This window comes from Aliagarivorans marinus DSM 23064 (genome assembly GCF_000429485.1).
GTDB classification, from domain to species: domain Bacteria; phylum Pseudomonadota; class Gammaproteobacteria; order Enterobacterales; family Celerinatantimonadaceae; genus Aliagarivorans; species Aliagarivorans marinus.
Genome location: NZ_AUBY01000008.1, coordinates 1 through 57,671 on the forward strand (window position 1 = coordinate 1; position 57,671 = coordinate 57,671).

Annotated in this window: 52 protein-coding genes and 1 other RNA gene (1 of these 53 running past the window's edge); 23 read left to right on the forward strand and 30 right to left on the reverse strand. The window is 54.1% G+C overall.

Features of this window, described 5'->3' with window-relative positions:
• The coding region (locus G461_RS22705; protein ID WP_035478718.1) for an IS5/IS1182 family transposase at positions 1 to 247 on the reverse strand (247 nt) is incomplete at its 3' end.
• Positions 248 to 347: 100 nt separating this feature from the next.
• Between G461_RS22705 and G461_RS25265 the strand changes: the two genes are divergently transcribed.
• The 3 genes from G461_RS25265 to G461_RS0100020 all read left to right on the forward strand — a co-directional run bounded on the left by G461_RS25265 (position 348) and on the right by G461_RS0100020 (position 3,321).
• A complete protein-coding gene (locus G461_RS25265) occupies positions 348 to 1,214 on the forward strand; it encodes a GGDEF domain-containing protein (protein WP_051333229.1) in 867 nt (288 codons plus the stop codon).
• Positions 1,215 to 1,352: 138 nt separating this feature from the next.
• Positions 1,353 to 2,246: a DUF6279 family lipoprotein gene (locus G461_RS0100015; RefSeq protein WP_026970262.1), complete on the forward strand. Its 894-nt coding sequence runs from the start codon at positions 1,353 to 1,355 to the stop codon at positions 2,244 to 2,246.
• 76 nt (positions 2,247 to 2,322) lie between these two features.
• Positions 2,323 to 3,321 carry an endonuclease/exonuclease/phosphatase family protein gene (locus tag G461_RS0100020; protein ID WP_035478720.1) on the forward strand — a complete coding sequence of 333 codons (999 nt, stop codon included), beginning with the start codon at positions 2,323 to 2,325 and terminating at the stop codon, positions 3,319 to 3,321.
• Positions 3,322 to 3,338: 17 nt separating this feature from the next.
• Here the strand turns inward: G461_RS0100020 and G461_RS0100025 are convergent, their stop codons facing one another.
• The gene (locus tag G461_RS0100025) at positions 3,339 to 5,006 is read right to left on the reverse strand and encodes an FAD-dependent oxidoreductase (protein ID WP_026970264.1); all 1,668 of its coding nucleotides are present in this window, start codon (positions 5,004 to 5,006) and stop codon (positions 3,339 to 3,341) included.
• Between the two features lie 175 nt (positions 5,007 to 5,181).
• Positions 5,182 to 5,550, reverse strand: coding sequence for a thioredoxin domain-containing protein (locus tag G461_RS26015; protein WP_157360184.1), 369 nt, complete (start codon positions 5,548 to 5,550; stop codon positions 5,182 to 5,184).
• Positions 5,551 to 5,978: 428 nt separating this feature from the next.
• Between G461_RS26015 and G461_RS0100035 the strand changes: the two genes are divergently transcribed.
• On the forward strand, positions 5,979 to 7,520 hold the full coding sequence (locus G461_RS0100035; RefSeq protein ID WP_026970266.1) for a hybrid sensor histidine kinase/response regulator: 1,542 nt from the start codon (positions 5,979 to 5,981) through the stop codon (positions 7,518 to 7,520).
• Positions 7,517 to 8,386, forward strand: a complete 870-nt coding sequence (locus G461_RS0100040) for an alpha/beta hydrolase (RefSeq protein WP_084428864.1) — start codon at positions 7,517 to 7,519, stop codon at positions 8,384 to 8,386. Before G461_RS0100035 ends, G461_RS0100040 begins: the two co-directional genes overlap by 4 nt.
• A 39-nt stretch (positions 8,387 to 8,425) precedes the next feature.
• Here G461_RS0100040 and G461_RS22715 read toward each other — a convergent pair whose 3' ends face one another.
• Positions 8,426 to 10,060 (reverse strand): methyl-accepting chemotaxis protein, encoded by a 1,635-nt coding sequence (locus tag G461_RS22715; protein ID WP_051333230.1) that lies wholly within the window; start codon positions 10,058 to 10,060, stop codon positions 8,426 to 8,428.
• 189 nt (positions 10,061 to 10,249) lie between these two features.
• On the reverse strand, positions 10,250 to 10,984 hold the full coding sequence (locus tag G461_RS0100050) for a glucosaminidase domain-containing protein (RefSeq protein WP_026970268.1): 735 nt from the start codon (positions 10,982 to 10,984) through the stop codon (positions 10,250 to 10,252).
• Positions 10,985 to 11,211: 227 nt separating this feature from the next.
• Between G461_RS0100050 and G461_RS0100055 the strand changes: the two genes are divergently transcribed.
• From G461_RS0100055 to G461_RS22720, 4 genes are all read left to right on the forward strand, one after another.
• Entirely contained in the window at positions 11,212 to 11,901 is a 690-nt protein-coding gene (locus tag G461_RS0100055) for a hypothetical protein (RefSeq protein ID WP_026970269.1), read from the forward strand.
• A 236-nt stretch (positions 11,902 to 12,137) separates the two neighbouring features.
• A complete protein-coding gene (locus G461_RS0100060; protein WP_026957199.1) occupies positions 12,138 to 12,770 on the forward strand; it encodes a MarC family protein in 633 nt (210 codons plus the stop codon).
• 104 nt (positions 12,771 to 12,874) lie between these two features.
• Complete coding sequence (locus G461_RS0100065; RefSeq protein ID WP_026970270.1) at positions 12,875 to 14,356, forward strand: FMN-binding glutamate synthase family protein; 1,482 nt, start codon at positions 12,875 to 12,877, stop codon at positions 14,354 to 14,356.
• Between the two features lie 87 nt (positions 14,357 to 14,443).
• The gene (locus G461_RS22720; RefSeq protein WP_084428866.1) at positions 14,444 to 15,130 is read left to right on the forward strand and encodes a YehS family protein; all 687 of its coding nucleotides are present in this window, start codon (positions 14,444 to 14,446) and stop codon (positions 15,128 to 15,130) included.
• A 79-nt stretch (positions 15,131 to 15,209) separates the two neighbouring features.
• Here G461_RS22720 and G461_RS25270 read toward each other — a convergent pair whose 3' ends face one another.
• Positions 15,210 to 15,935 carry a hypothetical protein gene (locus G461_RS25270; protein WP_051333231.1) on the reverse strand — a complete coding sequence of 242 codons (726 nt, stop codon included), beginning with the start codon at positions 15,933 to 15,935 and terminating at the stop codon, positions 15,210 to 15,212.
• A 70-nt stretch (positions 15,936 to 16,005) separates the two neighbouring features.
• Between G461_RS25270 and G461_RS0100080 the strand changes: the two genes are divergently transcribed.
• The gene (locus G461_RS0100080) at positions 16,006 to 17,175 is read left to right on the forward strand and encodes a methyltransferase domain-containing protein (protein WP_026970271.1); all 1,170 of its coding nucleotides are present in this window, start codon (positions 16,006 to 16,008) and stop codon (positions 17,173 to 17,175) included.
• Between the two features lie 129 nt (positions 17,176 to 17,304).
• Here the strand turns inward: G461_RS0100080 and G461_RS0100085 are convergent, their stop codons facing one another.
• Positions 17,305 to 17,544: an RNA recognition motif domain-containing protein gene (locus G461_RS0100085; RefSeq protein ID WP_026970272.1), complete on the reverse strand. Its 240-nt coding sequence runs from the start codon at positions 17,542 to 17,544 to the stop codon at positions 17,305 to 17,307.
• Positions 17,545 to 17,875: 331 nt separating this feature from the next.
• Between G461_RS0100085 and G461_RS0100090 the strand changes: the two genes are divergently transcribed.
• Positions 17,876 to 18,085: a cold-shock protein gene (locus G461_RS0100090; RefSeq protein ID WP_026957203.1), complete on the forward strand. Its 210-nt coding sequence runs from the start codon at positions 17,876 to 17,878 to the stop codon at positions 18,083 to 18,085.
• A 70-nt stretch (positions 18,086 to 18,155) separates the two neighbouring features.
• On the opposite strand, the gene G461_RS0100095 is transcribed toward G461_RS0100090, so the two are convergent.
• The gene (locus tag G461_RS0100095) at positions 18,156 to 18,896 is read right to left on the reverse strand and encodes a TetR family transcriptional regulator C-terminal domain-containing protein (RefSeq protein ID WP_084428868.1); all 741 of its coding nucleotides are present in this window, start codon (positions 18,894 to 18,896) and stop codon (positions 18,156 to 18,158) included.
• A gap of 590 nt (positions 18,897 to 19,486) precedes the next feature.
• On the opposite strand from G461_RS0100095, the gene xdhA reads away from it, so the two are divergent.
• The 7 genes from xdhA to G461_RS0100130 are packed head-to-tail and all read left to right on the forward strand — an operon-like array spanning position 19,487 to position 27,642.
• Entirely contained in the window at positions 19,487 to 20,914 is a 1,428-nt protein-coding gene (gene xdhA / locus G461_RS0100100; protein ID WP_026970274.1) for a xanthine dehydrogenase small subunit, read from the forward strand.
• Complete coding sequence (gene xdhB, locus G461_RS0100105) at positions 20,907 to 23,300, forward strand: xanthine dehydrogenase molybdopterin binding subunit (RefSeq protein ID WP_026970275.1); 2,394 nt, start codon at positions 20,907 to 20,909, stop codon at positions 23,298 to 23,300. The genes xdhA and xdhB overlap by 8 nt, the downstream gene beginning before the upstream one ends.
• An 11-nt stretch (positions 23,301 to 23,311) precedes the next feature.
• Positions 23,312 to 24,232 carry a xanthine dehydrogenase accessory protein XdhC gene (xdhC, locus tag G461_RS22730; protein ID WP_051333232.1) on the forward strand — a complete coding sequence of 307 codons (921 nt, stop codon included), beginning with the start codon at positions 23,312 to 23,314 and terminating at the stop codon, positions 24,230 to 24,232.
• Complete coding sequence (gene uraD, locus G461_RS0100115; protein WP_035478725.1) at positions 24,232 to 24,723, forward strand: 2-oxo-4-hydroxy-4-carboxy-5-ureidoimidazoline decarboxylase; 492 nt, start codon at positions 24,232 to 24,234, stop codon at positions 24,721 to 24,723. Before xdhC ends, uraD begins: the two co-directional genes overlap by 1 nt.
• A complete protein-coding gene (uraH, locus tag G461_RS0100120; protein ID WP_051333233.1) occupies positions 24,720 to 25,094 on the forward strand; it encodes a hydroxyisourate hydrolase in 375 nt (124 codons plus the stop codon). The genes uraD and uraH overlap by 4 nt, the downstream gene beginning before the upstream one ends.
• A 2-nt stretch (positions 25,095 to 25,096) precedes the next feature.
• Positions 25,097 to 26,479: a guanine deaminase gene (gene guaD / locus G461_RS0100125; protein WP_026970278.1), complete on the forward strand. Its 1,383-nt coding sequence runs from the start codon at positions 25,097 to 25,099 to the stop codon at positions 26,477 to 26,479.
• Complete coding sequence (locus tag G461_RS0100130) at positions 26,425 to 27,642, forward strand: urate hydroxylase PuuD (protein WP_026970279.1); 1,218 nt, start codon at positions 26,425 to 26,427, stop codon at positions 27,640 to 27,642. Before guaD ends, G461_RS0100130 begins: the two co-directional genes overlap by 55 nt.
• A gap of 19 nt (positions 27,643 to 27,661) precedes the next feature.
• On the opposite strand, the gene G461_RS0100135 is transcribed toward G461_RS0100130, so the two are convergent.
• Positions 27,662 to 28,750 (reverse strand): acyltransferase family protein, encoded by a 1,089-nt coding sequence (locus G461_RS0100135; RefSeq protein ID WP_026970280.1) that lies wholly within the window; start codon positions 28,748 to 28,750, stop codon positions 27,662 to 27,664.
• Between the two features lie 144 nt (positions 28,751 to 28,894).
• Positions 28,895 to 29,926, reverse strand: a complete 1,032-nt coding sequence (locus tag G461_RS22735; protein ID WP_051333234.1) for a polysaccharide deacetylase family protein — start codon at positions 29,924 to 29,926, stop codon at positions 28,895 to 28,897.
• Positions 29,927 to 30,344: 418 nt separating this feature from the next.
• Between G461_RS22735 and G461_RS0100145 the strand changes: the two genes are divergently transcribed.
• Positions 30,345 to 30,914, forward strand: coding sequence for an outer membrane beta-barrel protein (locus tag G461_RS0100145; protein ID WP_026970281.1), 570 nt, complete (start codon positions 30,345 to 30,347; stop codon positions 30,912 to 30,914).
• 53 nt (positions 30,915 to 30,967) lie between these two features.
• Here the strand turns inward: G461_RS0100145 and G461_RS0100150 are convergent, their stop codons facing one another.
• From G461_RS0100150 to ffs, 3 genes are all read right to left on the reverse strand, one after another.
• Positions 30,968 to 31,870, reverse strand: a complete 903-nt coding sequence (locus tag G461_RS0100150; protein WP_026970282.1) for a dienelactone hydrolase family protein — start codon at positions 31,868 to 31,870, stop codon at positions 30,968 to 30,970.
• 349 nt (positions 31,871 to 32,219) lie between these two features.
• A complete protein-coding gene (locus G461_RS0100155; RefSeq protein WP_051333235.1) occupies positions 32,220 to 33,089 on the reverse strand; it encodes a patatin-like phospholipase family protein in 870 nt (289 codons plus the stop codon).
• 286 nt (positions 33,090 to 33,375) lie between these two features.
• Positions 33,376 to 33,472: signal recognition particle sRNA small type (gene ffs / locus G461_RS25755), an RNA gene on the reverse strand.
• Between the two features lie 90 nt (positions 33,473 to 33,562).
• Between ffs and G461_RS0100160 the strand changes: the two genes are divergently transcribed.
• Positions 33,563 to 34,324, forward strand: a complete 762-nt coding sequence (locus G461_RS0100160) for a DUF547 domain-containing protein (RefSeq protein WP_026957216.1) — start codon at positions 33,563 to 33,565, stop codon at positions 34,322 to 34,324.
• 74 nt (positions 34,325 to 34,398) lie between these two features.
• On the opposite strand, the gene pfkA is transcribed toward G461_RS0100160, so the two are convergent.
• Positions 34,399 to 35,361 (reverse strand): 6-phosphofructokinase, encoded by a 963-nt coding sequence (gene pfkA, locus G461_RS0100165; RefSeq protein WP_026970284.1) that lies wholly within the window; start codon positions 35,359 to 35,361, stop codon positions 34,399 to 34,401.
• Between the two features lie 643 nt (positions 35,362 to 36,004).
• Positions 36,005 to 38,089 carry a hypothetical protein gene (locus tag G461_RS0100175; RefSeq protein WP_026970285.1) on the reverse strand — a complete coding sequence of 695 codons (2,085 nt, stop codon included), beginning with the start codon at positions 38,087 to 38,089 and terminating at the stop codon, positions 36,005 to 36,007.
• A 288-nt stretch (positions 38,090 to 38,377) separates the two neighbouring features.
• Between G461_RS0100175 and G461_RS22740 the strand changes: the two genes are divergently transcribed.
• Positions 38,378 to 38,947, forward strand: a complete 570-nt coding sequence (locus tag G461_RS22740) for a tetratricopeptide repeat protein (RefSeq protein WP_051333236.1) — start codon at positions 38,378 to 38,380, stop codon at positions 38,945 to 38,947.
• A gap of 106 nt (positions 38,948 to 39,053) precedes the next feature.
• Here G461_RS22740 and sucD read toward each other — a convergent pair whose 3' ends face one another.
• From sucD to sdhC, 8 genes are all read right to left on the reverse strand, one after another.
• On the reverse strand, positions 39,054 to 39,926 hold the full coding sequence (gene sucD / locus G461_RS0100185; protein ID WP_026957219.1) for a succinate--CoA ligase subunit alpha: 873 nt from the start codon (positions 39,924 to 39,926) through the stop codon (positions 39,054 to 39,056).
• A complete protein-coding gene (gene sucC / locus G461_RS0100190; protein ID WP_026970286.1) occupies positions 39,926 to 41,092 on the reverse strand; it encodes an ADP-forming succinate--CoA ligase subunit beta in 1,167 nt (388 codons plus the stop codon). The genes sucD and sucC overlap by 1 nt, the downstream gene beginning before the upstream one ends.
• Positions 41,093 to 41,172: 80 nt before the next feature.
• Entirely contained in the window at positions 41,173 to 42,393 is a 1,221-nt protein-coding gene (gene odhB / locus G461_RS0100195; protein ID WP_026970287.1) for a 2-oxoglutarate dehydrogenase complex dihydrolipoyllysine-residue succinyltransferase, read from the reverse strand.
• A 21-nt stretch (positions 42,394 to 42,414) separates the two neighbouring features.
• The gene (gene sucA / locus G461_RS0100200) at positions 42,415 to 45,216 is read right to left on the reverse strand and encodes a 2-oxoglutarate dehydrogenase E1 component (RefSeq protein WP_026970288.1); all 2,802 of its coding nucleotides are present in this window, start codon (positions 45,214 to 45,216) and stop codon (positions 42,415 to 42,417) included.
• A gap of 115 nt (positions 45,217 to 45,331) precedes the next feature.
• Positions 45,332 to 46,042 (reverse strand): succinate dehydrogenase iron-sulfur subunit, encoded by a 711-nt coding sequence (locus G461_RS0100205; RefSeq protein WP_026957223.1) that lies wholly within the window; start codon positions 46,040 to 46,042, stop codon positions 45,332 to 45,334.
• Positions 46,043 to 46,052: 10 nt separating this feature from the next.
• A complete protein-coding gene (sdhA, locus tag G461_RS0100210) occupies positions 46,053 to 47,822 on the reverse strand; it encodes a succinate dehydrogenase flavoprotein subunit (protein WP_026970289.1) in 1,770 nt (589 codons plus the stop codon).
• 6 nt (positions 47,823 to 47,828) lie between these two features.
• A complete protein-coding gene (gene sdhD, locus G461_RS0100215; protein ID WP_026957225.1) occupies positions 47,829 to 48,170 on the reverse strand; it encodes a succinate dehydrogenase, hydrophobic membrane anchor protein in 342 nt (113 codons plus the stop codon).
• Positions 48,164 to 48,541, reverse strand: a complete 378-nt coding sequence (gene sdhC, locus G461_RS0100220) for a succinate dehydrogenase cytochrome b556 subunit (protein ID WP_026970290.1) — start codon at positions 48,539 to 48,541, stop codon at positions 48,164 to 48,166. The genes sdhD and sdhC overlap by 7 nt, the downstream gene beginning before the upstream one ends.
• Positions 48,542 to 48,941: 400 nt before the next feature.
• Here sdhC and gltA point away from each other — a divergent pair, with 400 nt between their 5' ends.
• On the forward strand, positions 48,942 to 50,213 hold the full coding sequence (gene gltA, locus G461_RS0100225; protein WP_026970291.1) for a citrate synthase: 1,272 nt from the start codon (positions 48,942 to 48,944) through the stop codon (positions 50,211 to 50,213).
• A 90-nt stretch (positions 50,214 to 50,303) separates the two neighbouring features.
• On the opposite strand, the gene G461_RS0100230 is transcribed toward gltA, so the two are convergent.
• Genes G461_RS0100230 through G461_RS0100255 form a run of 6 tightly spaced genes read right to left on the reverse strand, consistent with a single transcriptional unit; the run spans position 50,304 to position 56,920 of the window.
• Positions 50,304 to 51,047: a phosphatase gene (locus G461_RS0100230; RefSeq protein ID WP_026970292.1), complete on the reverse strand. Its 744-nt coding sequence runs from the start codon at positions 51,045 to 51,047 to the stop codon at positions 50,304 to 50,306.
• 18 nt (positions 51,048 to 51,065) lie between these two features.
• Entirely contained in the window at positions 51,066 to 51,800 is a 735-nt protein-coding gene (gene kdsB, locus G461_RS0100235; RefSeq protein WP_026970293.1) for a 3-deoxy-manno-octulosonate cytidylyltransferase, read from the reverse strand.
• Positions 51,797 to 51,985 (reverse strand): Trm112 family protein, encoded by a 189-nt coding sequence (locus G461_RS0100240; protein ID WP_026957230.1) that lies wholly within the window; start codon positions 51,983 to 51,985, stop codon positions 51,797 to 51,799. The genes kdsB and G461_RS0100240 overlap by 4 nt, the downstream gene beginning before the upstream one ends.
• Positions 51,969 to 52,964, reverse strand: coding sequence for a tetraacyldisaccharide 4'-kinase (lpxK, locus tag G461_RS0100245; protein ID WP_035478731.1), 996 nt, complete (start codon positions 52,962 to 52,964; stop codon positions 51,969 to 51,971). Before lpxK ends, G461_RS0100240 begins: the two co-directional genes overlap by 17 nt.
• Positions 52,961 to 54,718, reverse strand: a complete 1,758-nt coding sequence (gene msbA, locus G461_RS0100250; protein WP_026970295.1) for a lipid A export permease/ATP-binding protein MsbA — start codon at positions 54,716 to 54,718, stop codon at positions 52,961 to 52,963. Before msbA ends, lpxK begins: the two co-directional genes overlap by 4 nt.
• A gap of 30 nt (positions 54,719 to 54,748) precedes the next feature.
• Positions 54,749 to 56,920: a DNA internalization-related competence protein ComEC/Rec2 gene (locus G461_RS0100255; RefSeq protein ID WP_169727207.1), complete on the reverse strand. Its 2,172-nt coding sequence runs from the start codon at positions 56,918 to 56,920 to the stop codon at positions 54,749 to 54,751.
• A 95-nt stretch (positions 56,921 to 57,015) separates the two neighbouring features.
• Here G461_RS0100255 and G461_RS0100260 point away from each other — a divergent pair, with 95 nt between their 5' ends.
• Positions 57,016 to 57,537 carry a DUF2062 domain-containing protein gene (locus G461_RS0100260; protein ID WP_026970297.1) on the forward strand — a complete coding sequence of 174 codons (522 nt, stop codon included), beginning with the start codon at positions 57,016 to 57,018 and terminating at the stop codon, positions 57,535 to 57,537.
• A gap of 6 nt (positions 57,538 to 57,543) precedes the next feature.
• Here the strand turns inward: G461_RS0100260 and lolE are convergent, their stop codons facing one another.
• Positions 57,544 to 57,671, reverse strand: partial view of a lipoprotein-releasing ABC transporter permease subunit LolE gene (gene lolE, locus G461_RS0100265; RefSeq protein WP_026970298.1) — the final stretch only. 1,114 nt of this gene lie beyond the right edge of the window; 128 of the gene's 1,242 nt are visible here — the last part of the coding sequence; the start codon falls outside the window, past its right edge; the stop codon is at positions 57,544 to 57,546.

Here is a 57,671-nt window from a genome sequence, read left to right on the forward strand (position 1 = left end):
GACGAAATATCGAGTTGATAAATCCTTCCAGCGCTCGCAGAGGTAGCTTAAACACGCCCTTAATCATGAGCGCGGTGCTGATGGCTGAGTCACTGTACGTATTGCTACGACCTCGGCGACCAGAAGGGTGTTGGTTGTACCAATGCTTGATAGCCGCATCGTCCATCCAAAAGGTTAACGAGCCTCTTTGAGTTAAGGTGTGATTGTACTGTTTCCAATTGGTGATTTTGCCCTTGGCGGTGCCCATAGTGCGACCTGATAGTAGGGTTTAACGATCAGATCGCAGATGAGCGAATAGGTTCAATTCTATTTAGGCAACAACGCCGCGTGATGCTCTACTTTCATCGATGACTGTATACCTCTCCATCGGCGGGCTCTATCACCTAACCCGAAGCATACGTGTTCAACACTTAAAACCGGCGATCACGTTTGTTGCTATCAACCTGAGTATTTTTCTATGCTCCCATATCATCAGGTTGATACAGGCCTACTTTCATCAAGTTCCCCAGAACTACATTGCACTAAGTACCATCCAGCAGTACCCACTGATCGTACATATCGCCAGCAATGTCGGCTTGGCAATCGGCTTTTTGTGGATTTGGCAATTGATGCTGGAACACAAACTTAAAGCGCGCGCAGCTCAACTGGAGATAGCCAACAGTTTGACCGAACAACTCAAGAATCAAGCAGAGCAAGCGTCGCTTCACGACGCGCTTACCGGCGCTGGGAATCGGCGAAAATTCGAGATTGTTGCCCAACAAGAGTATCAACGCAGTCAGCGTTACAGTTTACCGATTAGCGTGTTACTCATCGATGTCGACCACTTTAAATCGGTCAACGATAACTTCGGCCACAGCGCTGGAGATCACGTTCTAAAGAACCTGGTAAAACAGCTCAGCACCGTTTTGCGCGACGTAGACTCGGTATTTCGCTGGGGTGGCGAGGAGTTTCTGATCCTGCTACCAAACACCCATATAGACAAAGCGTTACTGGTTGCAGAGAGAATACGCGGTTACATAGAAGAACAGCTAAAATGGGAGCAACATGCAATTACAGCCAGCATCGGGGTAGCGGAACGACGCGCAGAAGAAAGCATCGATGGGGTTATTAGCGCCGCCGACAACCAACTTTATTGCGCTAAGCGGCGTGGCCGAAATCAAGTCGCCTGCCGACCGGAACCGGGGAACCTGCCTAAGTTAGGTACCCACTTTTAGCGCAGTTACTCCTGTAAGTCCGACGTTTTTCAACTTAAGTAACCGCATTATATCTACCCAAACAACACACCGACGATTAATTCAATCAAACTCCCGCTCATTCCCGTAGTCTAACCATGACCAGAAGGAGAATGAGCCATGCCGAGAGCCCTATTAATCGGTTTACTATGTATCGGTCTCAGTGGCTGCGGTGCCAAGTTTGTCTACAACCACCTCGATTGGTTCAGCCAGATGTATGTGGATGACTATGTTGAGCTGAGCCCCGAGCAACAGATTTACTACGACCAAGCCTTTGACGAGCTTTGGCAATGGCATCGCGAGCGAGAGCTGCCCCGTTATCTGTCCCACTTGCAGCAGCTACAATCACTGGATCTCACCCAGGTCACCCAAGACCAGGTTGCTCAGCACAGCCAAGCATTCCGGGCGCACTGGCAACGGCTGATCGAGGAGATGGAGCCACACCTTTTTGCCATAGGCGAACAACTCAGCCACCAGCAATTCAGAGCCATGTTAGCGGTTGCCGAAAAAGAGAACATCGAGCAGTTGGAAAGCTATCAAAAGCTCAGCCCGGAGCAGCGCCTAAGCAAACGGAAAAAGCGCATCGAGAAGTTCATCAAACGCTGGCTTGGGTCCGTCTCGCCTGCCCAGAAACAGGTCATCGGCGAGCTCACTCTTGCGCTGCATGATACGACGGAAGAGTGGATCGCCCACCGCCGTAAAGTCAGCCAGACCCTGAGTTATTTGTACTGGCGCAAAGACAATCCCGAGCAATTACGGGAAGGCTTCCACCGAGTGATCACCCAAGCTGAATACCTGTTTCCGCAAGACTATCAGGACAAGCTGGACGCAAACCGGCAACGCTGGCAGCTAGCGTTAGTGGCGATACTGCGCAGCGCTAGCCCTAAGCAGCAAGACTACTTTGCTGGCCGACTGCGCTATTGGCAGAAAACCCTCGAAGCGTTAACGCCGAAACGCCAGCAGACCGCTATGACAAAGACAGAGACAGAGACAGAGGAGAAGAGTGCACAGTAGAGAAGACTTAGCGCACGGCAGAACCCGCGAAAACTACATATAATGACAGCTAGTTGTCACTGCACTTGGAATTCACATGCCGACTCGCTTTCGTTTGGCCAGCTTTAATACCCTCAACTATCTGGCTCCGCCCGGCGCCTACTACCAAGCAGAAAACATCTACGACGGCAATCAGTGGCGTGATAAGCAGCGCTGGATGGATAACTATCTCAAAGAGCTCGACGCCGACATTATCGCCTTTCAAGAGATCTTCAGCCCCGACGCGCTAAAAGCGCAGATGCAACAGCTAGGCTATGGGCACTTTTGCTGTTTGGGCAAGGCCGATGTGGAAGAGGGATACATCCACTCCTCTCCCCCGGTTGCGCTGGCGTCGCGCTTTCCCATTGAAGAGGTGGTATTGCTCGAGCCAATCGCCAAGGTTAGCGAGCTGCTTGAAGATAGCGACTTTGCCTACAGTCGCGGACCGCTCAGGGTCAAGATCAGAGTGCCCGAGTTTGGCTTAATCCAGGTCTATGTGGTGCACTTTAAGTCCCAGCGCCCCAGCATTGAAGCCGATGCCGAGCAAAGCCTTATCGAACAGCTTTGCCTCTACCCCAAGCTGGGAGGATGGTTATCGGCGCAGCAGCGCTGCCGGGAAGGCACGCACCTACTGGGCGATTATCTAAGCCAGACAGCGCCGCCTCCCACCGCCATTATGGGCGATTTTAACGACGGGCCGGACTCGTTGGTCGCCCGCCTGTTTCAGGCTGAAAAACGCCTGCCAAGATTGCCTGAAGGCAGCGCGTTCAGCGAACAACAGGCGCAAAAGCTGGCCAATGAGCTGCGCTTCCAGCATGCCTATGATCTCGCCCTGCAAGAGAGTCCGCCAGTCCCCAGCCACTACTGGGGGCCACACGGCTCCCGTATCGATCATATCCTGCTCAACGGCGCCTTTGATGCCGGAGAAGATGGCAGCCATGGCCAGGTGGAGCACGTATGGGTGGCCGACAGGCACTTACTCAACCCCCACAGCGAGCTCGACCGCCAATGCTCCGACCATGCCGCTATCGTGGCTGAGGTAAGTGTTCGCGAATAACCCGCAGTCAGGCGTGCTTAGGCCGTAGCAAAGCGATAGGTGCGATAGCCCCCGAGTAAGTTACGCGCCTTGTAGCCACGATTGACCAACTGGCGGTAGGCCACATTGCCGCGCAGCCCCACCTGACAATAGATGATGATCTCCTTGTCCTTGGGCAGCTCGTCCATCCGCTCACGCAGTTGGTCCACTGGGATGTTAATGGCGCCATCGATAAAGCCTTGCGAATCCAACTCGCCGGGATTGCGCACATCCAGCAGCAGCTGGTCGTCGCTCAGCGAATCTATCTCATCTAAGTGAATGGCATGGCTGTCACCCACCATCAGGTTATGGGCGACAAAAGCAGCCTGATTGATCACATCCTTGGCAGAGCCGAACGGCGGTGCATAGGTAAGCTCAAGGTGCTGCAACTGCTCCACGGTCATCCCGGCGCGTTGGGCCACCGCAATAATGTCGATGCGCTTATCAACGCCATCTTTACCGGCCGCTTGAGCGCCCAAGATCTTGCCCGTTTCAGGCTCGAACAACAGCTTGAACGATACGGTTTCGGCGCCGGGATAATAGCTGGCATGACTAGCGGTATGTACATACACCTTTTGATAATGGGTGCCGGCTGCCCGCAGCTGCTTTTCGTTGCGCCCGGTAGAGGCAATAGCCAAATCAAAAATCTTGCAAATCGCGGTGCCTTGAGTGCCTTGGTAGTGCTGATTGCGCCCCAGCATGTTGTCGGCCGCCATACGTCCTTGGCGGTTTGCCGGACCTGCCAGCGGTACCAGACTTGGCGTATCGGTGACAAAGTCGCGCTCCTCAACCGCATCACCCACCGCATAGATGGCTGGGTCACTGGTTTGCATCTGCGAATTCACCCAAATGCCACCGGTCTCTCCCAGCTGCAGTCCCGCTTGCTCGGCCAACGCGGTCTCTGGACGTACGCCGATTGCCATGATCAGCAAGTCGGTTTGAAGCTGCTCGGCTTGTAGCTGCTGGTTGCTGCTCAGTGATAGCAGCAATTGCCCCTGCTCGGCCACATACTCGACACTGCTTAAAGCGGTGTTGAGGCGCAGATCAACGCCCTGTTCGCGGATTGTATGATGGGCAAAGCCCGCCATCTCCCGGTCCACCGGCGCCATCACCTGCTCACCTAACTCCAGCAAGGTGGTTTGAATGCCAAGCTGATGGAAGGCCTCCATCATCTCCAGCCCGATAAAGCCGCCGCCCACGACCGTGGCATGCTTAACCTGACGCGATTGCAGGCTTTGGATGATCCGATCCATATCAGGGATATTGCGCAGTGAATGAGTCAGCGGATTGTCCAGCCCCGGGATCGGAGGCGTTATCGGTGCGGCGCCTGGACTTAACAGCAGCACATCGTAGCTCTCTTGATACTGAGTACCATCGAGCTGGTTTCTCACCGTGACAGACTTGGCGGCGCGGTCAATCGCTACTACCTCACTCATCACCCGTACATCGACGTTAAAGCGTGCTAAGAAGCTTTGCGGGGTTTGCAGCAACAGTTTGCTGCGGTCTTGGATATCCCCTCCGATATGGTAGGGCAGTCCGCAGTTGGCAAAAGAGACGTGCTCGCCACGTTCAAACATAATGATCTGCGCATCTTCACTTAAACGCCGTGCACGGGCCGCGGCAGACGCGCCACCAGCCACACCACCCACAATCACAATCTTAGTCATGCTTCTCTCCAATAACTTGGTTTGCTCAGCTCTGAGCATTCGCTAAGGGGCACTATACCATTTACATTAGATTTGTCTAATATTAGCTTTTAGTGAAGAACCAATGCTTGGATGATTGCCGGGGTAAAGCGTATCGCTACGCGGATCACCAGACAGAATACGTCGTTACGGCTCGTCACGAGTTAAGTAGCTTTGCTATTTCGGCGAGTAACTGGTCTGCAGAGTTAATGGCGCGCAGGTTAATCTCGTGCGTCCCATTAACAATGATGGTAGGCGTTGCGGAGATCCGGTAGCCATCGCTAAGCGCAATGTACCGCTGGACCAACGGTTTTGTTTCCGCACTCCTGCTGTCCAAAGACGCACTATCGACCCCTACCTGCTCAAGAATACTCAAAACGGTTGTAGGGCCGTCATAGCGTCTTCTCAGCACTGCATTGCTCAATAGCTCGTTAAACTCTCGCTCGACCCCTTCTAGCTCTGCTATCGCGTAAGCGCGGTAGAGCAGTTCAACATCAGGGCCACCGAGCACAGGGATTAAGGTCAATCCCGCCAGCTCATTCTGTGCAGCTTCCTCTACCAACGGTGAGATACGCTTACAGGGGGGGCAAAAAGGCGAATGAAACAGCAGTATATCGTTGTCTCGTGCGGGTTGAGCATGCTGTTTGTGCTCGAGCGAAGCGAATGCGGGGTTCACGAGGGTTAATGCTACGATGCCTGTAAGCCATAGGGACCTCAAACGGTAAGATGACTTGAAGGCCTGAAGTAGTGTCATAATAAATCTCCGAAAATGAACCGTTTCTAACGGTATTTATTGCTACATTGAGACGCCAAATCAGAACATTAGTTCGCAGTCTAAACATATTTAGCGTGATATTTTGCCTGGCTCAATAATGTGAAGCTCTTCAAAACTGTCTATTTCGTCGCGCCTTAACTACATTCAAATCATCTAAATGTTTTGGAAATAAGTAGTTTATGGATCTAAGCGGTAAAACAGCCTTGGTGGTCGACGATATGCAGGCCATTCGCAAGATCACCTCCGAGCAGCTGCGCCGCTTTGGTTTTTCACAAGTATTGCAGGCCGAGAATGGTAGACAGGCGCTAAAAGCGCTTACCCACCAATCGGTGGACATCATCCTCGCAGACTGGAATATGCCGATAATGACCGGCATAGAGCTGTTAGAAGAGGTCAAGAAGCACGCCCAACTGAGCCACATACCGTTTATCCTGATTACTGCCGAATCTGAACGGCAACGGGTACAGCAGGCTATCCAAAGCGGTGTGAGCGATTTGATCATCAAACCCTTTAACAGCCAGATCCTGCAAAACCGGGTGCAAGCAGCAATCAGTGGGCAAGTGCGCAACCGCGCGATGGCGCAATCCCGCCCCGGTGCCGAAAATACCAACTCAGGTAACAGCAGTGCCGGCAAGCGCAACACGGTGTTAGTGGTGGACGACAGCCCCGACAACCTCGCCCTACTCAGTGAGCTGTTAAAACCAAGCTACCGCGTACAACTGGCGAAAGATGGCCCGCGGGCCTTGGGGTTGTGCCAATCCGATACCCCGCCCGATTTGATCTTGCTTGATGTAATGATGCCCGTTATGGATGGCTTTGAGGTACTCAAGCGGCTGCGCAGCGATCCGCGCTCGCAGATGATTCCGGTGATCTTTGTTAGCGCCTTATCAGAGGTTAAGTATCAAAGCCGCGGCCTCGACGGCGGCGCCATCGACTACATCACCAAGCCGATTAATGCGGAGCTGCTAAAGCTGCGAGTCAAGAACCAACTCGACTACGTGAATGTGCGGCTAAACCTGCAGGCGGACTACGACAATATGCTGGAAAACCAGCGCCTTAAAGAGCAAGTCGACCAACTGCTACGCCATGACCTAAAAGGCCCCTTAGCCGCGATTGCGGGCCTGGCTGAAGAGATCCGCTTACACAGTGGTGACCACCCGATTGTGGAAGAGCAGGCCAACCTTATCGAAGAGTTAAGCATGAGTAGCCTCGACCATATCAACCAATCGCAGGAGTTGGCCAAGATCGAGCGCGGCGATTTCGAACTCCAGCCAACGCCCTTCTCGCCGGCCGAAACGGTCTCTAAGATCTGCGACGCCTTGAGCAACACCTTTAGAGACAAACAACTGGAGCTGCAGGTGCTGGTCGAGGATCAGGCCATCACGGCGCTTGGCGACCCTTCGCTAAGCTATTCGATGCTATTCAATGCGATGAAGAATGCCTTCGAAGCGGCGCCCGAACAAACCACGCTGCAGGTCAAACAGATCGTGACCCCACAGCTGGTCAAGATAGAGATCATCAACTCAGGGGTGGTGCCACAGGCTATCCGTCACCGCTTCTGGGATAAGTACATCAGTCAGGACAAACAGGGCGGTACCGGCCTTGGCACCTACTCGATGAAGCAGCTGGCTGAAGCGCAAAACGGACAGGTGTTTATGCAAACCAGCGATGAACACCAACTTACCATGCTTAGTTTTGAACTCCCGAGGGCGATATCATGACTCAGTTTTTGCTCGCAACGGAAATGGAAACGGCTATTCAACACCAGCAGCTGCGCCACAGTGGTGGCCAGCTGGAGTACTACCTGGCAGAGCCTCAGCAAATCGTCAGGCCACCGGTTATTTTGCTACATGGCGTGCTTAGCGATGCGCGCCTGTTTACCTATCACCTGCTCCCAGCACTGGCCGAAGCCGGCTATCCGGCCATCGCGCTCAGCCTGCGCGGCCACGGGCGAAGCCGGGTCAGCGATGGCTTAAGCGGCCTCAAGGCCTACTTAAATGATGTAGAGCAGACGGTCGCTTGGGCCGAGCAGCGCTATCAGGTCAAACCGGTGGTGGTGGGTTTTTCCCTAGGCGGATTGATTGCCCAGCACTACGCCCATAACCATCCGGATAAACTCCAAGGCTTGGCCTTGATGGCCTCGGCCCCGCCGCAGGGCTTGGAGCGCTTGAGTATGGATTTAATGATTCGCGAGCCGATTTTGGCCACCGCCCTGTCACAACTCATGCTGTTCCCCGGCTTAGCCCTGTTTAACCCCTTCTACCTGCTGGCGGCTCAGCAAATGCTGTTTGCCGGACAACCCAGCCACAGCCAGCTCAATGAGCTGCGCCGCAGCGTGAAAGCCGAAGCGCTGAGCATCTTTACCGAGCAGACCGAGCTTAAAACGCCGCTGCCCGGGTCTCTGCCGATGTTGGTGATAGGTGCCAGTGAGGATCGCTTGGTGAGCCCTCAACAAGTGCGCCAAACCGCCGAGTTCCACCAGCGGGATTGCGCCTTTGTTGAGGGGGCCGGCCACGCCATTCCGATAGAGAACGAATGGCGTCAGGCGCTAACCCTGCTGTTGGAGTGGCTTAAGCCACTTAGCTGACCTTAAAGCGCGACAACACGCTGGAGTGGCTTAAGCCGCTTAGCTGACCTTAAAGCGCGACAACACGTTGGAGAGCTCTTGGGCGGTTTGCAGCGCCAAATTGGAGTGTGACTGGGTTTGCTCTGCCGTCTCCAGGTTGATGCGGGTTTTGTCCGAGAGTTCGGTCAGATTGCGGTTGATATCTTCAGTCACATGGCTTTGCTGCTCGGTGGAAGCCGCTGTGGCTACCGACACCTCGGAGACCTTGGAGGTGGAGTCCAGAATCAAGGCCAATGACTGCTGGGTTTGATCGGCTAATTGCACCGTTTCTGCCGCCATCCCGCTGCCTTGCTCGATGGCACTCACCGCCCGGGTCACCCCGTTTTGCAGGGTTTCAATCATCTTCTGAATGTCTTCGGTTGACTGCTGGGTCTTACTGGCTAAGGTGCGCACCTCATCGGCCACCACCGCAAAGCCTCTGCCCTGCTCACCAGCACGGGCCGCTTCAATAGCCGCATTCAGCGCCAGCAGGTTGGTTTGCTCAGCAATCCCACGGATCACATCCAGTACCGAGGCAATCTTCTCAGAGTCTTCCGAGAGGCGAGCGATCACATCCGATGCGTCCTGCACCGAGCCCGACAAGCGGTTGATTTGCGCGACCGACTCTTGGGTAATCATCTGCCCCTGCTCGGTTTGGGTGTTTACCACGTTGATCTCTTCGGCGGTATGGGTTGCGTTGTTGGCCACCTCGCGAATCGCGGCTGCCATCTGATTCACCGCGGTGGCAATCATCTCCACCGATTGGTTCTGCTCAGTGCCAATCTCGGTGGACTGGGCCGCCTTACCGGTTAAATCGACCACGACCGTATTAAGCTCATCAGCATACTCACGCACCGAGCGGATCAGCGACTCAAGCTGCTCAACAAACTGGTTGAAGTTAGTGCCTAGCTCGCCCAGCTCATCTTGCGATTTGACCTCTACACGTTGGGTAAGGTCACCATCACCTTGAGCAATGTCTTTGATGCGGTCACTCACCGCCGTAATCCCCTCAACCACCACCTTAGGCAGGAAGAAGGCAATCACCAGCGCAAACACAAAGCCGATGGCAGACACAATAATCAAGATGGTGTTTTGCTTGGCCAGTAGGCTGTCACTGTCTTCGTTGACCTGCGCGGCTATGGCCTCAGCCGACTCGGTGGCGACGTTATAGAGCTCACGCAGATCGCCAAAGGTATCGTGCACTTCATCGATACTCACGGTAATCGCTTCATACAGCTCACCTTGGTCCAATAAGTCGAAGACTTTCTGCGAGGAATCCTTCCAGATGTTAAAACGGCGGTCAAAATCTTCTAGGCCGCGGGTAGCGCTGGGAAAGTCCACCAAATCCTTCTTGAAGGCCTGCATGCGGTCGTAGGCTTGCTGGGTATTCTCCACAAAGACTGCGTGGTACTTGCGGTGATCCGAGCCGCTCTCCAGAGCCTCGATGGCTTCGAGCTCTGCGACTCGCGCCTGATAGAGATCTCGGTCGGCATTGAGCACATCGTTCATCGCCGGCAAAATATTGTAGTTAACCACATCAAGGCTTCGGGCGGTTTGCTTGCCCATAAAGTAGCCGGTTGCTGCGACTACTAATAACAAAATTGCGCTGATGATCAACACAACCGAGAACTTAATCCGCAAGCTCACATTGTTCATTACATTCCTCTCTATCTTACTTAAACCAAAGGAAAAGTTGCTTTCCTTAGGGCAGACCTATAGCAAGTATAGAGCGCATATTAATGTTAGAATTATTAATAGATTAGGCGTATTCGGTGAGAAAATGGCGGCGTTGGCAGGCTCAGAGCGTTGAGCCAGCCAGAAGGGATCCTAAAGAACAATATCTGCTTATAGGTAACGGCTGTTGTGGCGCATCATGGTCTGCAGCTCCAGCACGTACTCTTCGCCGCGCTCTGAGTAGCTGCGCAAACCCAGGCTCATCGCCTCGGCCGCTTCAATCCCCAGCAGGTCATCACCGGCATCTACCAACTGGTCGCGCTGCTCGCGTACCGCCCGATAGGCACGGTTGGTGTTGATGTTCATAAAGTAGGCATGAATCGAGTGCTGCACGCTATCGAACTTGGCCACTTCGTGGGTCATCCCCTCGACGCGTGACAGCGGCACCAAGCCACAGCCCTCGCGATAACACCATTGTCCGAACAGGTTGTTGCCCTCGGTGGCAAAGCGTGAGGTGCCCCATGCCGACTCGTTGGCCGCCTGCACCAGCACCAGTGCCGGAGGGATCACATTCACCCGGTTGAGCAGCTCATCGATAACAGCAATATTTACCTGCTCTTGGTCGATGCTTACCTTGTAGCGCTCGGCCAATTCTGCCAGCTTGTTTAGCTGTGGGTTGGATAGCGCGCCATCGGCAAGTTGTTGGCGCATCGCGCTTAGCTCAGTGCGCTCTTGTTCAATCCGTTGATTTTCCAGGTCGATGCCCACTCGCAGGTAGTCAAAGAACTGGGTCTTCTTTTCACCGACTTCTTCAATGGCGGCAAAATTAGGTAGCTCGCCCATCACCTGTGCATCGGCTTTATTTACCGACGGCTTGTGCGGCTCAGAGCACGAGAACAAAAACATAGGAATCAAACATATAGCAACGAAACGGGTACGCTTAAACAACAAAACTCAGCTTTCCACTTTTACAACAAAGCCGTGGATTTTGCACAAATTACATTCAGTTGCCAAGTGTTGTTTGCCTAGTGGCTTCCCCTGCCCAGATAGTTTTCATTAGTAAATTATGATAAAACTAGCGCCTTTCCTGCCCAATCCAACGACTTCGGTCGTAAGTAGTTCCGGATAACCTGATGATAATTTTTAACTGCAGTGATAACGCCACCGCATTCTTTAACCATGGCCGCAGCGCCGAACGCCTCGTTGTTAGCCAGGCCCCGTCGGCAAATCGCGAGGACGACAGCGCCCACTTAACCAATCTTGATGGTAGTGAGGTAGAGCTTTCTCAATGGTTAATCGACGTACAACAGGTTGAAGGCAAGTCGGTGATCTTCGCCATCGAAGAGTACAGCCTCTACAGCATGGTGTTCGCCGATATGCAGCCCGGTAACACCGAAGATTTCCTCAAATTGTTCTTCGAGCGCTGGCTAAACAACATGCAGGACTACGGTGAGAGCTTTGGGGTACTAACCCAAGAAGGCCAGCCAAAGATGCTCAAACAGCTATTTATGGTGCACGGCGAATACCGCTTTTATCAGCGCGGGATGGATAGTGCCGATGAGCACCTGCAAACCGTTAGCGACATCTTCACCAGCAAGGTTGAAGAGATTGGCTCACTGCCCGACAACGGAGAACAAGCCGCCGCCTTTGATGATTTGTGTAACCAGCTTCGCTGCATGCAAGACGGCGAACACTTCTACCCCTTTGAGCGCATGCTGGGTTACTGGCTGCCCACCTGCTGTGAGCAGCGTCCCTCTCAGGTGAAATACCTGTTGGCGCATATTGCCACCCTGCGCGATGAGCAAACGGCCAAGTTGCACTAATACCGCCAGTGAACACGCTATGAAAGCCAACTGCGTTCCTTTTAGGAGCGCCGTTTTTTGTTGTGCGAGTGCCGCTCATCCCAACTGCACATAATAACGGCGATTTTGGCGATTATTCCCAACTCCTCACAGATTTGCAGACGTAAATATCAAGCGAGCAGATTAACAGCCCGCTGAACTCGTCCTATGCTAAGTATCTGTTAAGATAGCGCTCTCTCTAGCGAATAAGGCAGCGAATGCTCGATCTGGTACTCACACAGTTTGTATTGCTTTGGGCGGTTATCGACCCCTTTGGTTCGATCCCGGTCTACTTGTCTCAAACCGTTGGCCTCAGTAAAAAACAACAGCATATGGTGGCCATCAAAGCGGTGTTTATCTCCACCATGACACTGCTGTTTTTCCTGGTATTCGGGCAGATCTTGCTCGAAGAGATGCAAGTCCCCCTCCCCGCCTTCCAAGCTGCCGGTGGCCTAGTGCTGCTATTGTTCGCGCTGACCATGATCTTCGGCGAGAGTAAGCCAGAGCAAGAAATGAAGCTGGGCGAAGTGGACTTGTGGAGCCAAGCGGTGTTTCCGCTGGCGATTCCCTCCATAGCCTCACCGGGTGCAATTCTGGCAATCGTAATGCTCACCGATAACTCACGCTATGCCATCAGCCAACAAGCGGTCACCGCTGGGATTATGCTGCTGGTACTGCTGTGTACGCTTGGGCTGTTATGGCTGGCCCGCCCGATTCAACGGGTCATCGGTAACGCTGGCGCGGCGCTGATTAGCCGCATAATGGGGCTAGTACTGGCGGCGGTTGCCATGAGCAGCCTGTTAGAAGGCATCTACCGCTTCTTTATCGAAATCCACCAAGCGGCGGGCTAAGGCCACATTTTTTGCTCCCCTCTCGCTTACGCTGAAAGATTCTGCGCGCAATCCGTTTCATATGGTTCACGCTAATTCCAAGCTAAGCGATACGGGGAACGGAGATGAACGAACTACTGATTTGGGGGCTGGATCTGCTCTCGGGGCTGTTTATTCTGGTGGTCGGCATTGTCACGCTGGCCATCGTCTACATGTACATCAGCGACAAAAGCCAACACCACCACGCCATTCGCCATAACTATCCAGTGATTGGCCGCTTCCGTTACTTCTTCGAAAAACAGGGCGAGTTCTTCCGCCAATACTTCTTCGCCATGGACCGCGAAGAGCTGCCATTTAACCGCGCTGAGCGCAGCTGGGTGTATCGCGCCGCCAAGAATGTTGACCGCACCATCGCCTTTGGCTCCACCCGCAACCTCGACCCTACCGGCACAATTATGTTTATGAACTGCGCCTTCCCCACGTTGGATGAAGATGCGGTACCGCCAGAGCCGGTCACCATCGGGCCAGATTGCGCCCAGCCTTACACCGCCAAAAGTATCTTTAACATCTCCGGGATGAGCTTTGGCGCCCTGTCGCGCCCCGCAGTTGAGGCCCTGGCGGGCGGCGCAGCCAAAGCAGGCTGCTGGATGAACACCGGCGAGGGCGGGCTAAGCCCCTATCATTTGGCCAGTGGCGCCGATATCGTGTTCCAGATCGGCACCGCCAAGTATGGCGTACGCGACGAGCAAGGCCGCTTAAGCGATGAAAAGCTGCAGCAAGTGGCCGCTCACCCGCAGGTCAAGATGTTCGAAATCAAGATTAGCCAGGGAGCCAAGCCCGGCAAAGGCGGGATCTTACCCGGTCGTAAGGTGACCGCCGAAATTGCGGAGATACGAGGCATCCCTGAGGGTGAAGATTCAATAAGCCCCAACGGCCACCCGGATATTCGCAGCGTCGAAGACTTGTTGGATATGATCGCACGGGTGCGCAAGGTCACCGGTAAACCGGTAGGCTTTAAAGCGGTGGTTGGCTCGCAAGATTGGCTGCAGGCGCTGTTCAAAGCCATCGCCCTGCGCGGGCCAGACAGCGCCCCCGACTTCATTACCGTGGACAGCGCCGATGGTGGCACAGGCGCAGCCCCACAGCCGCTGATGGATTACGTTGGCCTGCCGCTGAAAGAGAGCCTGCCACTGGTGGTAAAAATGTTAGAGCAACAGCAACTGCGCGAACGCGTGAAGGTGATCGCCTCTGGCAAGTTAATTACCCCCTCTAAGGTGGCGTGGGCCGTCGCCTTGGGCGCCGACTTTGTGGTGTCGGCGCGCGGTTATATGTTTGCGCTGGGTTGTATTCAGGCGCTGCAATGCAACAAAGATACCTGCCCCACCGGTATCACCACCCATAATCCACGCCTGCAAAAAGGCCTGAATGTTGCCAATAAAACCGAGCGAGTGGCCCATTACAACAAATACATCCACTACGGCATTGGGCTGCTGGCCCATAGCTGTGGGGTGCGGCACGTACGCGAACTTGCCCCAAAACACATTCGGGTGGTAGCCGATAATGGCCTGTCGGTGGCGCTGGAAGAGCTTTATAAACACCATCATTGACAGCTGGCGGCTTGTGGCCTGCAATTATCGCTGACATTTACCCGGGCGCCTGTTACCCTACGCGCCCGCAACCACACCGGAACCGCCATGATCCACAACGACATCCTGCGCCGCCTGCGCTACGCACTGAAGCTGAATGACCGCCAAATCCAACAGGTTTTTGCGCTGGTCGACTATGATATTGAGCTTCCCTACCTCGCCAGCATCATGAAAAAGGAAGACGAACCCGGCTTCCAGCGCTGCCGTGATAGCGTACTGTCGTTGTTCCTCGATGGCCTGATCATCAAAAACCGCGGCAAGCAACCAGGGAAGGAGCCGGTGAAACTTGGCCCCAAAGAGCGCTTGTCGAACAACGAAGTGCTGCGCAAGATCCGCATCGCCCTGACCCTGCGCGACGACGATATTATCGCCATCTGTGCCAAAGAAGATTTTCGCATCAGCAAGGGCGAGCTGTCGGCGCTGTTCCGCCGTCCGGATCACCGCAACTACCAAGAGTGTGGCGACCAACTGCTGCGTAACTTCTTGAACGGTTTGGCCAAGACCCGCCGCGGTGAGAAACCCGCGCAAACCGATGGGCAAGCGCAGAGTAACGCCCCCTCAAGCAAGGCAAAAGGTGACGGGAAGTTTAAGGGCCCGCGCAAGCCGGGTAGTGGGAAATCCGGCAACGCGTCACGCGGTGGCAAATTTAGCGGTCGCAAGCCCGATGGTGAAAAGCCAAAATCTAACAAGGCGAAAAAAGGTATCTTGGTGTGGAAGGCCTCGGACAAAGCCTAAGACCTGATTAACGCACAAGGACCTGATGGCTTCCCCTCAGGTCCTTGTGGCTTGTCAGAACAGGATAGATAAACAGGCCCTAGCAACCGGGTAATAAAAGGCTGGCGGTACTATCGGTACCAAAGTTGGCGCTTACCGGTGCGACGCCGGGCTGAGACAACCACACCTGCGCCCCTGCAATCTCAGAGCCGGTAATCATGGTCATTCGAGAGCGATGACTTTCAACTTGATCATCCACATCGATGCTGAACACTAAGCGTTGGTCTTGTGCGAGCTGATTGAGGTCTAACGCCAGTCGGGTCTGGCCATCGGCCACACGCTCGGCCTGATACAAACCGACATCACCACTGACCACCTCAAACGGTTGGTATACCTCAACCCCAGCCCCCGCCGCCGTGGTATCAAAGTAGAGCTGACCTGCGCTTTCATTCAGCTCGATGGTTAACTGGCTGCCGCCAAGCTCGCACTGGGTATTGTTTTGGATAACAAACAGGTCTTTGGGTGCCGACTCATTAAAGCTGATTAGCAGCGCCTTATCGGGGCGCTCTGCTGCGCTCAGAGCCAATGAAGTAAACATGGCCAAGCAGGCCAGCGGCAATCGAGCAGACGAAATGCTCGTCCGGTGAGTTTGAAGTGGGTCGGTAACAGCCATTGCGTCGTTCCTATCAATTGAGTCAGCCTCATGTAAACGAAGCAACTGGCCCTGCAGCTCAATCACCGAGCATATAAGCTTCCAAGCATCATCCCACAGCAAGCCATTCGCAGCTCTCGCCTGTTCGGTGTCGCCGTAATGACTTTTCAGCAAAATTATCCGTTGACCTGTCTACAGCTCTATAGTTTACAGTGTCTTCCATTCTCCCGAATGCAGGAGCCCTATGGCCTATCGCATATCCGAGCTGGCGGCTGCCGTGGGGCTGTCCCGCACCGCCTTGCTCTACTACGAAAAACAGCAGCTGATTCAAGGTAAGCGGCAAAGCAACGGCTACCGCGTATATAGCGAGCATGATCTGCAGCGGGTCCGCCTTCTCCAACAGTTGCAGGCGGGTGGGCTAACCCTCAAAGAATGCAAAGCCTGCCTGGAAGCCAAGGTTGACCGCAAGCTACTGCGCAATCGGCTACAGGCGCTGGACGGTGAGATTGCCCAAAAACAGCAATCCCGTCAGTTACTCGCGGCGCTGCTCGGCGAAGGCGATCTCAAGGCATGGCATCAGACCAGCAATGAACTGGCACCAGATGCCCATCTGGATTGGTTAATAAAACAGGGCTTTAGTGAAAAAGATGCCCTACGACTGAAATGGTTATCGAAAGATATGAACGAACACGATCAATATATGGCCGACTTTATGACGGTCTTTGAAACACTCGAACGTTGGGGCCCGGGCAGCGAAAACGACACCCTGCGCGCCTTTGAGCAAGTCCCCGGCGCGCCTGCCACTATCCTAGAGATAGGCTGCGGCAAAGGGCTCACAACTGCCCTATTGGCCCAGCACAGCAATGCCCAGATAACCGCCATAGACAACGAGCAGAGCGCTGTGGATGCCCTCAATCAACGAGCACGCAAGCAAGGCTTGAGTGAGCGCATATCCGCCGTTAATGCCAGTATGACGGAGCTGCCGTTTAAGCCCGCTAGCTTCGAGCTGATTTGGGCCGAAGGCTGTGCCTATATCATGGGCGTAGAGAACGCCTTGCAGCAGTGGCGGCCACTACTTAAGGACCAAGGCATATTAATGCTTAGTGATTTGGTCTGGCTAACCAATAGCCCAAGCGAGCAGGCAGTGGCATTCTGGAGCCAAGAGTACCCCGACATGCAAACAGTGGCGACGCGCGAGCAGCAAATTGAGGCGGCGGGCTACCAGCTACTCAGCAGCTTCACCTTGAGCCAACAGGCATGGCAAAACTACTACCAGCCGCTGGCGCAACGGGTCGAGCAGTTGCGACCAAGCATGGCGGATTCCAAAGCCCTTGAGGACATCGGGAGCGAGTTAACCATCTACCAGCAGTGCGCCAGTGAGTTTGGTTATCAAGTGTTTTTGATGAAGCGCTAAGCGTCTAGATTGAAGTGTGGCCAGCTTCCCGCAGCGAGTTTGCTGTTTGCGGGGAGCAACACTCGCCAAGGAAGCAATATCCTTGCAGGAGCTACACCAGAGTGAGGCGCTTAAGCGAGCTAAAGCCGCTTAGCCTTGAGCAATCTTAACGCGAATAGCTCGGCCACCCACGTCGCTCATATGCAGCGCCTTGATAGCCGCCTTCGCCTCTGCGTCTTCTGGCATTTCCACAAACCCGAAGCCCTTAGACTTACCGGTCTCTTGGTCAAAGACCAAGGTGCACTCGGCGACAGCGCCATGTTCAGAAAACAGGGTGCGAACGTCATTTTCAGTGGTTGAGCGAGGCAGGTTGCGAACGAGAAGTTTCATAGGAGTCCATAAGGTGGGAAGAATTTCGCGCGGATTGTCTCAGCTGGGCTCAGCTAAGCCAAGTAAAGATTCATCTTTTCGAGACATCAAGGGATGCTTGTCTCTACCCACTGCAATCTGAAAACGCTCGCAAACAGGCTGAGATTAATTTGAGAAAACGTTTGACAACGCTCTCGTTCGTCTATATTTTACCCGCAGCTTGAAAGTAAGCCCCTTTTAGTTCTCCATTTCGTTGTACCTAGTTGTTCCTCGTCCTGTAGTTTTAAATCTCGTTTGTTTTCCGCTGTTCACGCCTGCAAAAGGCTAATTTAATTTATACAGGATATACATCATGTCTAACACCGTAACCGGCACCGTAAAATGGTTTAACGAATCTAAAGGCTTCGGCTTTATCGCTCAAGAAAACGGCCCTGACGTATTCGCTCACTTCCGTTCTATCGTGGGCAACGGCTTCAAAACTCTGGCTGAAGGTCAGCAAGTGAAGTTCACCGTGTCTCAAGGCCAAAAAGGCCCTCAAGCAGACAACATCGAAGTAATCTAAGTCTGATTACTGAGCAAAAAGGCAAGCTATTTAGCTTGCCTTTTTTGTATCTAATAGATTGCTTTGACCGCTATATCAGCGCTAAGCCGCGCAGCACCGTTTCAACCACAAAGTCTTCCGCCTTACTAAACTCCTCGTCGCTCAATGCACGCCCTTTGATCATGGTGATTTCGCTGTCGAAGTCGGCGTAGAACTGGGTCGTTCCCCAGATCATAAACAGGAGATACAGCGGCTCAATGGCTCTCATCTTGCCTTGCGCTACCCACGCCTGAATCACCGAAGCCTTTTGCTTGGTCCAGCCGACCATTGGCAGGTCGATGGCATCACGGATAACCGGTGCGCCATGGATGATTTCGGTGGCGAAGATCTTCGACTCCTGCGGCCGGGTGCGGCTGTAGCGCATCTTAGCGAGGATGTACTCGCGGATCACATCAGCAGGTTCGCGCTCAATGGCCCGCTCATCAAAGCCTTGGTTCCACATCTCAAGGATGTCATTGAGCACTGCGGTATACAGGCCCGCTTTGGATTTGAAGTAGTAGAGGATATTAGCTTTGGGCAGCTCCACCTTATCGGCGATCGCCTGTACCGAGGTACCTTTATAACCGGCACTGGCAAACACTTCTGCCGCAGCCCGTAGGATGCGCTCTTCGTTGCGCTGGCGAATTGCCCCGCCCAGCTGTTTAGCTACGACTGGCTTTGCACCGCGGCGCTTACCTTTCGCTTTGCCCCCAGCGTTAGCAGTGTTTTGCTGCGCAGAAGCAGACTCGGTTGTCTCAGTTATCTGGTTTGGCGCGGCTGTAGTTTGCGTCATCCAATCTATTCCTCATTAAAACCCGGCTCTTTATTTCGTATTTATCCTATGGCTGTCAAGTTGCTTAGGCAATCACTATGCTGCGACTCAATTGCACCAAGATCAAACGTTACCGCCATGTTACGCACCAATAAAGAACAAGGTCAGTGCTTACTGGCCACGCGAGTGCAGCCTGTAACTTTTGATTAACACCACAAGAATCGCAAGATACATGACATTAACACGCAAAAACTATAATTTTAATAAAACACGACCAAGTGGTCAGGTTTTTGCTCCTGCTTTGGGTAACTCACTTTAGCTTTGGATACTCATGTGAGCTTTGGGTAACTCACTCAAGCAGACACAAGCTGGATTCGAGCACGGGGCTAACATGCGGTAACTAGACCCGAGCCAAATGATATGCGGAACGGTTCGCTGGACTTCAAGGACGAACAGTCTCAGGAGAGACTCAGCAGAACCTCGCGAACGTTCCCGTCGTCAGACTCGCCGATGCCGTAGCAGGCGAGTCTTTTTTTCGACATAGAGTTGACCATATGGACAGGTTTTAACTAAGCCACTGCAACAGGCTTAGCGATAACAACGAGGATGCGATGTTACAAATCATGATCAACCAGCAGCTGGAAACGGTGGCCGATGTGCGCGCCGACACCATGCTGCTGACTTACCTGCGCGAACAGATGGAATTGACCGGCAGTAAGGAAGGCTGTGCCAGCGGCGATTGTGGCGCCTGCACGGTTGTCGTGGTCGAACTCGACGACCAGCAGCAGCTACGCTATCGCCAGATCAACGCCTGCATCACCCCGCTGCATGCCCTACATGGCAAGCAGGTGATTACCGTTGAGCAACTAAAAGACCTGCAAGCTAATCAGCTACACCCGGTACAACAGGCGGTGGTGGACAAGCATGGCTCGCAGTGCGGTTTTTGTACTCCGGGCATCATTATGTCGCTGTACGCTTTGAGTAAACAGCGCCAAGCCCCAGCCCATCCAGCGGAATATCTGGCCGGCAACCTGTGCCGCTGCACCGGCTACGGCCCACTTATCGAAGCCGCTAACGATGTCGCCGAGCTGGCCGGCGTTGAATATTTCGACCCCGCACAGCCCGATGAAGCCGCAGTTAAAACCTGGCAGCAGCAGTGCGCCGCGCTGCAAAGCGGTGTTTACCACCGCCCACAAACCCGCAGTGAACTGGCCGAGCTACGCGCCAAGTACCCCGAAGCGCAATTGATTGCTGGCGGTACCGATCTGGCGCTGGAGATCACCCAGCAGCTAAAAGATATCGAGCAGCTTATCGATGTGTCGGCAGTGGACGATCTGCAAGGCATCAGCGAGAGCGAGCAAGGCTGGCGCATTGGCGCCGCCCTGCCGTTGGACATTTTCCACGATTTTATGCGCGAGCACTTCCCGTCTACCGATGAACTCATTGAACGCCTTGGCAGCCTGACTATTCGCCGCCGCGGCACCTTGGGTGGCAGCCTCGGTCATGCCTCGCCGATTGGCGATATCGCACCGCTACTGATTAGCCTTGGCGGCAACATTGAGGTTGATGACGGTAAAACCCGCCAGCTATTCGCCCCCGAAGACTACATCACCGGCTATCGGCAGACCCGCCTGCAAAACAAGCAGTGGATCAGCGCCGTCCACCTACCACGCCCACAACCGGGCACTCAACATGCCATCTATAAGGTCAGCAAGCGCTTTGAAGACGATATCGCCACCGTAGTGTTAGCAGTTCGCCTGCGCGTGGATGACGCGCAGCGGGTCAAGCACTGCATTATCTCGGCGGGCGGGATCGCGGCTAAATCCGTGCGCCTTAGCGAGCTGGAAGCGCTGCTGCTAGGTCAGCCTTTTAACCAAGCCAGTATCGACAAGCTGAAGGCAGCAGTACCGCTGCATATCTCCCCACTATCAGATGTGCGCGGCAGCGCCGGATACCGCGTGCAGCTGGTGCAAAACCTGTTGCAACGCTTTTATCTGGAAAGCCAACAAATTACTACGAGGTTGACCGACTATGCGTAAACTCACTCAAGTCAGCCATCGCAAGCAGAGCGAAACACCGGTCGATTACCAAGTCGTTGGCCGCTCCCACAAGCACGAAAGCGCCGCCAAGCAAGTGAGTGGCGAAGCCCAGTTTATCGATGACTACCCTACCCCGCGCGGCTGTCTGCATGCAGCGGTGGTAGTAAGCGATGTGGTCAAGGGCCAGCTTGAGCAAGTGGACTTGTCGGCGGTCGCCGCAGCCCCCGGCGTGGTGGGGGCGTACACCCATGAAGCGATCCCCGGTGAGAAGGATATCGGCCCAATCTTTAAAGGCGATCCACTGCTAGCCGAGGGCGAAATCAAATACCACGGCCAACCCGTGGCACTGGTACTGGCACGCAGCCACCGCCAAGCCTGGCAAGCAGCCGCACTGGCCAAGTTAACGATCAATCAACAGCACGCCCATGTCAGCTTTGAAGATGCTCAAACCATCGAGCCGGTGCTAGCGCCCAATCACATGGGCCAAGCGGTGAGCCAACAGCAGTTGGCCACATCTCCCTTGCAAGTCAGCGGCGAGCTGAGTGTTGGCGGACAAGAGCACTTCTATCTGGAAGGGCAAATCTCGTTGGCCGAACTCACTGAAGATGGCGGCATTTTCTTGCGCAGCTCCAGCCAGCACCCCACCGAGGTACAAACCCTGGTGGCAGAAGTGCTGCACGTACCGTTTAGTAAGGTCACCGTGGACATGCGCCGTATGGGCGGCGGCTTTGGTGGCAAAGAAACTCAGGCGGCTCAGTGGGCCTGTCTGGCTAGCCTGGGGGCGTGGCTCACCCGTAAGCCGGTTAAGCTGCGCCTGCCGCGCGCGGTGGATATGACCGCCACCGGTAAGCGTCACCCCTTTGTGAGCCGCTTCCAGCTGGCAGCAGATGAACGAGGCGTCATTGAGAGCGCCAAGATTGAGGTGAACGGCCTGTGTGGCCACTCTGCCGATCTCTCCGGTGCCATCGTCGACCGAGCGATGTTCCATAGCGATAACGCCTACTCACTGGGCGCCGCCGAGGTGGTCGGTAATCGCCTGCGCACCGATATGGTCTCGCACACCGCCTTCCGTGGCTTTGGCGGGCCGCAAGGGATGATGGCGATTGAGCGGGCAATGCAGGATTTGAGCATTGCCGCCGGTATCGACTCACTCGACCTGCGCCTGCGCAACCTTTACAGGGAAGGTCACAACACCACCCACTATGGGATGGAGGTGGAGCAAACCGATACCATTAAAACGGTCATCGACACCTTGGCTGAAAGCTGCAGTTACCGTGCTCGCCGCGAACAGGTTAAGGCCTTTAATGCCGCCAACCCGGTACTGAAAAAAGGACTGGCACTAACCCCGGTGAAGTTCGGCATCTCCTTTACCGCCACCCACCTTAACCAAGCGGGTGCGCTGGTGCATGTCTATACCGACGGTAGTGTTCAGGTGTCCCATGGCGGCACTGAGATGGGCCAGGGCCTACATACCAAGATCCAACAGATCGTGGCGCAGAGCCTGGGGCTAGATTTTGAATCGGTGCTGATAACCTCAACCCGCACTGATAAGGTGCCGAACACCTCACCGACTGCCGCCTCGTCTGGCGCAGACCTCAACGGGATGGCCGCCCACAATGCAGCGGTATCCATCAAGCAACGTCTATTGGACTTCGCCCGCGAGCACTACCAACTAAGCGGCGAGCTGGATATCGAAGATGGCCAGCTACTAAGTGGCGTTAGTGGCGAGCGCCAGATCCCTTGGGAAACCTTGGTGCAAGACGCCTATATGAACCGGGTATCGTTATCGGCCAGTGGCTTCTACAAGACCCCGAAGATTTGGTATGACCCAGCCAAGTCGGTAGGCCGCCCGTTCTTCTACTTCTCGATTGGCGCGGCCTGCTCAGAGGTCACCATTGATACCCTAACCGGCGAGATGGTGGTTGATCGCGTCGATATCCTGCACGATGTTGGCAACAGCTTGAACCCGGCCATCGACCTTGGTCAGATTGAAGGTGCCTTTATCCAGGGCATGGGCTGGCTCACCAACGAAGAGTTGGTGTGGAACGAGCAAGGCAAGCTGCTCAGCAATAGCCCGATGAACTACAAGATCCCCACCATCGGCGACTACCCCAAGGCGATGAACATCGCGCTGTTCGACAAGGCTAATCCCGAGCACAGCATCTACCGCTCTAAAGCAGTCGGCGAGCCGCCGTTTATGCATGCGATCAGCGTATGGTGCGCCATCTACGATGCGATTGCCTCACTGGCCGATCACCAACAGGCGGTGCCGCTCAACGCGCCGGCCACTGGCGAAGAGATCTTACGCGCCTGCAACGCAGTCACTCAGGCAAGGGCGACGTTCAACGATGCAACTGAGGTGGCCGAGGAGGTGGACAATGCCTAAGGAGTCATCCCATGTATAAGCCCAATGATAAGCAGGCCTCATCGTCTAAAGACTGGTTAGCCGCCTGCCAATGGCTGGAACAACAGGGCGAAGCCTACTGTATCGCCACCGTGGTCGCCGAGGCGGGTTCTTTGCCCCGCGCCAGTGGCGCCAAAATGGTAATCAGCCGCCACCACCAATTCGACACCTTAGGCGGTGGCAACCTGGAATATCAGGTTATCGAGAGCGCCCGCGCCGGTTTGGCCAGCGCTGATAAGCAGGTGGCGCTAGAGCGCTACTCATTGGCAGCCGATCTAGGTCAGTGCTGTGGCGGTGCCACTCAAGTGATGTTTGAGTACCTGAATCTGGATATGCCCAAGGTGGTGGTGTTTGGCGCCGGTCACGTGGCACGCGCGCTGTGCCCAATCCTACAGGGACTGAACTGCCACCTGCAGGTTATCGATAACCGCAGCGATTGGCTGGCGTCATTCAGTGAGCAAGGCATAAACACTCAACGTTTGAACTCGGCACAACCAAACAGTACCGAACAGGTTGTTGCAGCGCTCTCTGCAAATAGCCACCTGGTGATTATGACCCAAGACCACGGCTTGGATTTCGACATCGCTAAAGCCGCCTTGGCCCGCGACTGCTTCCCCTTTGTCGGTCTGATTGGCTCGCGCACCAAGCAGCAACGCTTCGACTATCGCCTGCGCGAGCAGTTAACAACGCCTGAGCTGGCAGCAAACTTGGTCTGCCCCATCGGTAAACCGGATATCCGCGGCAAGCTGCCTATGCAGGTCGCGGTATCGATTGCTGCCCAGCTGATGGAGCGCTTTGAGCAGCTAGCAGCGCCGTCCGTTGCGGAAAATACCGTTACGGCTAATGAAGAGCATGCCCGTCAGTGGAAACGCAGTACCGCGCTATTGAAGCAACTCTCTAAGGAGGCAAACTAGTGAGCCCCCAGACGCCTTTACATGAAATTGGCCGCCACCAGTTGGCTCAGATCTGCACCAGCAAGCAATGGCAAAACCTAGTACTCGCGGCCGGGCCATTTAAGGCCTTCGCTGAGTTTACCCGCGCCGCCGACCAAGCCTTCGACAGCCTAAGCGAGCAGGATTGGCTAGAGGCCTTCGCCGGCCACCCCATGATCGGCGATATCAGCAGCCTGCGTGCCAAGTATGCCCATGGCAAACACCTCAGCGAGGCCGAGCAGAGCCAAGTGAGTGAGGCCAGCGAGCAGACCTTGCAAGCACTGCTGGAGCAGAACCAATGCTACCGCGAGCGCTTCGGCTTTATCTTTATCGTATTTGCCACCGGCAAGTCAGCCAGCGAGATGCTGGCGCTGCTGGAGGCGCGCATCATCAACACCCGCCAACAGGAATTGGCCAACGCCGCTGCCGAGCAGCGCAAAATCAGTTTACTAAGAATGGAGGCTTACCGATGACCGTAAGCACAGCAACCGACACCAAAACAGTGGACAGCAAAAGGCTCAGCAGCAGCCTGAGCTGTCATGTACTGGATACTAGCCGCGGTCAACCCGCCGAAGGTATCGTATTGGAGGTACTTCACCTCGATGCGCAGCAGCCGTTAGCTGAAGGCCGCACCGACGCCGATGGCCGCTTTCGCTTTGACGGCCTGAGTCTGGATGCCGGTCACTACACCCTGCGCTTTCACACTGCCGACTACTGTGAGCAGCAATTTGGCGAGGCCTTTTTCCCGCGAGTCGACCTGCATTTCAGTGTCAATGAGCAGCGCCACTACCACCTGCCGTTGCTGCTCTCTCCTTACGCCTACTCCAGCTATCGAGGCAGCTAACCATGGCAGTATCTTCTCACGCGCGACGCGTGCACCGCGGCAGCATCTTGCACTTCCCACGCAGCACCAACGACCCGGCCAACAACCACCAATACTTCGCCGATGGCGTATTGGTGGTGGAAAACGGCAAGATTGCCTATTTCGGTGAGGCCGCTGATTTCTTCAGTCTGGCCGATAACCAACGCTTACTGAACTATGGCGGCGTAGAGCAGCACAAGGGCTTGATTCTGCCCGGGCTTATCGACAGCCATGTCCACTTCCCACAGATTGAGATGATTGCCAGCTATGGCAAGCAGCTACTGGACTGGCTGAATGAATACACCTTCCCCACCGAGACGCAGTTTGCCAATGCCGCCTATGCCCAACGCCAGGCTAAGTGGTTCCTCGGCCAGCTCATGGCCCACGGCACTACCACCGCCAGCGTGTTTGCCACGGTGCATCCCGAGTCAGTGGATGCCTTTTTTAGCGAGGCAAGCAAACTCAATGCGCGGATGATCTGCGGCAAGGTGTTGATGGACCGCTTCTGCCCAGACGATCTGCAAGACACTCCCGAGCTGGGCTATCGCCAATCTAAACAGCTAATTGAACGCTGGCACGGCAATGGCCGCTCGCTCTACGCAATCACTCCGCGCTTTGCCCCCACCAGCACCCCAGAGCAGCTGGCGAAAGCCGGTCAACTGGCCAATGAGCATCCGGATACCTTTATCCAGACCCACTTGAGTGAAAATATTGGTGAAGTAGCGTGGATTAAAGAGCTCTACCCGGAGCATCCCGATTATCTGGGGGTTTATCAGGCTAACGATCTGGTGCGAGAACGGGCACTGTTTGGCCATGCGGTTCACTTAAAGGACCGCGAGTATCAGGCGCTGGCAAGCTCTGGTGCCACCATCAGTTTCTGCCCCTCCTCCAACCTGTTTTTGGGTAGTGGCTTGTTTGACTATGGCCGCGCCAAAGATGCGGGCATCGCCCTGTCACTGGCCTCAGATGTGGGCGCGGGCACCAGCCTGAGCCTGTTCGCCAACCAAAGTGATGCCTACAAGATTTGCCAGCTACAGGGGCTTAGCCTCAACCCCTTTGAATCGCTCTACCTATGTACCCAAGGCGCTGCCGCAGCCATGGGTCTAGAGCAGCAGGTGGGTAATCTGAATGCTGGCAGCGAAGCCGACTTTATCGAGCTGGATTTTCGCGCCCACCCGGTTCTGCAACAGCGGCTATTGCGCTGCAAGAGCCTAGCAGAACAACTATTCGCTCTCTCCACCCTCGGTGACGACCGCCTTGTCGATAAAACCTATGTCGCCGGAAAACTCGTTTATCAAAAAGGAAGTAAAGTATGTGGCCTCAGCTCTACGAATGGATTGCCCTCTTTATCAAGTGGTTCCATATAACCTGTGGGATCGCCTGGATTGGCGCCAGTTTCTACTTCACCTGGCTGGATAACAGCCTAAAGACCCCGCCGGAGTGGAAGAAGAAAAAAGGCATCAAGGGCGATCTTTGGGCAGTACACGGTGGCGGCTTCTACGAAGTGGCCAAATACCAAGTCGGCCCCGAGCAAATGCCAGAAAAGCTGCACTGGTTTAAGTGGGAGGCCTACGCCACCTGGCTCACTGGCACCGCCCTGCTGATCTGGATGTACTACTTTAACGCCCAAGCCTACCTGATTGACCCTCGGGTAATGGCGCTGAGCACCCACCAAGCGGTACTGTTTGGCATGGCGGGGATCTTTTTGGGCGTGTGTTGTTACGAGGCGCTGGTGCGCAGCCCACTCTCTGCCAAGCCTTGGCTGTTCTTGCTAAGCCTGATCGTGATTGGCGGTGGCTTCTTCTATCTGTTCAGCTCCATCTACAGCGGCCGGGGCGCGTTTATCCATATGGGTGCCCTAATCGGCTCGATTATGGTGAACAACGTGTGGCATAAGATTATTCCCGGGCAACGCAAGATGGTGGCGCAGGTCGCGGCTGGCGAGGATGTTGACCCGGGACCGGGGCTAGAAGGTAAGCGACGCTCGATACACAACAACTACTTCACCCTACCCATCTTGTTTTTGATGATCTCCAACCACTATCCGATCATCTACCAGCACGCCCACAACTGGCTGGTTGGGATGATGGTGATGCTGATCAGCGCCTGGGTGCGGCACTTCTTCAACCTCAAGCATCAGGGGCAGTTCAAGCCAGAGGTATTGATTAGCGGCTGCGCAGCGATGTTGGTGATGGCCATCGCACTTAGCTGGCCGCAGACCCAGCTACAGCCTTTGGCCCATAGTCATGAGCATTCCCAGCCGGCGGCAGAGGTGCTCACACCACAGGCTCAACAAGCGCTGGATATCGTGCAAAAGCGCTGTAGTAGCTGCCACAGCCAACAGCCCACCGACGAGGTGTTTACCATCGCCCCGGGCGGTGCTGCATTTGATAACTGGCAGGATGTGCAGCGCTGGTCGCCGCGGATTATTGCCCGCGCAGTCGACTCGGCGGACATGCCATTTATGAATAAAACCGAGATGACCGAGCAAGAAAGGGAGACCCTGCGCCAGCTATTGGCCACACAATAGCTGGCAGGCGTTTGCCGAACTAGGCTGAACTCAGCGCGCATTCAGCACTTTGCTGAGTGCGCTGCTTGATGGCCCTCTTGGTGCTATCGATGGCCATTCGCAGCGCAATCGGTGCCACGCAACCCACCAGCATATACAACCAACAGACCTTCGGCGACACCCAATGGTGCAACGCCGAGATATAGCTCATCTGCAACAAGCCCATCGAGGCAAACAGGATGTCCAGCAGCACGAACATCAGCAGGTGCAGGGTCATAATGTCTTTGGAGTAGCGCCCTAACAGCTGCAGGCTTGTCTGCGGTTTGGCTTGGCTCAGCAGATAACAAAGGCTTAGCAAACCAACACTGCCTAGCACCGCGCTAAGGGTGTGCAGCACAAAACCATCGGGGTACTCACTCCAGGACATGCCGAGCGGCGTCACCCAACCGAGCGCCACAATGGTGGCAAGCACAATCCAGCAACTCGCCATCAGGTTAAAGCTGGCCAGCTTATCCAGCCAAGGCCGCAGCGCATAGCCAAAGGCCATGTACATCGAGCCCACAGCTAACTGCACCAGCACATTGCGATACCACAGGCGCTCAGCATGGAAGGCGGGCGCCAGGTATTCGGTCGCCAGATAGGCCAGCACAACTGTCGCTAACAACAAGTAGTAGCGGTTGATTCGCCCCCGGCTGCGACTAACCACGATACGAAACGCGCCCGAAACCAGCGCATAGCTCACCAAAAACCAGCCAATCATAAATAAGGAGTTAGCGTGGCTATTACCACGCAAAGGCATCGCGAATATATCCCAGCCTTGACCGAGATAGAGCACAATTCTAGTGTCAAACAGCGAGGTCAGCGCTAAGGTAATCAGGCCTATCACTGTGTACCAGACCACATAGTAGAGCGGATAACTACGTAGCCACTTACGCGCCCAACGCCGCTCGTCCGCATAGGGCCGCAGCACTAAGCCGCCGAGAATAAAAAACAGCGGCATATGAAACAGATACGGGGTGTACACCGCATCGGCCTGCCAGTTGTAATGGCCGATTACAACCAGCAGTATCCCCAAGCCTTTTGCATAATCAATAAATAACGATTGCTGCTTGCTTAGTGCATTGTCCATCACGTTACCTCAGCAAGAATAAACTGTGCTTAGACTACGCAATGAGACAAGCGCCCACCTTAGTCACCTTACCAATATGAGACATTGGTTAACCTTTGGTGGGCAACCTCGACGTTATATGAGAAGCCGCTCAATAAACGCGCTTTACTGTTCGTCGACCACCAGCCACTGCTGCGATAACCAGTAATAAGGCGAGCCGTTGCGGTGGGGTGCGGTACAGTTCACCCGGTGGCGACCATTACCAAGCGCCTCTGGCGGCGTCACGTCAAAATGTAGCGGCGAGTGCCAGTTAAGCTCCAGCGCCTGACCGTTCAGATAACACTGTAGATGGGGGTAATGGGCCTCGCTGGAGGGCTGCAGTTCAACGCTTAGCAGCGGTTGACGCTGCTGCGTAAGCGGATCAGGTAGGGCCGAGTAATCGAGTGCTAGCGGCCTTGCGGTAAACTTAAGGCGCAATGAGCTTACGCTGGCGTAATTGCCCGCCGCATTAAAGCGTGGCAGCGCCTGCCAATCACTCGTTTCACCAATCGAGCCAGACTGTTGACCAAAGGCGATATAACCCTGCTCGGCGATCCACGCTTTCAGTTGGTCGTTGTACTCGCCATAGGGATAGGCAAACAGCATCGGCGCACTGCCCAGTTGCTGTTTAATCCGCTGTTGCGCGCCTTCAACGTTCGCTTTGGCTTGCTCAAACCACGCCTCGTTGGTGAAGGCATCGCGCACCATATAGTCATGATCCATGGTGTGGTTGGCGATGACCACGCCATCATCGGCCAGCTCGCGTAGTTGCTCCCAACTGCAGTAGTTCTGGTAGCCCTTATCGATGGGATCGGTGGCAACAAATACGGTAAAAGGCATGCCGCGGCGCTTAAGCTCTGGGTAAGCGCGTTCACACACCGAGACAAAGGCATCATCAAAGGTCAGCGCCACGCTTTTCTCAGGTAAGGCCTGACCCGCTTGCAGCTGCTTAATGGCATCCGCTAAGTCGAGCACTTGATAGCCCTGCTCTTCAAAATGGTCGAGTTGGGCAATGAAATCATCCCAGCGGGTCGAGGTGGAGTGTGGTGTGTGATCATCCACATGATGATAGAGCATCACGTTCAACGAACTCGCCATTGCCAGTGGGGCGAAAGAGGTGCCTAGCAATGCCAAAGCAAGCGTCTTAGTCAGTTTCACTATTTATCTTCCGTTTTTACTTATCTGCAGAATTTTACACCAACGATTAAGGCATAGACAGTCTTAGCGACTAGAGCGGCGCGCTGGTAAATGGTATAACTGCGCCGCCTTTAGCAATATACCCGAACAACCTCAAGATGCTGGATTCAGAGGCGGTCAATGTCCATAGGGCGAGGCGAAAACACGAAGGAATGGTGACCCATTTCGAGTGTTTTCAACGAAGAGCTATGGACATTGAGCGCCTCCCATAGGGCGAGTTTTCCCGTCCCTCATACTGCGTTACTGCTCCTTGATTTAGACCACTAGATCGGCGGAGCAATGCCTTGCCTGAGGGACGGGAAACTCTCGCTGAACAAGCATCTTGAGGTCGTTCGGGTATATAGGCCCAAATGACTAACTGAAAGCGACGATAAATAAAATGAAAAACCTAATTTGGCTGCTTTTGCTGCCCTTAAGCGTGGCTGCAAATGCCCTTCCTTCATCCAACTCCCCCGCCAGCAAGCCCTTTTACTTGGGAGCGAACTTTGCGTTTGTAGACAGCGATGGCTCGATCTTCGACGATTCTTACTCGCTATTCGCCGGTTATGACTACCGGATTGACTCAGAATTTGGCTTGTTCATCGAAGCTGAGTACCGCGACTTTGGCAGCGAAACCTTTCATTGGTTGGGAGCCAGTGGCCGCAGCGAGGCATACTCCTACGGGCTAAACATCAAACCGGTATATCACTTCGAAATCCAACAGCGCCCGCTCCATTTCGGCCCGGTGTTTGGTGTTCATCACTACCATGAGAAACGTCGAAGCACCTTTGAAGGCGACAGCCAATACCATAACAACAGCAGTTGGGGCTTATTGTGGGGCCTGGAGTTCGGGATTACCCTCGCCGAGCGCCTGCAGTTTAACTATGGCTTTAAAAAATCCAAGCCCAAACTTGGCGACGAGCGCCGCCGCTACGACCAGTATTACTTTGGCTTTAACTTCCTGTTCTGAGGCTCGCGCTAAAAAGGCGGCCTAGGCCGCCTTCATCGTTGATGAACCAGGCCTCAGTCGAGCTTTTCCTGAAAAAACGCAATAGTGCGCTGCCAGGCAAGCTCCGCCTCTGCCTCGGCGTAGCGACCGGTTGAATCGTTATGAAAGCCGTGATTCACCCCTTCATAGATATGCGCCTGGAAGTCTGCAGCGTTGGCCTTGAGCTGCGCCTCATAGTCTGGCCAGGTGGCATTAACACGTTTATCCAGGCTGGCGAAGTGCAACTGTAGCGGGCCTTTAACGTTCGCTCGTAACTGCTCAGCGGCCGGGGTTCCGTAAAAAGGCACGCCGGCATCGAGTTGTTCTGGCATCTTGGCCGCCAGCATATTCACCACATAGCCGCCGAAACAGAATCCGACCGCACCCAGCTTGCCATTGCTCTGCTCGTGGCTTTTTAAGAAGCTGGCAGCAGCGATAAAGTCTGCCTCAATCTTGGCTCGGTCGAGGGATTTTTGCATCGCCCGGCCTTGGTCATCGTTTCCGGGATAGCCGCCGAGGGGATAGAGCGCGTCAGGGGCAAAGGCGATAAAGCCGGCCTTGGCAACCCGCCGTGCCACATCCTTGATATAGGGATTCAGTCCGCGATTCTCGTGGACCACCAGCACCACCGGAGCACTGCCTTGCAGCTTAGCTGGCTGCACCAGATAGCCGCGCCCCTCTCCATGACCATCGGGCGAGGGGAAGGTTTGGTAGGTGGCCAAGATATCAGGGTCGTTAAACGATACCTGCTCGGCTTGTGCATAGTTTGGCGAAAGGGCCGCAGTGATAAGTGGCACACTCAGCTTTAGCACCGCCAAGCCAGCCAGACGATTGAGAAACTCCCGTCGGTCAATCAGGCCGTGGGCATACTCGTCGTACCAATCGAAGGCCTCTTGGGGGATGACCCCTGTACTGTCTACTGATTCGCGTTGTTGCATAGCTCTCTTCCTTGTGATGATTGCATCGTTATACCCGAACAACCTCAAGGCGCAGGATTCAGAGGAACTCAATGTCCATAGGACGAGGCAAAAGTACGAAGGAATGGTGACCCATTTCAAGTGCTTTCAACGAAGAACTATGGACATTGAGCTCCTCCCGAAGGACGAGTTTTACAGGCCCTCATGCTGCGTTACTGCTCCTTGATTTAGACCACTAGACCGGCGCAGCAGTGCCTTACCTGAGGGCCTTTAAAATCTCGCTGAACAAGCATCTTGAGGCTGCTCGGGTATATGTACGCTCCATTTAAACGTTTTGCCCAACCGCAGCAGCGTATCCGAGAATCGTTACTTAGTGAGATAAGTGCTCTGCCCCTTTGTTGAGCCCCATCACGTATCCGTCCAGCAGCGCACTTTTCGACATGGTAAAGCGCTCAACCTCGTAGGGCTGTTGCGGAGCGATCACCTCAATCTCAAGGCCCTCAGGCGGATTGCGGATAAAATCGAGAGAGGCGTTGTAACCCTCTGCACGTTTCAAGTAGGCGTCTTTCACTTGCGGCTGATCGCGCAACAAGCCTTTCGCCAACCACGGAAAGCGGCTGGGTTTCATGCTGTAGCCATCGGGGTGTGAGAGGATTACGGTGATTTTGCTCGCCCCGAGTTTGTAGGCCTTCTTAACCGGCAGCGAGTCAGTCACGCCGCCATCGGTAAAACAGCCCTCAGAAAAACATGGCGTGTGTTTGTAGACCACCGGCAAAGCGGCTGTCGCTTCCATTAACGCATCGAGGTTATCGGGCGACACCCGGTAGTACTTGGCCTTACCGCTGTCGATATCGGTGAGCGCCGCGTAAAACGGGATATTATTGAACAGCACCTGCTGGTCGACCGGCATCTGCCGCTGGGACTCGCGCCATAGCCAGCCGACATCGACCAAGTGGCCGCCGCGAATAAAGCGAGTGGGGTTGTAAAAACGACGTGAGGTGGCCAATTGGGTGATCACCTGCATACTGCGCTGCGGCGCTTTGGCCAGATAGCCCAACACATTGGCTGCCCCCGAAGAGACACCAAAGGCCGCATCAAAGGGCTGGTAGTTGTGGCTTAAAAAGGCATCGAGCACGCCACTGGCGAAGATCCCACGCATTGCGCCACCTTCCACGACAAGCGCATGATTAATGTTTGATGGTGCGTTTTCCACACATCCCCCGATAGAGCTGACTAACATTGGACTAGCTTAGTTGAGCTAATTGAAAGTTTTAAATTGTTAATAATGATTATTTTGATAGCTTTAAGCAATCCAAAACATATCGACGGCGTCGCTGGAATTTATTTTTCCGTTACCCGGTCGAATGCTCCATATGCGCAAGCGTAGCGTAATGGGGTATAAAGGTTTGCGTGAAATGTAAAAGGGACTAACGCAGATTTACAGCGCAGAAATGATATCGGGAATCGTTGTAGTGTTAGTTAGTCGAGGCTGACTAATAAGGGGGAGTGCTACAATTGGGTGGCGACCTCACCAGCCGCATCCCGGCACTTGAGTCGCTCGCTGCGGCTGCTTCCTTCCGGACCTGACCGGGTTCACGAGGTATCAATGCGAGAGGACCAATGAGGCCACCATAGATGGCTTCTTGCGAAGCGGGGCTATTCTCCCTTAAGCGCTCTGCCAATGCAATGGATACAGGAGAAAAAGGAGAGAAGATGAAGTCGTTTGCTCAGGTTTTGTGCTTTAGCGGTGGATTATTGGCTAGCGGCAGCGCAATTGCCCAGTTCGACCACCAATTGTTTGACCAGATCCTCAAACAAAGCGTGGTGTGGCTAGAGCCCAATAGCACCAGTTGTGTTAACTATGGGCAGATCGACGATGGCGCCTTAGACCGCTACAACCAAAGCCTCTCGGCCATTTCACAAGCCGAGTTTGATGCGTGGCCGAAGCCGGAGCAACTGGCCTTTCTGATTAACGCCTACAATGCCTTCACCCTTGAGCTTATCCTAACCCGTTACCCCGACCTGGACTCCATCAAAGAGCTGGGCACGCTGTTTCAATCACCTTGGAAAAAGAAACGTTTCGCGCTGTTTGGGGAGCCGGTGCATCTCGACCATATCGAACACGAGCTAATAAGACCGATGTATCAAAACCCGCATATTCATGCCGCGGTGGTGTGCGCTGCCAAAGGCTGCCCTCCCCTGCAGGATTTTGCCTATCAAGGCGATCAGCTGGAGGCGCAGCTACAGACCGTATTCGAGAACTTCTTGGCCAGCGATAAGAATCTGTATGTGGATTATGCCAAGCGTATGGAGCTGTCGGCGATCTTCCGCTGGTACCGCCAAGACTTTGGTGCCAGCCTGAATCAATACCTTAGCGACTACTCGGCATCTTTCGATGCCACCCCAGAGCAAATCAGCGAAGCCAACATCCGCTACTTGGACTACGACTGGGCTTTGAACCGCTGCCCCGGCTAGTGGTGAAGAGCGGCGCGATCAAAAAAGCCGGCTGACGCCGGCTTTTTACTTAGCAAGAAGTCCTAAAGCAATGCTTAGAACAACTTCTGGCTTAGTGCGTACATTTCGTCGTTGAATGGACGACGCATGTTCTCAATACAATCGATGATGTCGTGGTGCACCATCTTGTTGTTCTGAATACCTACACAACGACCGCCTTCGCCCTGCATCAGCAACTCAACAGCGTAGGCACCCATGCGGCTAGCCATTACACGGTCACGGCCAGTTGGTGAACCACCACGCTGGATGTGGCCAAGAATGGTAGCACGGGTTTCCATGCCAGTGGCCATCTCGATGCCTGCAGCCAGCTCGTTCACGTTAGTAATGTGCTCGGTGATAGCAACGATGGCATGCTTCTTACCGCGTTTCTGGCCTTCTTTCAGGCTCTCCAGTAGCGCATTCTTATCGAAGCCCTTCTCTGGCAGGATAACGTACTCAGCGCCACCGGCAATGCTTGCTTGCATGGCTAGATCGCCACAGTAGCGACCCATGATTTCGATTACCGAAATACGGTTGTGTGAAGACGAAGTATCGCGGATACGGTCGATAGCATCGATAACAACGTTCAGTGCAGTGTCGAAGCCGATGGTGTAGTCGGTACCAGCGATATCGTTGTCGATGGTGCCTGGCAGACCGATACATGGGAAGCCCATTTCGGTCAGTTTCTTGGCGCCCATGTAAGAGCCGTCACCGCCGATAACAACCAAGGCTTCGATGCCGTGCTTCTTCATGTTCTCAACGGCTTCTTCACGTACTGAGAGCTCTTTAAACTCAGGGAAACGTGCTGAGCCCAAGAAAGTACCGCCACGGTTAATCACATCAGATACGCTCTTGCGCGACATCAGCTCGATGCGATCCTGATGCAAGCCCAGGTATCCATCGTAGACACCACATACTTCGATGTCGTTTTTAAGCGCGGTGCGTACAACTGCACGAACTGCGGCGTTCATCCCTGGCGCGTCACCGCCACTGGTCAATACACCAATTTTCTTAACCATGTTTTCCTCTCAGTTTTCGAGAATTTGTAATGATATTTAAAGCAAAGCGCGGAAGTCGGTTATTTACCAACGTCCTGAAATCCTGTTGCGGTATCCTGCTATACCGCCGTGGCCCTGACCCTGTCAACGCTGAGGTCCTGATCCAAAATTAGGGCTAATTCTGCCATACGCATACAGCATTTTTTCATGATGCGAATCAGTAAACCGCGACATTCTGAAACAATTACGCAGCTAAGTCCAAGAAAATACACCACGAAAGTGACGGTAAGCAACGCCTCGATAAGTGAATATACGATATGCCTATTACCAGTACAATTGCCTGCGCATTGTAATCAACGCTTCACACGCGAGTAACATTCATGTAACATGCGTTATTGATAATTTCACCGCCGGTAAAAAATGGCTTAAATGAGGAATACGATGAATCAAGAACTGGCTAGAGCAATTGCACGCAATCGTAACACTAACCGTCAGGCTATCGGTAACTACCTGAAAGACAAAAAAGAATCTAAGAAGCCTGAAGCCCAGTATCGCTAAGATTTATTGCAAGAATTTTAAATGCCGCTCAATTGAGCGGCATTTTTCGTTATGTCTTCGGCAAATAAAACGTGGGCTGACCGCTAAGCAACCAGCCCATCGGATTTTAAGAAGACTCTTCTTCGAGGTTATGTAACTCAGGGGAGAGGTGCAGTACGCCCGAGGCCCCCTCTTTGTCCAGTGACAGGATATTGGTCTTGCTGATACGGTGGCGATAGATCTCACGCAGGTACTTGATGGCCTTTTGCACGTTGCCCAGCTCCAGACGGATATCGTTGATCGAGACAAACTTGCCGCTTTCATTGATCAGCTCGCGATACTTCTTCTCGTACATTGGCTTAATCGCATACCAGTTGGTATCGAGGATCTTGGCGGGATTCTCAAAATCGTGCAGGTAGGTCGCCAACTCTTCTTCGTCGAACTTGTCTTCAGTGATAAAGCGCAAGATGGCCTGATCAATCTCATCGTTGTAGCGGTACTCATCGCGCGCGAAACAGCGCTTGATGTAGGCCACCACCAAGGTGAGGAAATCGTCGCTCAAACATGGGCTCTTGGCCACCAAGGTGGTCAGCGACAGGTTAGCCGACGCACCAATCACCAGTGCGTAACGCTTCAAGGTGGTATTCGGGAACAGCTTGTTGATATGGACCTTGAGCTTGTTCAGGTCCATAAACGACAGCTTGTAGTCCTTCGGCAGCGAGATGATCGACACCACCGACGAACAGTTTTTGAAGAAGTGCATCTGGTTGAGCTGCTCAGGGCCGTAGTTGCTGTCTTTGTACTTATCAAGCGCGCGCTTATAGCGTTGCGACTCTATCGGCAGGATACTGATCCCCTCAATCGCTTGGGTGTCTTTATTGAAGTGCGGCAGATCGATAGAGCGGTAGAACAGGTCGTCGATATCCACACCTTCAATGGCGCTGTTGGCCACAACGCTTTCCGCGTAGGCAACCGCCACCGGCCCCGCCATACTCATAAACAAGTCGTTGGCATCCAAGCGGATGGTGTCTGAGATGTCGATACCAGCGCGGCGGAAGTAGTTCTCGTCGTAGTCGGTGGTCACCGCTTGAGCGGTCAGAATGTTGAAGATCTGCTGGGAGATATACTGGTTGGCATACTTCTCCATGGTGTTCACGTCGATGTCTTTGACCTCATCGCCGCCGCTGTGCTCCACATAGCGCATGATGTCGTTAGAAATCAGCATCATCGAGTTCCATGGACGGATCCGGCGCATCACTTCATCTGAGGTATCTGATTGCTCGCGCTCTTCGTTGTAGGAGAAGTTCCACTCTTCGCTGAGGTACTTACATAGCAGTCGGCCGGCGTTAATATGCAGCGCTTCCGATACCTCAATGCTGCTGCCGGAGATATTCGGCAAAATACAGATCCCGGAGGTGAAGATCGGCTCAAACACAAACGAGTCACGCTTATCTGGCTGCACCGACTGGGCGACCTGATAATCAAAGGTCTTGCTCATATAGGAGAACTGCTGCGCCAGACCAAACTCCGACGCCATACCCGAGCCAGTACCACCGCCCGCCGAGAAGATATAGAAGTACAGGCGGCTCTGGTTGGCCTTGATGCCGCACGAGTCCACCAGATAGGAGTGGACATGTCGCCAGTTCTCATCGCGGAAGCTGCTGGTGTCTTTGTTAAGGATAATCTTCGCCAGATACTGACCGAGGATTGGGGCGTTACCGGCACCGCCGGCATGCACCTCAGAGAGGTCCATAATCTGTAGCTTTTTGTATTGCTCGAGAAACTCTTGGCGGCCATGCTCTGAGGAATACTTAATGCGCCCGGCGATGTCTTTGTCTAAGTCACCCACCAGTACCACAGGCTCGATAAGGAATACCGGATTGTTTCCATTGCCTTTATCCATAGACAGGTGATTGCGGATCCAGCGCAGCGGCTTGATCTCACTCTCTTCGGCCAGCTTCTCTTGGTACTCAATCTCGTTGAGGTAGTGAACCCGCGAGTTGTACACCAAGGTAGCCACTTCCAAGGCAATATTGGACCCACAGCGTCCCAGGCCAATCAAGCAAACCGATGGGAAGCTCTGATCAACCAGTTTCTGCTCTTCGGTTAAATCGGGGAAAATGTTGTGCCTGACCTGATCGAGATTCGACAGAATCTTGTCCAGATTGGCTTCCGTAAAGTAGAGGTGCTCTACGGGCAGTGAGTCCTTCATAGGTATTCCTTAGCAAGCTAGTCATTATTGTTGCGAGTCGCCGTCCCATCGTTCATCAATTACCTAAAAAAATCAAGATTTTGCCTGCTGTGCTGAGGGATTGCGCAAATACCACCAGAGAAGCTGCTGCCCTGTTCACGTTTGACTGGGACAAGATTGAGCTTGTTAAAGAAAACCCGCTTCCTTAATGAGCTTTTTCAAATTTGTCACATCAGTGCAAACTTCAGCAGGTACTGTTGGCGCGAAATATGCGTGTTAGATCACACTTTTATCGCATCAGGAGCGAGTATGAATAAGCTGAAATCACTGTACCGTCTATTGGCTATCGCGTTACTGTTCGGCCCTGCACTTAGCCCGCAGCTACAAGCCGCGGTAAGCCATGCTGACTGCTCTTTGTCTAACACCTCCCCTGCTTGTATCCAGCAACATCGGGTGCTCGCTGAACAAGGCTCAGCGGAGTCTGCCTACTGGCTGGGGAAAATGACTGCACTATCAATTGATACCCCGGATGCGCTCAATGAGAGTGCAAACTGGTATCGCCAAGCTCACCAACTTGGTTCAGCCAAGGCGACCAATGCACTGGGCTTGCTCTACTACCATGGTGCGGGTGTGCCTCAGGATTACGCCAAAGCCAAGGAGTTGTTTCAAACCGCAGCCAATCGCGGAGACGCGCGCGGGTTGTGGAATCTAGGCCGGATGTATCACTATGGCCGCGGCGTTGAGCAAAACTACCAACAAGCCGAAAGCCTGTTTGAGATGGCGGCCATCATGGGCGTGTATATCGCCGAGGAGACACTGGCCTACTACCGCTCTCAACAGCTGCCCAGCTCGCCCGCCATGCTAACCGCAGCCAACTGAGCAATAAGCAACTAAGACATGAACTGCTGAGAAATGTTCAACGTTCAGATACAACAAAGGGGCTGTAAAGCCCCTTTTGATTGCGCACAAATTAGCTGCTAGTTGCTTACCAGCCGGTAATCTCACGTAGCGCCTGACCGATATCCGCCAGACTGCGTACGGTTTTCACACCAGCGTCTTCCAGTGCGGCAAACTTATCCGCAGCGGTGCCTTTACCACCAGCGATAATCGCACCGGCATGGCCCATGCGCTTGCCCGGAGGTGCAGTCACACCAGCGATGTAGCTCACCACAGGCTTGGTTACGTTAGCCTTGATATAGGCCGCGGCTTCTTCCTCTGCGCTACCACCGATTTCACCGATCATCACAATCGCTTCAGTCTGCGGGTCATTCTGGAACATCTCCAGTACGTCGATAAAGTTAGAGCCGGGAATCGGGTCGCCGCCGATTCCCACACAGGTGGACTGGCCGAAGCCTTCATCGGTGGTTTGCTTAACCGCTTCGTAGGTAAGGGTACCCGAGCGAGATACGATGCCCACTTTACCGGGCTTGTGAATGTGTCCGGGCATAATGCCGATCTTACATTCTCCCGGAGTAATCACACCCGGGCAGTTCGGACCAATCATACGCACGCCAGCTTCATCAAGACGTACTTTTACATCCAGCATATCCAAGGTAGGAATACCTTCAGTGATGGTGACAATCAACTTGATGCCGGCGGCCACGGCCTCCAAGATGGCATCTTTACAGAACGGAGCAGGCACATAGATAACCGACGCAGTCGCACCGGTCTGCTCTACCGCTTCACGCACGGTATTGAACACCGGCAGGCCAAGGTGGGTTTGACCACCTTTACCCGGTGATACACCGCCCACCATCTGGGTGCCGTAGGCAATCGCTTGTTCGGAGTGGAAGGTGCCCTGTCCGCCAGTAAAGCCCTGACAAATTACCTTGGTGTTTTTATCGATTAGGACACTCATTATTTACCCTCCGCAGCTTTTACTACTTGCACAGCTGCATCCGTCAGGCTGGTCGCTGCAATAATATTCAACCCTGAGTCGGCCAAAACCTTGGCACCGATGTCGGCGTTATTGCCTTCCAAGCGCACCACGACCGGTACGGTAACGCCCACCTCTTCTACAGCGCCGATAATACCTTCTGCAATCAGGTCACAGCGTACGATACCGCCGAAGATGTTTACCAGCACGGCTTGTACCGCATCGTCTGAGAGGATGATCTTGAAGGCTTCGGTGACGCGCTCTTTGGTGGCGCCGCCGCCTACATCCAGGAAGTTGGCCGGTGCGCCGCCGTGCAGTTGCACGATGTCCATGGTGCCCATGGCCAGACCGGCACCGTTCACCATACAGCCGATATTGCCATCTAGCGCCACATAGTTAAGTTCCCATTGAGCAGCGTGGGCCTCACGCTCGTCTTCTTGGGTGGGATCGTGCATCTCGCGCAGTTTTGGTTGGCGATACAGCGCGTTGGAGTCGATATTGATCTTGCCATCGAGACACAATAAGTCGCCTGAGCCAGTGATAACCAGCGGGTTAATCTCTAGTAGAGCCAAGTCGTACTGGCTGAACATATTGGCCAAACCCGAGAAGACTCTAACGAACTGTTTGATTTGGTTGCCTTCAAGGCCCAACTTGAACGCCAGCTCGCGCCCTTGGTATGGCTGTGGGCCAACCAGTGGGTCGATCGCCATGGTGTGAATAAGCTCCGGCGTCTCTTCGGCAACCTTTTCGATTTCCATACCGCCTTCGGTTGAGGCCATAAACACGATTCGACGGGTCGCACGGTCTACAACCGCACCGAGATACAGTTCGTTGGCGATATCAGAGGCTTCTTCAACCAGGATCTTCGATACTGGCTGACCGTTCGCGTCTGTTTGGTAGGTAACGAGGTTTTTCCCCAGCCACTGCTGGGCAAACTCTTTGATCTCTTCCTTATCGGCGGTGACTTTTACGCCTCCTGCTTTGCCACGGCCGCCAGCGTGAACTTGGCATTTTACAACCCAACGATCGCCATCAATCTTTCCAGCTGCTTCCGCAGCCTCCTGTGGCGTGTCGCAGGCATAGCCTTCGGGCACGGGCAAACCGTATTCGGCGAACAGTTGCTTAGCCTGATATTCATGCAAATTCATGTTGTTCTATCCATAGTTTTGAGGGATACATGAGTGTTCTACACTCGTTATTATGGGCCCTTCGTGGGCCCAATTTTGTCTTATACGTCAAGTAGTAAGCGCGTAGGATCTTCCAGCAGCTCCTTAATGGTGACCAAGAAGCTTACTGATTCCTTGCCGTCAATCAAGCGGTGATCGTAGGACAGCGCCAAATACATCATTGGTAGGATCTCTACCTTGCCATCCACTGCCATGGGGCGGTCTTGGATCTTGTGCATGCCCAAGATTGCGCTTTGCGGTGGGTTGATAATTGGCGTCGACATCAAGGAGCCAAACACCCCACCGTTAGTGATGGTGAAGTTACCGCCGGTCAGCTCATCCACGGTCAACTTGCCGTCGCGGCCTTTAATCGCCAGATCTTTAATCGCGCCTTCGATTTCTGCCATGCCCAAGGTGTCGCAATCGCGCAGCACTGGGGTCACCAAGCCGCGCGGGGTAGAGACCGCGATGCTCACATCGAAGAAGTTGTGATAAACAATGTCATCACCATCAATCGATGCATTCACCTCAGGGAAGCGTTTGAGCGCCTCAACCACGGCTTTCACGTAGAACGACATAAAGCCCAAGCGGATACCGTGGCGCTTCTCGAAGGTTTCCTGATACTGCTTACGCAGGTCCATAATCGGCTTCATGTTGACTTCGTTAAAAGTAGTCAACATGGCGGTAGTATTCTTGGCTTCGAGCAGACGCTCGGCAATACGCTTACGCAGTCGGGTCATGGCAACCCGTTTCTCGCTGCGCGCACCAATCGGCGGTGCCGCAACAGGGGCAGCAGCAGGTTGGCTAGTCGCTTGCGCGGTGGCAGGCTTACCACCGCCGGCCAGGTAGGCTTCAACGTCTTCTTTAACGATGCGTCCACCCGGGCCAGTGCCTTTGAGCTGGCTAACGTCCACGCCCTTCTCTTGCACCAAGCGGCGTACTGACGGAGAAAGGGCTTCGAGGTCGGCAGTGTCGTTGCTCGCATCAGCGGCTGGCTCGGCATCGCCGCTATCGGGCTTGGCGGTGGTCTCCTCGCCGGCCACAGCACCTGGCTTCATAACACCAATCACTTGCTGCGCCAACACCGTGTCACCCTCGCCGTGGTGAATCACTTCCAATACCCCGTCTTCCTGAGCAGGGACTTCCAAGACCACTTTATCGGTCTCGATTTCAACAATCACTTCGTCGCGCGCAATCGCATCGCCGGGCTGCTTGTGCCAGGTAGCGATACTGGCATCTGCGACGGATTCGGGTAAATCAGGCACTTTAATTTCAATGCTCATTATTGGTTTCCTTACGTCCTTTTATTCTACGTTGAGTGCGTCATTCACCAACGCGCGTTGTTGTTTCAAGTGCAACGAGATATAGCCGACAGCCGGTGAGGCTGAGGCAGGGCGACCGGCATAGCGCAGACTGGCACCCTCGGGGATCGCGTTACGGAAGTGGTGCTGGCTACAATACCAAGCCCCTTGGTTTTGCGGCTCCTCCTGACACCAGACAAAGCGCTCGACGTGCTGATACTCACTCAGCACCTGCTGCATGTCGGCCTCAGGGAAGGGGTAGAGCTGCTCGATGCGGATGATTGCCACATCGCTTTGTTCATTCTTACGTCGCTGCTCGAGCAAGTCGTAGTAGACCTTACCGGAGCACATCACCACCTGGCGAACCTGCTTGGGATCGAGCTCATCAAGCTCGCTGATGACATTCTCAAAGCGGCCATTGGCCAACTCATCCAGCGACGAGGTCGCCAGTGGGTGACGTAGCAAGGATTTGGGCGACATTACCACCAGTGGACGACGCATCGGCCGGATCTGTTGGCGGCGTAACATATGGTAAACCTGCGCCGGGGTACTTGGCACACAGACCTGCATATTGTGCTCGGCACATAGCTGTAGGTAGCGCTCCAAACGGGCTGAGGAGTGCTCAGGGCCTTGGCCCTCATAGCCGTGAGGCAGCAGCAACACCAGGCCACACATCCGCCCCCACTTCTGCTCGCCTGATGACAAGAACTGATCGAAAACGACTTGGGCACCGTTTGCGAAGTCACCAAACTGCGCCTCCCAAATCACCAAGGACGCAGGCTGTGCGGTGGAATAGCCGTACTCGAAGGCCACTACCGCTTCTTCAGAGAGTACTGAATCGAACAGTGCAAGGTGGCCCTGCCCTTCGCTCAGGTTCTTCAGCGGCACGTAGGTCGAGGCGTCTACTTGACTGTGTAATACAGCATGGCGGTGGAAGAAGGTGCCACGGCCGGAGTCTTGTCCGGTCAGGCGCACATTGATGCCCTCATCCAGCAAGCTGGCGTAGGCCATGTTCTCGGCAAAGCCCCAGTCCATCGGTTTGTCGCCGCGCGCCATCAGCACCCGGTCGTCATAGATTTTCTTCACCCGCGGATGCAGCTTGTGCTCGCTGGGGTAACGGGTGACCCGCTCACCTAAATCAAGCACCTTATCCATCTCAAGCTTGGTGTCGTAGGCAATATCCCAATCGTGGCCAATAAACGGTCGCCAATCGACGCTATGCTCTTCCATTGGTCGCCACTCTTCGACCACGCAATCGCCGGCATCCAGCGCATCGCGGTACTCATTGACGATCTCGGTGGCGCGGCTGTCTTCTAACAGGCCTTTGCCCACCAGCGCGTCAGCGTAGGCTTTACGCGGAGTTGGATGTTTTTTGATGGTCTGGTACATCAACGGCTGAGTCGCATTCGGCTCATCCGCCTCGTTGTGGCCGTGACGGCGATAGCACACTAAGTCGATCACCACATCACGCTTGAAGGTGTTGCGGAACTCTAACGCCAACAAGCTAACAAAGGCTACCGCTTCTGGGTCATCGCCGTTCACATGGAAGATCGGCGCCTGCACCATCTTCGCGATATCGGTACAGTACTGAGTAGAGCGGGTGTCACGCGGATTAGAGGTGGTAAAGCCCACTTGATTATTAATCACGATACGGATGGTACCGCCGACCTTGTAGCCACGCGCCTGCGACATATTAAAGGTTTCTTGCACCACACCTTGGCCAGCAATCGCCGAATCACCGTGGATGGTAATCGGCATACAGTCTTCGACCTGGCGGCGGTCTTGGCGAGCGCGCACCGAGCCCATCACCACTGGGTTAACAATCTCAAGGTGAGAGGGGTTAAAGGCCAGCGACAAGTGAACATTGCCACCGGGAGTTGCAAAGTCAGAGCTGAAGCCTTGGTGGTATTTCACATCACCGGTGCCCCAAGTGTCATCGTGCTTGCCAGCAAACTCGTCGAACAAGTCCGAGGGGGTCTTACCCAGCACGTTGACCAGTACATTCAAGCGGCCACGGTGGGCCATACCCACCACCACTTCTTTCATGCCTGCGACGCCGGCGCCGCGGATCAGCTCTTTGAGCATCACAATCAGGCTATCGCCACCTTCCAGCGAGAAGCGCTTGGCACCGGGGAACTTGGCCCCCAAGTATTTTTCCAAACCTTCGGCGGCGGTCAGGCTTTTGAGAAAACGCAGTCGGTCTTGCTCGTCGTAGTTGCCCTGCCCTTCGACTGATTCCAAGCGGCTTTGGATCCAACGTTTTTCGTCGGTATCAGTGATGTGCATGTACTCGGCACCGATGGAGCCGCAGTAGGTTTTCTGCAAGCTATCGTAGAGCTCGCTGAGCACCATGGTGTCTTTACCGATGGCGTAGGAGCCGACGTTGAAGGTTTCAGAGAAATCGTCTTGGTCGAGGGCGTGGAACTCAGGGCTGAGATCGGCCACTCGCTCCTGCACCCATAGACCTAGCGGATCGAGCAGTGCATGTTGATGTCCACGGAAGCGAAAGGCGTTAATTAACTGCAGGACTTTAACCTGCTTCGCGCTCTGGACCGGATCCTCGGTCGCGCCTGAGCTGCGATTGCTTTGCTTCGCCAGGTTACGGAAATAGTCGCGAACCGGGCTATGGGGGGTGTCTTCAGCGATCCCAGTAACCGGAGGAAGTTCGCCAAACACGTCTTGCCACTGCTGCGGCACAGATTCAGGGTCTTCCAGGAAAGACTCGTAGAGTTCTTCGACATAGGTCGAGTTGGCTCCAGCCAGATGAGAGGATTCCAGCCAGGCTTTCATCACGCCATTTTGCATTAACACTATCCTAGATTCGATAAGCCCGCGTACCAGCTTATTGATGTTATACAAAAAATAGCCATCCTGCCTTGCAGCATGGCTATCTAGTTACTGCAGAAGGTCACTCCTGCGCCTAAACAGCCCGCTTAATTAACATCGACTTGATGTGGCCGATGGCCTTGGTTGGGTTGAGTCCCTTAGGACACACACTGACGCAGTTCATAATGCCGTGACAACGGAAGACCGAGAACGCATCGTCGAGCTCTGCCAAGCGTTCGTCGGTTGCAGTATCGCGACTGTCGGCCAGCCAACGATAAGCAGCCAGCAAGCCAGCAGGTCCGACAAACTTGTCTGGATTCCACCAGAAGGAAGGGCAAGACGTGGAACAACAGGCGCACAAGATACACTCGTACATGCCATCAAGTTGTTCGCGCTCTTCCGGTGACTGGAGGTTTTCCCGAGCAGGCGGTAAGCCGTCGTTGATAAGATAGGGTTTAATTCTGGCGTAGTTCTCGTAGAACTGCGCCATGTCCACCACCAGATCGCGGATAACCGGCAACCCGGGGAGCGGGCGAATCACTATATCTCCCTTGCCCAATAAATCCGACAGTGGAGTGATACAGGCAAGCCCATTCTTACCGTTCATATTGATCCCGTCGGAGCCACAGACCCCTTCCCGGCATGAACGTCGAAACGCAATGCTAGGGTCTTGTTCTTTAAGCAAAATTAACGCATCAAGCACCATCATATCGGAGCCTTCCGGCACGTCAAGTTGATAGGCCTTCATATAGGGTTTTGTGTCTGTTTCCGGGTTGTAGCGGTAGACAGAAAAATTCACCTTCATCACCGCCTCCTTAGTAAGTCCTGACTTTCGGTTCGAAGCGCTCACGTAACTGAGGCTCCATGTTTACTTCGCGTCGGCCCATGGTCTCGCTGACCGGGTCAAACACGCTGTGGCACAACCACTTGGCATCATCGCGCTCGGGGTAATCGAAACGTGAGTGGGCGCCGCGACTCTCTGTACGGAAATTCGCCGCATGTGCAGTCGCGATAGCTGTCGCCATCAGGTTATCGAGCTCCAAGCACTCGACGCGCTGGGTATTAAAGTCGTGGGATTTGTCTTGGAGGCTGGCGTTGGCCAGGCGCTCACGGATCTCTTGCAGCTGTTTAAGGCCTTCTGCCATCGCTTCACCTTCACGGAACACCGAGAAGTTAAGCTGCATGCACTCTTGCAGGTCTTTGCGGATTTGTACTGGGTCTTCGCCATTACTTGGCGAGTCTTCCCAGCGCTGGTAACGCGCCATGGCGGCGTCGAGGTCATCGCCCGAGGCATCTTGGTAAGACACGTCGTCGTTGAGGTATTCGCCCAGGAACTTACCTGCCGCGCGACCAAACACCACCAAGTCGAGCAGTGAATTGCCGCCCAAACGGTTGGCACCATGGACCGATACACAAGCAATCTCACCGACTGCGAACAAGCCGTTGACAATTTCGTCCTCGCCCTGCGCGTTTTGGCGAATCGCCTGGCCATGCACGTTACAAGGAATCCCCCCCATCTGATAGTGGCAGGTTGGGATAACTGGGATGGGTTCTTTCACAGGATCAACGTGAGCAAAGGTGCGGCTCAGCTCACAGATACCCGGTAAGCGGCTCTCTAAGATCTCTTCGCCTAAGTGGTCAAGCTTAAGTTTGATGTGGGTGCCCCAAGGACCATCACATCCACGCCCTTCGCGGATCTCGGTCATCATTGAGCGGGCAACCACGTCGCGGCCAGCCAAGTCTTTAGCGTTGGGAGCGTAACGCTCCATAAAGCGCTCGCCATCTTTATTAAGCAGATAACCACCTTCACCGCGACAGCCTTCGGTTACCAGTACCCCGGCACCGGCAATGCCGGTTGGGTGGAACTGCCACATCTCCATATCTTGGATGGGTACGCCGGCACGGCTCGCCATACCGACACCATCGCCGGTGTTGATGTGAGCGTTAGTGGTTGAGGCAAAGATACGTCCAGCACCGCCGGTCGCCAATACAGTAGCGCGTGCCTTGAAGTACACAATCTGGCCGTCTTCCATATTCATGGCAGTGCAGCCAACCACATCGCCGTTGGCGTTTTTCACCAAATCAAGGGCATACCACTCGGAGAAGATGGTGGTTTGGTTCTTCACGTTCTGCTGATACAAGGTGTGTAGCAGAGCATGGCCAGTTCGGTCGGCCGCAGCAGCGGTGCGCGCAGCTTGTTCGCCACCAAACTCTTTGGATTGGCCACCGAACGGGCGCTGGTAGATCTTGCCGTCATCAAAGCGGGAGAATGGTAAGCCCATCTGTTCCAGCTCGATAATCGCTTCCGGCCCCACATTACACATGTATTCGATGGCGTCTTGGTCACCGATGTAATCGGAGCCTTTCACGGTGTCGTACATATGCCACTGCCAGTTGTCTGGGTGGGAGTTGCCTAGCGCAACAGTAATCCCACCTTGGGCAGACACGGTGTGAGATCGGGTTGGAAATACTTTGGAAATCAGGGCACAAGATTTGCCCTCTTTGGAAATTTGCAAGGCAGCGCGCATACCGGCACCACCTGCGCCGACTACCACGGCATCAAACTCTCGCGTAATAATAGTCACAGATATTTACCCCCAGATAATCGACAAGCCCGCCGCCAGATAGACGAAGGCAATTAGCATTAACCCAAACTGGCAAGCCAGTCGCAGCCCTACCGGTTTAACGTAGTCGGTAAGTACTTGCCACAGGCCGATCCAGGCATGGATTAACATGCTCAGCAGGGCTAGCAGGGTAAATATCTTGGTGAACATGCCAGAGAAAAAGCTTGTCCAGCTCAGATAATTGACCTCGTTGAAGGCAAAGAAGCCCAACAAGTAGAAGGTATAGAGGGTTAGGATGACGGCGGTGACGCGGATCAAGATGTAATCATGAACGCCACTGCGGCCGAAGGTTGCTGCATTAGTTACCATACAATTACTCCCACGACGATGGCTAACAAGCCAGTAATGATAAAACTCACCTTGGCGCTGGCGTTGCCAGATTCGAGCTCTTCCCAGTAGCCCAGATCCATGATCAGGTGACGAATACCGCCGACGATGTGGTACATCAGTGCGGTGAGCAGTCCCCAAAGGATCAACTTAACCAGAAAATTGTCGACAATCCCGGCGGCTCGCTCGAACCCCACAGGCGAAGAGAGGGACTCCGCCAGGAGCCAAAGCAAGATTGCCAGAAAGAAGAACACCAGCACACCGGATACGCGGTGCAAGATTGAGGCGATCGCCGTCGGAGGGAATTGAACAGTACGTAGGTCGAGGTTTACGGGTCTTTGGTCTTTTTTCACGGGTCCGTCCACTCAGCTCCATTGAACATTTATTATGTTTATTTGATGCACAGATCAGACCGATAATAAAACCATGACTTGTTAGTTATGTAGAGTTTTCGTTAAATATGAGACTAAAGTCTAAAAAACTACCTTTTACCACAACAACAACAAGCCAAACTCTGCTGTACAACGGCTTTAAGTATAAGCATCAGCTTTTTTAAACACAATTAACATTTCCGCAATCTGGGCCACATTTATCGATTTCAAGCTGTTGTCAAAACAGCCTTTGTTCACATTATTTAAACAATGAGCCATATGTTACAACAATGGTCAATTGACATTTTTACCCTAAGTGATCCAGAATGACGTGCACTTTGTATCCGGATTAATACAAATACAATAAGCAGGGAGACGTGTTATGGCTGACAATAAAGCCAGTCTGCTGTTGCCTGGAAAAGAAGCCGTAGAGCTTCCAATTCTAGAGAGCTCAGCGGGCCAAGATGTAATCGATATTCGAAGTTTAGGCAAACAAGGTTACTTCACCTTTGACCCCGGTTTCCTGGCCACAGCGGCCTGTGAGTCCCAAATCACCTTCATCGATGGCGACAAAGGTATCCTATTACACCGCGGCTACTCTATTGAAGAGTTGGCCAAACATGCAGACTACCTCGAAGTATGCTACATCCTATTGTTCGGTGAACGTCCCAGCGTTGAGCAATACGAGACATTTAAAACCACTGTGACGCGCCACACCATGGTGCACGAGCAGTTGATTCACTTTTTCCAAGGCTTCCGCCGTGACTCGCACCCTATGGCGATCATGGTGGGCGTGGTGGGTGCCTTGTCGGCGTTCTATCATGACGCAATGGATATCAGCAACGTGCGTCACCGCGAGATTGCTGCATTCCGTTTGCTGTCTAAGATGCCCACTCTAGCAGCCATGAGCTACAAGTACTCCATTGGCCAGCCCTTCGTTTACCCCCGAAACGATCTAAGCTATGCCGCGAACTTCCTCAACATGATGTTCTCGGTACCTACCGAAGAGTACAAGATCAGCCCGGTTGTAGAGCGCGCTATGGACCGCATCTTCACCCTTCATGCGGATCACGAGCAAAACGCTTCTACCTCTACCGTACGTTTGGCTGGCTCTTCTGGCGCTAACCCATTTGCGTGTATCGCTGCAGGTATTGCCTGTCTGTGGGGACCCGCTCACGGCGGTGCCAATGAGGCCTGCTTGACCATGCTGGCTGAGATCGGCTCGGTGGATCGTATTCCTGAGTTTATTGCTCGCGCCAAGGACAAAGATGACCCATTCCGCTTGATGGGCTTCGGACACCGTGTTTACAAAAACTACGATCCGCGCGCAACAGTAATGCGCGAGAGTTGTCACGAGGTACTTAACGAGTTAAATATCGATGATCCGCTACTTGAAGTAGCCATGGAGCTCGAGCGTATCGCACTGTCAGACCCGTACTTCATCGACAAGAAACTGTTCCCGAACGTGGATTTCTACTCGGGTATCGTGATGAAAGCGATCGGTATTCCAACCTCGATGTTTACGGTAATCTTCGCGATTTCTCGTACTGTTGGCTGGATTGCTCACTGGAAAGAGATGATGGAAGAAGATACCCAGCGTATCGGCCGCCCTCGTCAGCGTTACACTGGTGAGGCCCAGCGCGCTTTCAAATAATCATTAGAAGCCATTACGCAAAAGCCCGCTAATCAGCGGGCTTTTTTGTTGGCAAGGTATAACCTTTACGTAGAGGTTAACGCAAGCTAGCTACAGCACCTCTTGATAGTACTGATGCAGCTGTTTACCCCTCGCCGCTAGCGCATCTAACAGGCGCTCTGCCTTGGTGCTAACCAAGCGCTCTGCGGGAAAGTCGTGCTTTTTCGCCAACGCCAACGCGTGGGGAAAACGCCCTACTTGATAGGAGATATGCGCATCACTACCAAAGGAGAGCTGCGCGCCCAATCGCTTAGCCGCCAGCAAGATCTTCTCACAATTCACATCACTGCCCTGGCGAGAACCGGCAAACGACGAGTTGTTAATCTCAATCATCACCTTGTGCTCGGCGGCAGCGGCAACCACGGTATCGATATCGAAGGGGAAGTTGGGATTGCCCAAGTGTCCAAGAATGTCCGCCTTACCGCCTTTGATCACCGCCAGCAAGGCCTTGGTATGGGTCGCTGCATCGGCTGGCTTAAATAGCGGTTCATGGAAGCTGGCAATCACAACGTCCAGGCGTTGCGCCAGGCTTTCGGTGATATCCAGCTCACCTTCAGGATTGAGAATATTGGCTTCAATTCCACGCAATACCCCCACCCCATCGACCACCCGAGGGATCACCTTCAGGTTTTCAAAGTGCCAGTAGTGCGGCGCGCCGGGCATGGTCGAAGCGTGATCGGTCATGGCCATCAGCTTCAGGCCGGTTTGCTTGGCCGCAGCGATGTTCTCTTGCAGGGAACTGTAAGCGTGCCCGCTGGCTACCGTGTGGGTATGCGTATCGGTGACAATCTGCATTGTTAACTCCAGTTAGGTTTAGGCACCGAGCAGAGCACGTACCTTTTCGAGGTCTTCCTGAGTGTCGACACCATGGGCCGGCGTCTCTTGCGCTTCGGCGATACGGATCTTCTCGCCATGCCAAAGCACCCTTAGCTGCTCGAGCTTCTCGACCTGCTCAATTAACGACGGCTGCCAGCTCAAATAACGGCGGATAAACCCAGCCCGATAGCCATAGATCCCGATATGGCGAGCAAACGGGAACTGGTCGCCCTGCTGGGGATCGCGTTGAAACGGGATGGCGCTGCGGCTGAAGTAGATAGCATGGCCATTGCTGTCGCTGATGACCTTGACCACATTAGGATCGTTCAAATCCGCTTCGGCAATCGGCGCGCTTAAGGTCGCCATTTGGGCAATATCGCCCTCAAGCAGTTCCGCTACCTGAGCAATTACGCTCGGTGGAATCAAAGGCTCGTCGCCCTGCACATTCACCACAACCGTATCGGCGGCCAACTGCAGCTTGTCACACACCTCGCCTAAGCGCTCGGTGCCCGACTCATGGTCTGGCGAGGTCATCACCACCTCGGCACCAAAGCCTTCTGCCACCTGCTCGATACGCGCATCGTCTGTAGCAATCACCACCCGTTGCGCCCCGGATTGCAGCGCTTGTCGGTAGACCCGCTCGATCATCGACATACCGGCGATATCAATCAGTGGTTTGCCCGGCAGGCGGGTGCTCTGATAACGGGCTGGAATAACAACAACAAAACTCATTTGGGCAACTCACTGGCGGCCATCTCGCGGGCCTGTTCTTCAATCAGCACCGGAATGCCATCGTTCACCGGGAAGGCCAAGCGATCAAATTTGCAGATAAGCTCATCTTGTTGCTTGTCGTAGTAGAGCTTTCCCTTACAAACCGGGCAAGCAACGATTTCCAATAGGTTATAATCTAGCGCCATTGAGGTGTTCCTTCATTAAAGCGTTAAGCGTATCGTAAAACTGTTGCGGAAGTTTGGCACTGACCGGTTGGTAGTACCAATGTTCGCCTGCGCTGTCACGATACTTCAATGCGTCTTTTTCGGTCATGACCACATGTTGATCCTGTAGTCGCGATACATCCTGCTCGCTCAGAGCTTGGTGGTCGGCCACAGCGATGCGCTCTTGTAGCGACGCCCCTTGAGCCTCCAGGCTAGCAAAAAAACGCGGCGGATGGCCAATGCCAGCGACTGCCGTGATTGAGTTGGTATTTAGATAGTCAGCGCTATCCGTCAAGGCTTGATCATCGCGAACCCGCTTAAGCGGCGCGATATCTAATAACATCTGGTGGCCTTGGTTGAAACACTGCCCTGCCCCATTCGCTACCAGCAAATCGACTTGCTGCAGGCGACTTACTGGCTCGCGCAGTGGCCCAGCCGGTAAACAGAGGCCATTGCCGTGGCCGCGTTCACTGTCCACCACCGCAATCTCGATATCTCGCTCCAGTGCGTAGTGCTGCATGCCATCGTCGCTAATGATGACATCCACGCCTTGCTGCTCCAGAAGAGCCGCGGCCTCAGCGCGCTTGGGTGCCACGACCACCGGGCATTTGGTGCGACAGTGGATAAGCAGTGGCTCATCGCCGCACTGCTTTGCCGTACTTTGCTGAGTGACTTGGTAGGGATAATGGTCAGTCTTGCCGCCATAGCCGCGACTCAGCACCCCGGGATTGAGGCCTAGCTGCTGAAAGTACTCGACCAGCGCCACCACTAAGGGGGTTTTGCCATTGCCACCAACACTGATATTACCAACCACTACCACCGGAACCTTAGCGCGGTAGCCGCCTTTTCGCTGGTAGGAGCGCCGCCTAAGCCCCGCTATCAGCGAGAACAGCAGGCTCAGCGGCCACAGCAGCAGAATTAACGGCCACTGCCACAGCTTTGGGGCATACCAAAGGCTCACTCTTCAGCTTGCCCATATTGAATCGAGCGTAGCTGGAAATAGCTGCCTTTGGCTGCCATCAGGGTTTCGTGGTCACCTTGCTCAACGACCCGGCCTTCATCGATAACCACAATCTTATCGGCACGTTCGATGGTGGAGAGGCGGTGGGCAATCACGATGGCCGTGCGATCGCTACACACCCGGTCGACAGCCTGTTGAATCTTGCGCTCCGATTCGCTATCCAGCGCAGAGGTGGCTTCATCCATAATCAAGATAGGCGCGTCTCGCAGCAGGGCGCGGGCAATGGCGATACGTTGACGCTGACCACCGGAGAGCATGACGCCTTTCTCACCTACCAGCGTGTCATAGCCATCTTCCAGCTCGTTGACAAATTCCGCCACATTGGCCATCTCTGCGGCGGCTACGATCTGTTCGTGGCTTGCCTCCGACATACCATAGGCGATATTGCTGGCGATACTACCGCTGAACAGGTGCACTGATTGCGACACTTGGGCGATTTGCTGGCGCAGATTGTTAAGGGTGTAATCCGACAGCGGAATGCCATCGAGCTCAATGCTGCCATGCTCCACATCGTAAAAGCGTGGTATCAGCGATGCGATGGTACTCTTACCGCTACCGGAGCGGCCAACAAAAGCAACCGTCTCACCCGCTTGAATCTCTAAATCAACGTTCTTCAGCACCTCGATATCCGGCTTAGAGGGGTAGCAAAAGCTCACACCTTTAAGCTCAACACGGCCCTTAGCTCGTTCAACTTCTACACTGCCCTCATCCACTTCACCCGGCATATCCAGCACGGTAAACAAGCTGCCACAGGCCGCAAGTGCTTTTTGGATTTCGTTGTTGATGGAAGTGATAACCTTGAGCGGTTTCAACAGCATCATGATCGATGTAACGATCACGGTGAAGGTACCGGGAGTTAGCTGTTCCACGATGCCCGGGAACGAGGCAATGTACAACACGATTGCTAAACCTGAAGAGGCAATAATCTGCACTGCCGGGTTGGCGATGGCACTGGCCGATGCCATCTTCATCTGCTGGCGGCGAATGTTGTTACTCACCACATCAAACTCATCGGCTTCCTGTTTTTGCCCACCAAAGGCCAAAATCTCACGGTGACCATTGAGCATCTGCTCTGAAGAGGTTGTTACCTTGCCCATCGCAGTCTGGATGTTGCGGCTGATCTTACGAAAACGCTTGGACACAATGCGGATTGCTACGGCCACAACCGGCCCTACCAAGAAGAACACCATAGAAAGCTGCCAGCTGTGATAGAACATCAAACCGAGCAAGCCAATAATCGTCGCCGTCTCGCGCACCAAGCTCACCAAGGCGTTGGTAGCTGCAGAGCTAACTTGGGTCGAGTCGTAGGTGATTTTAGAAAGCAGGTCACCCGTGGGGTTTTTATCGAAGAACGAAACAGGCATCGACATCAGTCGGGTAAAGATCTGACGGCGGATCTTCATCACCAAGTGGCTACCCACCCACGCCATGCCATAGGATGAGGCAAAGTTACAGATGCCCCGGAACAGCACAATCAGCATCACAAAGATCGGCATATATTTGAGAACGTTGGGATTGTTCCCGGTCAGTCCGTCATCAATCAGAGGCTTGATGGAGTAGACGAAAATAGTATCGACAATGCCGTAACCAATCATGCCGATAATAGCCAGTATCAAACCGCTCTTGCGATCCTTCACATAGCTCAGCAGGCGCTTAAAATTGGCTTTGCTGTCAGTTGCCGTTTCTTCAATCATAAAATGTCATCTGTTACACATAAAACCGAGCTATTCTACCCAGTCGGGGGCCAAATCACTACTAGTGTTTCGATGATACCAATAGCGCTGTCGATGGCTGCGCTCGCTGACCACCTCAACCCCGCTTTGCGATATCCGAAACCCCACCGCCCCACTGCTAGCAGTGACGTACTGCTGAGCGCCCCGGTAGGCCTCTAGCGTCTCAATCGCGGGAAAGCCATATTGATTGGCGAACCCAGCGCTATGCACTACATACTGCGGTTTGAGCGCCCTCACCCACGCGCGACTCGAGGAGCTGCGACTGCCATGGTGGGGGCTCACTAAAACATCAACCTTTGGCAGCCCTTTCTCGACCAACACCTCTTCAGCCGAGCGTTCAACATCACCACTAATCAAAACCCGATGCACAGGGCCTTCAACTAACAACAAGCAGGAGCCGTTGTTGCCACTAAACTGCTCGGCATGGAACAAGCGTAGCCGTAAACCGTGCCAATCAACCGTATCGTTGCAGTTTGCTGATGACCAGCGATGATCACGCCCCCGGTAAACATCGGCATCGGGAAACATGCTTAGCAGTGGCAGCTCTGCGCCAGCGTGGTCATTATCGGCGTGACTAAGCACTATATGTTCAACCCTCGGGCTGCCATTCCCGCGCCACCAAGGCAGAAAGCTGGCCTCAAAAAAGCTAAAACCGCTGGGATAACGCGCGCCCGTGTCGTAGAGCAACACATGGCCTGCTCGCTCCACCACCACCGACAGCCCCTGCCCAACATCAAGCACCACTACCCGCCATTGAGAGGCGCGCTGCGGCGCAACCAGCAATAAGTTGATACTCGGCGCAAGCAACACAGCAAGTAGCACAGCAGATCTGGACAAACGGGAGCGCAACAATAAAAGGCTGGATAACATCAACCACCACGTACCACTGAGCCAACCGGGAGCATGGGCACTGAGTGGCGACAATTCTGATAAGCTGGCTAGGGCATTATCGACATAAGCAATCACCACGCCCATGGTTTGCCAAATCAGCATGCTCAAGGGCTCAGAGACGCCCAACAGCAACAGCCCCATCATGCACCCCGGAATCACTACCAAGGTAAACAGCGGCACCATCACTAGATTAATGGGCAGCGCGAACAAGGCAACGCCACCGAACAGACCAAGTTGGAGCGGCAACAGCATCACACCGATAACGAGCTGTATCGCCACCAGCTGTTTGAGTTTGCCAGTGCGCTGCCACCATAGTGCCAGCAACACCGCCGCTGTTGCCGCAAAAGAGAGGTAAAAACTACTGTCATAGACGCTGAACGGGAAGACCAGCACTATAACCAAGGCCGATAGGAGCAAACCTTGCCACGGCCGCCAGAGCTGTCGATAGAAGACGCCCAGCAGCACCAGACTAAACATCAGTAAGGCCCTGAGAGCAGGCAAGGCCCAGCCGGTCAGCGCCACGTAACCAAGAGTGGCCGCCAAGCATAGTATCAACCGGCTTGCCCGAAATCGGTTGCCCGCCAATAGCAAGCTCAGCGCCCCCCACACCCACAGGCCGACCGTGGCGATGTGCAAGCCGGATACCACCAACAGATGGCTTAGCCCCGCCTCACGAAAGCGCGTAAGCTGATCTGGTGGCAATAACCGCTTGTCCCCGGAGAGTAGCGCCAAGATAACCCCTCCTTGCTCAAGCTTACTAAGAGAAGCAGCTAGATAAGCGACACTGCGCTCTCGCCAGCCACGCTCTCCTGTTATGCTCTCAATCTCAATCAAGCGGCCTTTAGCGACCACCTGCTTGGCCAGCAACCAACGGGTATAGTTAAAGCCATAGTGATTAAGCGGTGCATGGGCGGGTTTGAGTTTGGCCGTTGCGACAAGGACTTGTCCCACCTCAAAGTCGCGTACTTGATTGTCATAGATAATCAGCGCCGCCTTGATGAGAGCGTTACAGCATTGCTCATAGCCCTCGATTCGGTGTAAATTAAGCCGCATTTGCAAGCCGTAGCTTTTCGCGTCGAGCTGGGTAATGGTTCCTGAAAAGCGCACTGGCTGCTGGTAGGATTCAACATGCTGGATCAAGCTACGATAGCCGTGGGCGTGAAACCCCAACCAGGCAATACCCAATAGTAAGCCTGCGATAAATCGGTAGCGTAGTAACAAAGCGAGCATACCCGCAATGAAAGCGCCACAGATTACTGCTAGAGTCGGCACAGAGTGCCACCATAGTGAAGAGATGGCCACAGACAAAAACGCGCTTACAAAAACCAACGCAGTAGTTATCGAGTAGTGAGTTAATAACTAACTATATGCCAAAACGTACCATACAGCGATTCATCCCTAAGACTGAAGAATTGCGCCAGCATAAGCATCTGAAGTTTCTGGGTGAATGGCTGCATAGCCCCAGCATCTGGCACTTAAACCGGCGCTCAGCCGCAGGCGGATTCGCCCTCGGCATCTTTGTCGCCTTTGTGCCGATCCCGATGCAGATGATCCTGGCCGCCATGTTAGCCATCGCGCTGAAGGTTAATCTGCCTTTGTCGGTGGCAATGGTGTGGATCTCAAACCCGATTACCTGGCCGGCAATGTTTTACGGCTGCTACTGGGTGGGCACCAAGCTGCTCGGCCAAGCAACCCTAGACTACCGCTTTCATGTCAGCATCGAAGGGCTACGCAGCCTGCTAACCGCCCTCGGCCCGGCGTTTTTGTTGGGCAGCTTAGTTTGTGGCGTAGTGTTCGCGATTATTGGCTACGTGTTTATGACCAATCTTTGGCGAGCCTCAGTGCGACGCCGTTATCTGCGACGTCGCAGTAAGGTGAACCCCGAGTAACGGCGCTTAACCGCCCAGCTCTTGGGCGGGGCGAATGCGGGTTGCCTGCCAAGCAGGCCACAGCGTCGCCAGCAAGCTCAGGCTCAATGCAGCCAGCGCCACCAGCGCCACATCACTCCACAGCAGCTCCACCG

Coding starts and splice junctions, on each gene's coding strand:
- G461_RS0100175 (WP_026970285.1), bottom strand. CDS start 38,089: ATGAAGGACTCACTGCCCGTAGAGCACCTCTACTTTACGGAAGCCAAT.
- G461_RS0100060 (WP_026957199.1), top strand. CDS start 12,138: ATGCTCGATCTGGTACTCACACAGTTTGTATTGCTTTGGGCGGTTATC.
- sucA (WP_026970288.1), bottom strand. CDS start 45,216: ATGCAAAATGGCGTGATGAAAGCCTGGCTGGAATCCTCTCATCTGGCT.
- G461_RS0100145 (WP_026970281.1), top strand. CDS start 30,345: ATGAAAAACCTAATTTGGCTGCTTTTGCTGCCCTTAAGCGTGGCTGCA.
- G461_RS0100050 (WP_026970268.1), bottom strand. CDS start 10,984: ATGTTTTTGTTCTCGTGCTCTGAGCCGCACAAGCCGTCGGTAAATAAA.
- G461_RS0100130 (WP_026970279.1), top strand. CDS start 26,425: ATGTGGCCTCAGCTCTACGAATGGATTGCCCTCTTTATCAAGTGGTTC.
- G461_RS0100055 (WP_026970269.1), top strand. CDS start 11,212: ATGATAATTTTTAACTGCAGTGATAACGCCACCGCATTCTTTAACCAT.
- kdsB (WP_026970293.1), bottom strand. CDS start 51,800: ATGAGTTTTGTTGTTGTTATTCCAGCCCGTTATCAGAGCACCCGCCTG.
- G461_RS0100080 (WP_026970271.1), top strand. CDS start 16,006: ATGGCCTATCGCATATCCGAGCTGGCGGCTGCCGTGGGGCTGTCCCGC.
- G461_RS0100025 (WP_026970264.1), bottom strand. CDS start 5,006: ATGACTAAGATTGTGATTGTGGGTGGTGTGGCTGGTGGCGCGTCTGCC.
- G461_RS0100085 (WP_026970272.1), bottom strand. CDS start 17,544: ATGAAACTTCTCGTTCGCAACCTGCCTCGCTCAACCACTGAAAATGAC.
- G461_RS0100205 (WP_026957223.1), bottom strand. CDS start 46,042: ATGAAGGTGAATTTTTCTGTCTACCGCTACAACCCGGAAACAGACACA.
- sucD (WP_026957219.1), bottom strand. CDS start 39,926: ATGAGTGTCCTAATCGATAAAAACACCAAGGTAATTTGTCAGGGCTTT.
- xdhA (WP_026970274.1), top strand. CDS start 19,487: ATGTTACAAATCATGATCAACCAGCAGCTGGAAACGGTGGCCGATGTG.
- G461_RS0100240 (WP_026957230.1), bottom strand. CDS start 51,985: ATGGCGCTAGATTATAACCTATTGGAAATCGTTGCTTGCCCGGTTTGT.
- G461_RS0100020 (WP_035478720.1), top strand. CDS start 2,323: ATGCCGACTCGCTTTCGTTTGGCCAGCTTTAATACCCTCAACTATCTG.
- msbA (WP_026970295.1), bottom strand. CDS start 54,718: ATGATTGAAGAAACGGCAACTGACAGCAAAGCCAATTTTAAGCGCCTG.
- G461_RS0100095 (WP_084428868.1), bottom strand. CDS start 18,896: ATGACGCAAACTACAGCCGCGCCAAACCAGATAACTGAGACAACCGAG.
- G461_RS22720 (WP_084428866.1), top strand. CDS start 14,444: ATGATCCACAACGACATCCTGCGCCGCCTGCGCTACGCACTGAAGCTG.
- G461_RS0100015 (WP_026970262.1), top strand. CDS start 1,353: ATGCCGAGAGCCCTATTAATCGGTTTACTATGTATCGGTCTCAGTGGC.
- pfkA (WP_026970284.1), bottom strand. CDS start 35,361: ATGGTTAAGAAAATTGGTGTATTGACCAGTGGCGGTGACGCGCCAGGG.
- G461_RS0100065 (WP_026970270.1), top strand. CDS start 12,875: ATGAACGAACTACTGATTTGGGGGCTGGATCTGCTCTCGGGGCTGTTT.
- xdhC (WP_051333232.1), top strand. CDS start 23,312: ATGTATAAGCCCAATGATAAGCAGGCCTCATCGTCTAAAGACTGGTTA.
- G461_RS0100090 (WP_026957203.1), top strand. CDS start 17,876: ATGTCTAACACCGTAACCGGCACCGTAAAATGGTTTAACGAATCTAAA.
- sucC (WP_026970286.1), bottom strand. CDS start 41,092: ATGAATTTGCATGAATATCAGGCTAAGCAACTGTTCGCCGAATACGGT.
- sdhD (WP_026957225.1), bottom strand. CDS start 48,170: ATGGTAACTAATGCAGCAACCTTCGGCCGCAGTGGCGTTCATGATTAC.
- G461_RS0100230 (WP_026970292.1), bottom strand. CDS start 51,047: ATGCAGATTGTCACCGATACGCATACCCACACGGTAGCCAGCGGGCAC.
- G461_RS0100155 (WP_051333235.1), bottom strand. CDS start 33,089: ATGTTAGTCAGCTCTATCGGGGGATGTGTGGAAAACGCACCATCAAAC.
- G461_RS25265 (WP_051333229.1), top strand. CDS start 348: ATGACTGTATACCTCTCCATCGGCGGGCTCTATCACCTAACCCGAAGC.
- gltA (WP_026970291.1), top strand. CDS start 48,942: ATGGCTGACAATAAAGCCAGTCTGCTGTTGCCTGGAAAAGAAGCCGTA.
- G461_RS22740 (WP_051333236.1), top strand. CDS start 38,378: ATGAATAAGCTGAAATCACTGTACCGTCTATTGGCTATCGCGTTACTG.
- uraH (WP_051333233.1), top strand. CDS start 24,720: ATGACCGTAAGCACAGCAACCGACACCAAAACAGTGGACAGCAAAAGG.
- G461_RS0100040 (WP_084428864.1), top strand. CDS start 7,517: ATGACTCAGTTTTTGCTCGCAACGGAAATGGAAACGGCTATTCAACAC.
- guaD (WP_026970278.1), top strand. CDS start 25,097: ATGGCAGTATCTTCTCACGCGCGACGCGTGCACCGCGGCAGCATCTTG.
- G461_RS0100150 (WP_026970282.1), bottom strand. CDS start 31,870: ATGCAACAACGCGAATCAGTAGACAGTACAGGGGTCATCCCCCAAGAG.
- G461_RS0100135 (WP_026970280.1), bottom strand. CDS start 28,750: ATGGACAATGCACTAAGCAAGCAGCAATCGTTATTTATTGATTATGCA.
- odhB (WP_026970287.1), bottom strand. CDS start 42,393: ATGAGCATTGAAATTAAAGTGCCTGATTTACCCGAATCCGTCGCAGAT.
- xdhB (WP_026970275.1), top strand. CDS start 20,907: ATGCGTAAACTCACTCAAGTCAGCCATCGCAAGCAGAGCGAAACACCG.
- G461_RS22715 (WP_051333230.1), bottom strand. CDS start 10,060: ATGAACAATGTGAGCTTGCGGATTAAGTTCTCGGTTGTGTTGATCATC.
- G461_RS0100160 (WP_026957216.1), top strand. CDS start 33,563: ATGAAGTCGTTTGCTCAGGTTTTGTGCTTTAGCGGTGGATTATTGGCT.
- G461_RS0100035 (WP_026970266.1), top strand. CDS start 5,979: ATGGATCTAAGCGGTAAAACAGCCTTGGTGGTCGACGATATGCAGGCC.
- G461_RS0100260 (WP_026970297.1), top strand. CDS start 57,016: ATGCCAAAACGTACCATACAGCGATTCATCCCTAAGACTGAAGAATTG.